Source organism: Caulobacter sp. FG7 (genome assembly GCF_057808875.1).
In genome coordinates this window covers 1-56,665 of the sequence record NZ_JBMDIW010000011.1, presented here as the reverse complement: position 1 = coordinate 56,665, position 56,665 = coordinate 1, and the positions used below count along the sequence as shown (strand labels likewise).

The window sequence follows — 56,665 nt, the reverse complement described above, 5'->3', positions numbered from 1 at the left end:
CGGGCGCCTGCGCGGCGGCTTCGAGCAGTCGCTGGACGGCGGCTGGTCGTTCGCCACCGCCGTGGGTTACGAGCGCCTCGACCGGGTGATCGTCGATGGTGGCCGTTCCTGGTCGCAGGGGCAGGGCTTCAGCGCCGGCGCCGGCTTCAAGCGTCGGTCGGGCGGGGCCGAAATGGCCTTCTCGCTGTCGGGCGGCTGGCAGTGGATGGAGACCGCGCGCCTCGTCGACGTCTTCACCATCGGCCGGGCCGAGTCCGATCCGGAAAGCGGCTATGTCCGCGCCGACGCCCGCTTCGCCTACGTCATCGAGAACGGCCGCCTGTTCGTGCGTCCGGCGCTCAATGTCTGGGGCACGGGCCTGCACCAGCGCCGCTTCGAGGAGCGCGGGCTGGACGGCATGGGCGCGCGCGGCCTTTCCGACACCCAGTGGATCGGCACGGCCAATCCCGAACTGACCCTGGGCTTCGTCATGAAGGAAACCGGCCGCAGCCAGGCGGCGGTGTCGTTCACCGTCGGGGGCCTGTTCAACTCGACCGACAAGATCCAGATGCCGTTCCAGCTGATCGGCGCCAACGCCTCGTCGGATCCGGCCCAGATCCGCACCGCTCTGGATCGTTCGGGCTGGCGCGCCGGCGTCGACTTCCATGTGATCGGCGACGACCGCGTCTCAGTGAAGTTCAACTACACCACCGAGTTCGGCGACCGCACCAGCAACCAGGCCGCCGGCTTGAACGTGCGGGTGAGGTTCTAGGAAGGGGGCCTGTCGAAGCGCTCGCTCAAACTCCCGTCATCCCGGAAAGCGCGAAGCGCTTATCCGGGACCCAGGGGACTGGGCTAGGCGAATGACAGCGCACCATCGCGGTCGCCAACGCAGTGCGGTCGCCCCTGGGTCCCGGGTCTGCGGCGCTTTGCGCCTTCGCCCGGGATGACGATTTGAAGTCTGCTTCGGGACGGCGCCGTTTCGGCACGGCTCGTCCCGAAGTTGTCCCCAAAGGTGCGACATCCGGGGCACAGTCGGGTTTAATTGACGCAACGGCGCGCAACGCTCTGGCGGCGAAGCGGCTTGATCTCCATGTGGGGGCTCGAAGGACCCCCATGGACAACTTGCTTCAATCCGTCGCCGCTTTCGTCACCGAGCACCAGAGCTGGGCGGGCTTGATCCTTGGGGCCCTTACCTTCGCCGAATCTCTTGTTCTGATCGGCGCTTTCGTGCCGGCGACGGCGCTGATGCTGCTGGCCGGCACCCTGATCGGCGGCGGGGTGCTCGATCCCTTCGAGGTCCTGGCCTGGTGCACCATCGGCGCGGTGCTGGGCGATGCGGTGTCCTACGCCCTGGGGCGTCGCCTGGGTCCGCGCGTGCTGCGCATCCCGGCCTTCCGCGATCATCGCCGCACCATCGCCCGCACCCGGCTGTTCAACCGCCGCTTCGGCGTCGCCTCGATCTTCATCGGCCGCTTCTTCGGGCCGCTGCGCGCCTTCGTGCCGATCATGGCCGGCATCCTGCAGATGAAGTGGTGGACGTTCCAGACCGCCAACGTGCTGTCGGCCGTGGTCTGGATCGCCAGCCTGCTGGCCCCCGGCTATCTGGCCGCCCGCAGCTTGTCGGGCGTCAGCCTGGAGCTGGGCCTGGCCATCGCCGCCGGCGTCGCGGTGACCGTGCTCGGCGCCGTCGTCGGACTGCGCTTCGCCGCCTCGCGCCGCAGCGTCGCCGCCGCCAAGGCCCGGGCCGCCTCCGCCGCGGCCGAGAGCGCCGCGCCGATCGTCGAACTGAAGCCCAAGCGCGCCTGAGGCGTCCTCAGGCCGCAGCCCCCTGGGCCACCCAGCGGCCGACCAGGCGTCCACCGCGATCGTGGATCCGCACTTCCATGGGCTCGGCGGCATCGGCCGCCAGCTTGCGCGCGCGGCGTTCGGCCTCGCCGCCGCCGGCGAAATGCAGCACCTCGCCGGTGGCGTGGACCCGCACGCACCAGCCCCCTTCGCATGGGACGACATCGACGACCCTTGGCATGTCGTACCCCTTCGTACGCTGAACTCGCGCTGCCAAACGCCGCCCTCGGCAAAGGGTTCACCGCCTTGTTCACCCTCTTTGAGACGAAGTGTTTCAAGGGCTGGTGTTTTGTCTGAGTTTTCATAAAATGACACAAAATATCAAAATATGGGATTAGCGTTCCGGCGCGTCCCAGGGAGAAAACGATGGCTCATTCCCTGACGCGCGGCGTCTCGCGCCTGGCCCTGGCGGCCGTTCTTGGCCTCTGCGCCCTCCCGGCCTTCGCCGCCGATCGGGTGACGACACCGCTGGCGCAGGGCTGGACCTTCTTCCAGGGCGATCCCGAGGGCGCCGAAACGGCGGCCTTCGACGACAGCGCCTGGAGCAAGGTCTCGGTGCCGCACGACTGGGCGATCAGTGGGCCGTTCGACATCAAGGCCCGCGCCGGCGGAGCGGGCGGCTTCCTGCCCACGGGCATCGGCTGGTACCGCAAGACGCTCGACGTCAAGATGCCCGCGCCGGGCCGCCGGGTCTATGTCGAGCTCGACGGGGTGATGGAGCGCAGCGGCGTCTGGATCAACGGCCACCACCTGGGCCATCGCCCCAGCGGCTACGTGGCCCTGCGCTACGACATCACCGACTTCATCAAGGCCGATGGCCGCAACGTCCTGGCCGTGCGCGCCGACACCGAGCACGCCCCGTCCTCGCGCTGGTACGCGGGCTCGGGCGTCTACGGCAAGGTCCGCCTGATCGAGAGCGCAGCCCAGCACGTCGAGCAGGGCGGGGCCTTTGTCAGCGTCACCAGGATCGCCGCGGGCAAGGCTACGGCCGACATCGCCGTCGACATCGTCAACGACGCCAACGCGGCGGCCAAGGCGGGCCTGGAGGTCGTGCTCCGCGACCCGTCCGGCAAGGAGGTCGCCCGCGGCGCCGTGCCCGCCGTCGCCATCGATCCGGCCCGCACGCAGACCCTCAAGCTGTCGCTCGACATCGCCTCGCCCAGGCGCTGGGACCTGGAGACGCCCAACCTCTACCGCGCCGAGATCCGCGTGGTGGGCGAGGGCGGGGCGGGCCTCGACGCCGAGACCGTGCCCTTCGGCGTGCGCGAGGCCGCCTTCAAGGCCGACAGCGGATTCTGGCTGAACGGCAGGAACATCAAGCTCAAGGGCGTGGCCCTGCACATGGACGGCGGCGCGGTCGGCGCGGCCGTGCCAATGGACGTCTGGCGCCAGCGTCTGGCCGCGCTGAAGGCCCAGGGCGTCAACGCCATCCGCACCGCTCACAATCCCCCGTCGCCCGGGTTCCTCGATCTCTGCGACCAGATGGGCTTCGTGGTCATGGACGAGCTGTTCGACCAGTGGAACGTCTCCAAGACCCCCGGCGACTACCACCTATTCTTCAGCGACTGGCACAAGCGCGACGCCCGCGACATGGTCCGCCGCGACCGCAACCACCCCAGCATCGTGATCTGGAGCGCCGGCAACGAGATCCACGACACGGCCTATCCGGTCCAGGCCAAGGCCGCGCTGACCAGCCTGCTGAACGTCATGCACGCCACCGACCCGACCCGGCCGGTGACCATGGGCCTCTTCCGGCCCAACGTGACCGGCGACTACCAGAACGGCTTCGCCGACATGCTCGACGTGGTCGGCCAGAACTATCGCGAGAACGAGTTGATCGCCGCCCACAAGCAGAACCCGGCCCGGATCATTGTCGGCACCGAGAACAGCAAGACCCGCACCTCGTGGGTCGCCGTGCGCGACTACCCGGCCTATGCCGGCATGTTCCTGTGGACCGGCATCGACTATCTGGGCGAGGCTGATCGCAGCGGCTGGCCCAACATCGACAACCCGGCGGGCATCGTCGACCGCACCGGCGCGCTGAAGATCATCGGCATGCAGCGGGCCTCGTGGTGGGCCGAAAAGCCCGTGCTGCATGTGGTCCGCAACGCCCTGCCGGCCGCGCCGCCGCCGTCGTCCGACGGCGCTGGCCCCGCGCCGGCCCTGCCGACCATGGTCGCCGTCGCCACGCCTGCGCCCAAGGTCGCGATCTTCGACGACTGGACGCCGCAGGACCTGACCCCGCACGAGGAGACCATCGAGGTCTATTCCAACTGCGCCAGCGTCGATGTTTCGCTCAACGGCCGCTGGCTGGGCACCAAGCCGCTGCCGGCCGACGCTTCGCCTCGCCAGTGGGCCGTCACCTTCGCCCCCGGCGAGGTGAAGGCCGCCTGTCGCGATCCGGGCGTCAAGCTCGAGGATACGCTGCGCACCGCCGGCAAGCCGGCTCGCATCGAGCTGACCGCCGAGACCGACAAGGTGGGCGCGGCCTTCGACGACCTGGCCTTCGTCCGCGCACGGGTGGTCGACGCCAAGGGCGTGGTCGTGCCTTCGGCGAGCGACGCCATCACCTTCCAGGTCTCGGGCGCGGGGGCCTTCGTGGCCGCCGACAACGCCGCCCCGACCGATCACACGGCCTTCGCCTCGCCAACCCGCAAGGCCTGGCAGGGCAAGGCCGTGGCCCTGGTGCGCGGGGCGGGCGAGGGGGCTTCGCTGACCATCACCGCCACGGCGCCGGGTCTCACGGCCGGCAAGGTCTCGCTAAAGGCAGTTCAGTGAACATGTTCTGCGACAAAGCGTCACTTTTCGCAGGAAGGGGCTTGAAAACCCAGCTGTTAGCGCTAACTACAACCCCGTGAGGCGCGAGCGCCTCTGCCCTTCCTGGGCGTTTCCTCCCTAATGAACTAAGCCCGGCGGGTAACCGCCGGGCTTCTTTTTTTGCCTATTTGTCCGTCGTGACCCGGAAGACCATCTGGTTCCTGTAGGTCTGGCCCGGATCCAGCCGCACCGGCGCGAACTGCGGCTTGTTGGGCGCGTCGGGGAAGTGCTGCGGCTCCAGCGCGATGCCGTCGCCCTGGCGATAGATCTTGCCGCTCTTGCCGATCGTCGTGCCGTCGATGAAGTTGCCGGCATAGAACTGGATGCCCGGCTGCTCGGTCAGGATCTCCAGCACCCGGCCGCTCTTGGGATCGGCCAGTCTGGCCCCAAGGCGCAAAGCGCCGCCTGACTTGCCCGTCAGCACGTAGTTGTGGTCGTAGCCGCGCCCGGCGACGATCTGGGCGTCGCTGGCGTCGCGGATCTGGTCGCCCACGGCCTTGGGCTTGCGGAAGTCGAACACGGTGCCGGCCACCGGCGTCGTCTCGCCGGTCGGGATCAGCTCGCCGTCGACGGGGCTGTAGCCATCGGCGGGGATGGTCAGCACATTGTCCATGGCGCCGTCGGCCGAGCCCTCGCCGGCGACGTTGAACAGGGCGTGGTTGGTGATGTTGACGATGGTCGGCTTGTCGGTCGTGGCGCCATAGGTGACGGTCAGCTGGTTCTGCTCGTCCAGGGCATAGGTCGCCGTGGCGGTCAGCGTGCCCGGATAGCCCTCCTCGCCGTCCGGGCTGACGTGCTTGAAGGTCACCGAGGCCACCGGGCCGGCCTTGGCCTCGACCACCGTCCAGACCACCTTGTCGAAGCCCTTGACGCCGCCGTGCAGCGCCGCGACGCCGTTGTTGTTCAGCGCCAGCTGGTAGGTCTTGCCGTCGAGGACAAACTTGCCCTTGCCGATGCGGTTGGCGAACCGGCCCACCGAGCCGCCGAAATAGTTGGCCGCCTTCACATATTCGGCCGCGTCCTTGTAGCCGAGCACGATGTCGGCCTTCTTGCCGGTCCGGTCGGGGGCCACCAGGGCCTGCAGGGTCGCGCCATAGGTGATGACGGTGGCGCTGACGCCCTTGGCATTCGTCAGGGTAATGGCCTCGACGGCCTGGCCGTCCGGCGTCTGGCCGAAGGATTTGCGGCTGATCTCGGCGCTCTGGGCGGCCATCGGAGCCATCAGGGGAGCGGCCGCGGCGGCGGCGAACAGGGCAAGGCTCGGCAGGGCGTGGCGCCAGGTCTTCATCGGGTTTCCTCTCAGGCGGGCCGCTCGCGCTCTCTGTCGGCGTTGACGGCCATAGGGTCGCCATATACTCAGACAAAAAATCGCCGCGCAACGTCAAGACGTCGGCGGCTCCACACGGGAGACCCGGGAATGCCCGCACCGATCACCAGCTCCGCCGGGGAAGGCGGCAGCATCCTCGCGGATCCGCGCGCTCAGCGCTCGGCCCTGACGCTGCTGGCCAGCCTCTTCTTCATGTGGGGCTTCATCACGGTCATCAACAACACCCTGCTGCCGCACCTGCGCTCTGTGTTCGACCTCAGCTACACCCAGACGACCCTGATCGAGTCGGTGTGGTTCCTCGCCTACTTCTTCGCCTCGATCCCGTCGGCCAAGCTGATCGAGGCCATCGGCTACAAGAAGTCGATGGTCACCGGCCTCCTGGTCATGGCCGCCGGCGCGCTGCTGATGATCCCGGCCGCGCGGATCCCGTCCTACGGCGTTGTGCTCACGGCTCTGTTCATCATCGCCTCGGGCATCACCCTGCTGCAGGTCGCCGCCAACCCCTATGTGGCCGTGGTCGGCCCGCCGGAGACGGCGTCCTCGCGCCTAAACCTGGTGCAGGCCTTCAATTCGATGGGCACCACCCTGGCGCCGCTGTTCGGCGGTTACCTGATCCTCAGCCGCAGCGCCTCGGGCAACGCCGAAGCGGGCCAAGTCATGACCCAGGCCGAACGCCTGGCCGACGCCCAGTCGGTGCAACTGCCGTACTTCATCGTCGCCGTTGTGCTGGTGATCCTGGCCGTGGTCATCGGTCGCTACAAGCTGCCGGACCTGGGCGGTTCGAGCCGGCGCGCCGCCGCCGAGGACCGCAAGAAGCACTCGCTGCTCAAGCACCGCAACCTGGTGCTCGGCATCCCGGCCATCTTCATCTACCTGATCGCCGAAATCGGCGTCTCCAACCTGTTCATCAACTTCGTCTCCGATCCCAAGATCGGCAACCTGACCCACGCCCAGGCGTCCAACTACCTGTTCCTGCTGTGGGGCGGCATGATGGTCGGTCGCTTCATCGGCAGCTTCTGGATGCGCAAGGTCGATCCGGGCAAGGTGCTGGCCATCTTCTCCAGCCTGGCTTTCGTGGTCATGGTCATCACCGTCTTTGCCAGTGGCCCGGCAGCCATGTGGAGCCTGATCGCCGTGGGCCTGTTCCACTCGATCATGTTCCCGACCATCTTCACCCTGGGCATCAAGGGCCTGGGCGCCCTGACCGAGGAAGGCTCGGGCCTGCTGGTCATGGCCATCGCCGGCGGCGCGCTGGTGGTGGTGCAGGGCATTCTGGCCGACCACTTCGGCCTGCAGATCTCGTTCCTGCTGACCGCCGTCTGCGAACTCTACGTGCTGTTCTACGCCCTGTGGGGCAGCAAGACGACCGTCGAGGAAGAGCCCGTGGCCCTCGAGAGCCAGTCGGCACCGGCCGAGTGATCGGGGAGGGGAGCGGCTCGTCCGTTCCCCAGCCTGTCGCGCAAAAGAGAAGGCCTCGCACCGCAGGGTGCGAGGCCTTCTTGCTTTGTGGGGCCAAAACTACGTCCTTCGACAAGCTCAGGATGAGGTTTCTACTGACCCGCTGCGCTGGAAACGGTCCTCATCCTGAGCTTGTCGAAGGACGGGGACCGCGCAGTGCGTTTCAGAGCGCCTTCACCGCCACGGTGACCTCGGCCGGCGCCGCGTCCTGGGCCAGCGCATTGCGCACCGGCAGGGTGAACGGCGCGGCCTCGATCTCGAACACGTCGCCGAGCTGCGTCTGGAAGCCTTCCGAGAACGACAGGGTGGCCGTGCCGAAGAAGTGCACGTGCACGTCGCCCGGACGGCGGAACAGCGCGTACTTGAAGTGGTGGTGCTCCAGGTTGGCGATGGTGTGGGACATGTTGGCCTCGCCCGACAGGAAGGGCTTTTCCCATACGGTCTCGCCGCCGCGCACGATGCGGCTGGCCCCGCGCACGTCGGCCGGCAGTTCGCCGCTCAAGAGTTCCGGGCCCAGCGCCGCCTGGCGCAGCTTCGAGTGGGCCAGCCACAGGTAGTTGCCGCGTTCGATCACGTGGTCGGAGAACTCGTTGGCCAGGCAGAAGCCCAGGCGATGGGGCGTGCCGTCGGGACCGATCAGGTAGACGCCGGCGATCTCGGGCTCCTCGCCGCCATCCTTGGCGAACGAGGGCGAGGTCAGGGGCTGGCCGGGGCCGACCAGCTGGCTGCCGTCGCCCTTGTAGAACCATTCAGGCTGCACGCCTTCCTGGCCGGCGGCGGGCTTGCCGCCCTCGACGCCCATCAGGAACATCCGCATGGAGTCGGTCAGGTTCTCGCCACTCTGGGCGGCCTTGTGCATCTTGTCGCGACCCTCGGCCGAGCCCAGGTGGGTCAGGCCGGTGCCGGTCAGGATCATGTGGGCCGGGTCGACATGGTCGATCGGGGCCAGCACCCGGCCTTCGGCCAGGGCGGCGGCGACGTCGATCGTCTCACCCAGCGGCTGGGCGGCGTCGGTCAGGCTGACGCCCTTGTCGATGGCCAGCTGGCCCAGGGCGTAAAGGGTGTCGGCGGATCCGACCTTGCGGGCCGCGCCCGTTTCGTCCACCGCCGCCAGGGCGCGGGCGCCGTCGGGCGTCTTCAGTTGAACGAACCGCAGGGACATGGGTGGATCCTCTCGTCTATAATTAGTCAGACAAATAGCGATCGACACGGGCCTGTCAAACCCGGATCGTCAGGGTTCGCGTGGTCTTCAACGGGCAGGGCAGAGCGCTCTCGAGAACCGCGTGATCCCTTCTATCGCCTGATTTATCATACTTTTAAGCGCGACCTGGGCGGCGTCTTCGGGCTCGCCGGGCGGTGAATTTCCTTGTCGTCAGACAATTAGTCTCGCTAGAGTCGCCGCGTGAACCGGCGGCGAGGCTGCGCGGTGATTTGTGGAGGCGGCGTGGTCAAGGGCAAGGGTAGCGGCGCGGACGGCGAGTTCGAGCGCGAGGAAGGCTTTTCCGGCCGCATCCACGGATCGATCGCCCGCACGCTCGGCATCGCCATCGTCTCGGGCCAGTACGCCCCGGGCGACGTGCTCAACAACGAGATCGACGCCAGCGAGAAGCTGCACGTCTCGCGCAGCGCCTATCGCGAAGCCATCCGCATTCTGGCCGCCAAGGGACTGGTCGAAAGCCGTCCCAAGGCCGGCACCCGCGTCAGCCCGCGCTCGCGCTGGAGCCTGCTGGACCCTGAGGTCCTGGCCTGGTTCTTCGAGGCCGAGCCCAGCGAGGAGTTCCTGACCAGCCTGCACGAGCTGCGGATGATCGTCGAACCCTCGGCCGCGGCCCTGGCCGCCGAGCGCCGCAACGACGAGCAGCTCGAGCGGATGCGCGCGGCCCTGATCCAGATGCAGCAGCACACCCTGGCCACCGAGGCCGGCCGCGCGGCCGACCGCGACTTCCACGACACCGTGCTGGAAGCCACCGACAACGAGCCGCTGCGCACCCTGTCCAGCAGCATCGGCGCGGCCGTGCGCTGGACCACGATCTTCAAGCAGCGCGACCGCGAACTGGCCCGCGATCCGATCCCCGACCACTGGAAAGTCTTCGACGCCATCGCCGCCAGCCGCCCCGACCAGGCCCGCCAGGCCATGGAGCGCCTCGTCGGCCTGGCCCAGGACGACACCCGCGCCGCCATCGCGCGACGGAGCGGCGGGGCGGTTTAGGAAATCCTCCCCCTGAAGGGGGAGGTGGCCCGAAGGGCCGGAGGAGGGCGTTCTCAGCCGCCGCAACGCCTGACGATTTCCAAATCATCCGACAAGGCCGCGCCATCGCACGCCCCACTATGTCTTTGTATTGCAGGCCCGTCCCGTCTACGCGGCTCGATTGACGCTCCTCGCCCACAAGTATACTCAGACAAATAACAAGGGGCCTCCGTCGCGTCGTTAGCGCCGGAATGCGCGCCTGTCCGAGCCGGCGTCGCGCGCACGGCGAGCCAAGGGAGAAACGACGTGAATTCCAAGATGCTCAAGCACGCCCTGATGGGCGGCGTCGCCGCGGCCCTGCTGATGGCCGGCGGCGCGGTCGCCCAGACCAAGGTCAGCGGGACCCTGCGCGCCGACCAGCCCGGCGCGGTGATCCAGCCGGAAGTCTACGGCCAGTTCGCCGAGCACCTGGGCCGGGGCATCTACGAAGGCGTCTGGGTCGGCGAGGACAGCAAGATCCCCAACGTCAAAGGCTACCGCAAGGACGTGGTCGACGCCCTGAAAGCCCTGAAGGTGCCGGTGGTGCGCTGGCCGGGCGGCTGCTTCGCCGACGACTATCACTGGCGCGAGGGGATCGGCCCGCGCGACAAGCGTCCCGTCAAGGTCAACGTCATGTGGGGCGGCGTCGAGGAGCCCAACACCTTCGGCACCCACGAGTTCATGGACTTCGCCGAGCTGATCGGCACCAAGACCTACGTCGCCGGCAATGTCGGCACCGGCACCCCGCAGGAGATGTCGGAGTGGGTCGAGTACCTGACCTCGCCGACCAATTCCTCGATCGCCAACATGCGCCGCGCCAACGGCCGCGACAAACCCTGGAAGGTCGACTACTTCGGCGTCGGCAACGAGAACTGGGGCTGCGGTGGCCAGATGACGGCCGAGCACTACACCAACCTCTATCGCAACTTCGCCGAGTTCGTCCGCGCCCCGCGCGGCAATCGCCCGGTGAAGGTCGCCGCCGGCCCCAACGCTGAGGACTACAACTGGACCGAGGTCCTGATGAAGGGCGCGGCCAAGAACATGAACGCGCTCAGCCTGCACTACTACGTGATCCCGACCGGCAACTGGACCAAGAAGGGTTCGGCCACCGTGTTCGACGAGCAGGGCTGGGGCGACACCATGGTCCAGGCCCTGAAGATGGAAGAGCTGGTCACCAAGCACAGCGCGGTGATGGACAAGTACGACCCCGAAAAGAAGGTCGGCCTCTATGTCGACGAATGGGGCGTCTGGTACGACGTCGAGCCGGGCACCGAGCCGGGCTTCCTCTACCAGCAGAACACCATGCGCGACGCCGTGGTGGCCGCCGCGACGCTGAACATCTTCCACAAGCACGCCGACCGGGTGCGGCTGGCCGCAATCGCCCAGATGGTCAACGTGCTGCAGGCGATGATCCTGACCGACAAGGACAAGATGGTCCTGACGCCCACCTACTGGGTGTTCGACCTCTATAAGCCGTTCCAAGGGGCGACATATCTGCCGGTCGAGATCGACACCCCGCAATACGTCGTCGGCAAGTCGTCGGTTCCGGCCGTGACCGCCTCGGCGGGCAAGGGGACGGACGGCGCCGTGTACGTGGCGCTGGTCAACCTCGACCCCAACAAGTCGGCCACCGTCACCGTCAAGCTCGCCGGTTCGACCGCCAAGACCGCCAAGGGGCGGGTGCTCACGGGTCCTGAAATGGCCTCGCGCAACACCTTCGAGAAGCCCGACGCGGTCAAGCCGGCCGAGTTCAAGGGCGCGACCATCAAGGGCGACACCCTGACGGCCACCCTGCCGGCCAAGTCGGTGGTGGTGCTGGACCTGAACTGAGGTTTCAGGGCCTGAAATGGTAAAGGGCGCCGGCTTCTGCCGGCGCCCTTTCTTGTTTCCCGGCTACAAGTGCCGTCATCCCGGCCGAAGCGCGCAGCGCGTAGAGCCGGGACCCAGGGGACTGGGGACTACGGAAGGTTCGTCGGACCGCGCGGCTCGGCCGGCTGGGCCGGAGCGGCCGGGACCACCGGAGCTGGAACCACCGGAGCCGGCGCCGTCGGATCGGCCGGCGCCTCGCCCTCGACCGGCATGGCTTCGGGGGGCAGCGGCAGGCCGTCCGGCCCCAGGATCGGTTCGGCCAGGCTGGCGTCCTCGGCGGCGCTGAGCGCGTCGTCCTCGACCGGCTTGGGCGCGCCGCCGGTGGCCGACAGGGCGAAGGCCTTCCAGATCTTGGCCGGCAGGCCGCCGCCGACCACGCCGTTCATGGCGCTGTTGTCGTCGTTGCCGACCCAGACGCCGATGACGAGATCGCCGACATAGCCGACGAAGATCGCGTCGCGATAACCCTGCGTCGTGCCGGTCTTGCCGAAGGCGCCGGGGATGGCGGCCTCGACGCCGGTGCCGCGATGCACGGCCGAGCGCAGCAGGTCGCGCATGCCGGCCAGCTCCGTCTTCGACAGGGCGCGGGCCTTCTTCGGGGCCTTCCAGTCGGCCAGGCCGTGCGGCGTCACGGGGGTCTCGCCGGCGGCGATGGCGGCGTAGGCGCCGGTCAGTTGCACCAGGCTCATTGGGCCGGTGCCCAGCGCCAGGGTCAGGTCGTCGGGGATCGGCTCGGTGACGCCGAGGTCCCGGGCGGTGTCGACGATGGCCTTGCGACCGACCTGCTGGGCCAGGCGCACGGCCGCGACGTTGGACGAGCCGGCGAAGGCGGTGATCAGCGGCACTTCGCGGCCGGCGTATTTGCCCTCGTGGTTCTTCGGGCTCCAGCCGCGCACGTCGACCGGCGCGTCGAGAATCGGCGAGGTCGGGGTCATGCCCTGGCGGATGGCGGCCAGGTAGACGAACAGCTTGAAGGCGCTGCCCGGCTGGCGGCCGGCGTCGGCGCGGTTGAACTGGCTGGTCTTGTAATCGCGGCCGCCGACCATGGCCACGACGCTGCCGTCGGTGCGCATGGCGACCAGCGCGCCCTGGGTCACGTTCAGCACCTTGCCGTCGCGAGCGATGGCGTCGTTGAGGATCTTCTCGGCCTTGGCCTGCAGCTTGGCGTCCAGCGTCGTCTTGACGATGGTCTCGCCGTAGCGGGCGTCATAGGCGGCGCGGGCCTGCGGGAACACCCAGTCGGCGAAGTAGGAGCCGGTCGGCAGCTTCTCGCGCTCGGGGATCGGATGCATGTCGCGCTTGGCCTGGTCGGCCTGGGCTTGCGTGATCACTTCGGTCTCGACCATGGCGCCCAGCACCACGTCCATCCGTTCACGGGCACCCTCGAAGTTCTCGGTGGGCGCCAGGCGCGAGGGGGCCTTGACCATGCCGGCCAGCATGGCGGCCTGGCCGACTGACAGCTTCTCGGGCGTGGTGTCGAAATAGTGCCGGGCCGCGGCGCGCAGGCCGAAGGCGCCTTCGCCGAAATAGACCGCCGACAGATAGCGCGACAGGATCTCTTCCTTCGAGAGCCGCGCTTCCAGCCACAGGGCGATCAGGGCCTCTTGCGCCTTGCGCCGCAGGTTGCGGTCGCTGCTCAGGAAGGCGTTCTTGGCCAACTGCTGGGTGATGGTCGAGCCGCCCTCGGAGACGCCGCCGGCCTTGGCGTTTGCGCCCAGAGCCCGGGCGATGGCCTTCGGGTCGATGCCCATGTGCTTGTAGAAGCGCCGGTCCTCGATCGCGATGAAGGCGCCGGGCACATAGGCCGGCAGCTTGGCGGCCTCGATCGGGGCTTCCTTGTAGGAGCCGCGACGGGCGATCGGCGAGCCGTCCGACGCCAGCAGCACCATGGTCGGATTGTTGGCCGGCTCCAGCGCTCGGCCCAGCGGCAGCGACCACAGGAGCCAGGTCACGACCGCCACGATGGCCAGCACCACGATGCCGGCGCCGATCTGCCAGGGACGCTGTTTCCAGATCGGAACCCGCTTGGGTTTCACCGGCTCGTCGGCCGCGCTCGCCGGCGCCTCGGGTGCGGCCTCGACCACGATTTCGGTGGCCTTGTCTTCGGCGTCGTCGGGACCGGTTTGCGGAGCGGCGGGATCGGACATGCGCGATGGGACTCGAAAAGGACGCCGAGGGAGACGAGGCGCGTCAATACCACAGGCGAAGCGACCGCCCAGCCCACAAGCTCTATTTGGGGAAACGCCGGTTCAGGCCGGAGCGCTCCGCCGCTTTTCGAGCAGCAGCAGCGTCAGGGCGGCCAGGAAGCCGAACACCAGCAGCAGGGCCGACAGCTGGTGGGCCTTGTCCCATTCCAGGCTCTCGACCAGGCGATAGATCTCGATCGACAGCACCTGGGTCTCGCCCGGAATGCCGCCGCCGAGCATCATCACGACCCCGAACTCGCCGATCGTGTGGGCGAAGGCCAGCAGGGCGGCGACCGCGTAGCCGGGCAGGGCCAGGGGCAGGGCGACGCGGGCGAAGATGTCGGCTTTGCCCGCGCCCAATGTCGCGGCGACCTCCAGCGGCTCGTCGCCGATGGCCAGGAAGGCGTTGCGCAGCGGCTGCACGGCGAAGGGCAGGGAATAGACCAGCGAGCCGATCACCAGCCCCTCGAAGGTGAAGGCCAGGGTGCGGACGCCCACGGGGCGCAGCAGCGCCATCAACGGGCTTTCGGGACCGAGCGCGATCAGCAGATAGAAGCCCAACACCGTCGGCGGCAGCACGATCGGCAGGGCGACCAGCGCGCCCACGAACGGCTTCAGCGGCGAGCGCCCACGCGCCAGCCACCAGGCCAGCGGCGTGGCCAGCAGCAGCAGCAGTACGGTGGTCACCGTCGCCAGCTTCAGGGTTAGCCAGACGGCCTCGACCATGGCGGTCAGCGCACCTCGTAGCCGTAGCGACGGATGATCGCCTTGGCCTCGCGGCCCTTCAGGAAGGCCAGGAAGGCCTTGGCCGCGTCGCTGTTCGAGCCCGTCTTCAGCAGCACGGCCTGTTGGTCGATGGGCGTGTGATAGGTCTTGGGCACGACCCAGCGCGAGCCGCCCTTGTCGTTGACGACCTGCGACAGGGCCACGAAGCCCAGCTCGGCCGCGCCGGTCTGGACGTACTGGTAGGCCTGGGTGATCGACGAGCCGGTGACGATCCTGGGCTTGAGGCCGTCGTAGAGCTTCAGCCTGGTCAGGGTTTCGACCGCCGCCAGGCCATAGGGCGCGGCCTTCGGATCGGCGATGGACAGCTTCTCGAACCTGCCCTTGGCCAGCACGGCGCCCTGGCTGTCGATCAGGCCGGGCGTCTTGCTCCAGAGAACGAGACGGCCAGTGGCGTAGGTGAAGCGCGAGCCGGGCACGGCCAGGCCGTCGGTCTCGGCCTTCTGCGGGCGCTCCACGTCGGCCGACAGGAATACCTCGTAGGGCGCGCCATTGGCGATCTGGGCGTAGAACTGGCCCGACGAGCCGAAGCTCAAGGTTGCCTTGTGGCCCGTCGCCTTCTCGAACTGGGCGGCGATGGCCTTGGCCGGCTCGGTGAAGTTGGCGGCCACGGCCACCTTGGTCTCGCCCGCGAAGGCCGCGCCGGCGGCCATCGACAGCGCCGCGGCGAGGGCGGCGGCGATCAGGGGGCGGCGGGCGAAGGACATCGGCGGCTCGTGTCAGACGGATATGTAGGATGAGTTCATAACGAGCTTTGGGGTGCTGTCAGGCTGTTTTTTCGCGCGCCCCCGGGCGACAAGCGATCGAACGGAGTCGGAAGGAACATCGATGAGCGCAGCGGGCGATCTCAGCGCCAGTCTGATCCTGCGGCGCGGCGCCTTGGCCCGCGTGGGCCTGGAGCGCATCGCCCTGGTCGAGGCCGTGGCCGAGCTCGGCTCGATCAGCGCCGCCGCCAAGCGTCTGGACCTGTCCTACAAGGGCGCCTGGGACGCGGTGCAGGCGCTGAACAACCTGTTCGACGCGCCGCTGATCGCCGCCGGGGCTGGCGGGCGCTCGGGCGGCGGGGCGCAGGTCACGCCGCGTGGCCATGCGGTCGTGCGGGCCTTCCGCGACATGGAGCGCGAGGTCGGGGCGGCGCTGGCGCGCCTGGAGGCGGGTCTTGCCGCCGAGACCGGGGAGGATCTCTTCTGGAGTCTGGGCTTGCGCACCAGCGCCCGCAACGCCTTGCGCGGGACGGTCGTCGCCTTGACGCCTTCGGGCGTGACGGTCGAGGTTCGGCTGGCGATTGGCGGCGGGGTGGAGATCGCCTCGGTCATCACCCGCCGCAGCGCCGAGGAACTGGCTCTGGCCGTCGGCAGGCCGGCCGTGGCGCTGATCAAGTCGAGCTTCGTTCGCCTGGCCATGGAGCCGCCGACCGAGGCGGGCGGCAACCTGCTGACCGGACAGGTCCTCGACCGTGAAGACGGCGAGACCGCCAGCGAGCTCGTGGTCGGCTTGGCCGAGGGCAAGACCCTGGTCGCCACGGTCACGAGCGCGGTCGCCGCCGACCTGGAGCCCGGCGTGTCGGTGCATGCCGTGATCGCCCCCTCCGACATCATCCTGGCGGTCGACTAGCGGGGCGACGCGCTAGGTCGCAGGGCTTTGGGCGTGCACGTGCTCTAGCAATACGCAGCGGCGCCCGCGGATTGAGCGGAACCGTGTTCGAGCGTGACCATGGCCGCAAAACGCTCCCCCGAGGCGTTCATGGTCCTTAGGGCGTTGGGCATGCGCGTTCTCGTCATTGATCCGGATCCTGCCCGGGCCGCCCTGGTGGCGGAAGGGCTCGAGGGCGTGCACCCGCTGGAGGTGCGCCGGTCGGCCCGCTTCGACGAGCGCGAGGCGGCCGAGTTCGCGCCCGACGTCGTGGTCATCGCCGCCGAAAGCCCCGATCGGGACACGCTGGAAAGCCTGCGCGAAGCCAGCCAGTCCAATCCGCGCCCCGTCGTGATGTTCGTCGATCGCTCCGAGCCGGGCCTTGCCGAACAGGCCGTGCGCGCCGGCGTCGCCGCCTACGTGGTCGACGGCCTGGCGCCGGCCCGCGTCCGTCCGATCCTCGACGTGGCCATGAGCCGCTTCGCCTTGACCCAGCAGCTGCGAGGCGATCTGGCCAAGGTGAAGGCCGACCTGGAGGCCCGCAAGACGGTCGAGCGGGCCAAGGGCCTTCTGATGAAGGAGCGCGGGCTGGACGAGGACGGCGCCTATCGCCTGCTGCGCAAGCTGGCCATGGACCGGGGCAAGCCGATCGGGGCAGTGGCCGCCGACCTGCTGGCCTTTGCGGGGGTATTGAAGGGAGACGCCTCTTGAGCGGCCTGGCCGACCTGAAGCTGGGCTTCATCCCGCTGACCGATTGCGCGCCGCTGGTGGTGGCCAAGTCCCTGGGCTTCTTCGCGGAGGAGGGTCTCGACGTCTCGCTGAGCCGCGAGGCTTCGTGGGCGACCATCCGCGACAAGGTCGCCGTGGGAGCGCTCGACGGCGCCCACATGCTGGCGCCGATGGCTCTGGCCGCCGCGGCCGGGGCTTCAGGCGGGCTGACGCTGGACGTCGGCCCGTCGCTGATCGCGCCCATGGCCCTGAACCGCAACGGCAGCGCCATCACGGTGTCCAGGTCGCTGGCCGGCGCGATGCGCGCCGCCGATCCGCAGGCCATGGCCGAGCAGCCTGTCTCGGCGCGGGCCCTGGCGAAGGTGATCGCCGAAAGGGCGGGGCAGGGGGCGGCGCCGCTGACCTTCGCCGTCGTCTTCTCGTATTCGATGCACAATTACGAGCTGCGCTATTGGCTGGCGCAGGCGGGAATCGATCCCGACAAGGACGTGCGCCTGGTGGTCACCCCGCCGCCGCGCATGGTCGAGCAGATGCGCGCGGGCGAGATCGACGGCTTCTGCGTCGGCGCGCCCTGGAACGCCGTGGCCGAGCGCGAGGGGCTGGGCGAGATCGTCATCACCGCCTCGGCCTTCTGGCCGGGCGGTCCCGACAAGGTGTTCGGCGTCACCGAGGCCTGGGCCCACCACTATCCCGACGAACTGCGCGCCGCGCTGCGGGCGCTGATCCGCGCCTCGGCCTGGGCCGACGAAACGACCAACCGTGAAGACCTGATCGCCTTGCTGGCGCGGCCCGAGCATGTCGGCGTCGCGCCCGAGGCCCTGGCCCGCGCCCTGACCGACGAGATCGTCTTCCATCGCGGCGCGGCCGGCGTGCCCCGCCGAGAGCACGCCCTGTGGTTCCTGTCGCAGATGGTGCGATGGGGGCAGGTCTCGGCCGGTGCGGACCTCGAGGCGGCCGCCGACGCCGTCTATCGCCCGGACATGTTCCGCGCCGCCGCCCTGTCGGCCGGGCCTATGCTCGATCCGGCCCAGGTCTTCGCGGACACGCCGGGCGAACTGGCGCCTCTGTTTGCCGGTCCTGCGTTTGATTCCGAGCGTGCGGGGCCTTACGCCGCCGCGTTCTCGATCGGTCGTGCGCGCGCCTGACCGGCTTTCGCGCCGCGTCGCGACTTCGCATCTGCACAATTGAAAGGCGCCGCTGGCGCCTTTTTGCTGAGCAACCATGCGCCGAGCGCGTTGCGCGGCGCCGGGGCCTTCACGGTCCGTGACATCCGTCCCCGGACCGATGTTCAGTGGGATCAAGCCTTCGGACAACGGCGTCCGTGGCTGCCAGAGACGACCGCTCGGATGCGGTCACCCGACGAGGCGACGACGCCTCGCTCTTGCAGACACGCAACACTCCGAGGCGCATCATGATTTCTCGTGACTTCCTCAAGGCCGGCCATACGCCGACCCTGTTCGCCGCGTTCCTCTATTTCGACCTGTCGTTCATGGTCTGGGTGATCCTGGGCCCGCTGGGCGTGGCCATCGCCAAGGACTTCGGCCTCGACCCGGCCCAGAAGGGTCTGATGGTCGCCATCCCGGTCCTTGCCGGTGCGCTGCTGCGTCTGGTCAACGGCATCCTGGTCGATCGCATCGGCCCCAAGAAGACGGGCATGATCGGCCAGTTGATCGTGCTGACTGGCCTGGCTGCGGCCTGGACGCTCGGGATCCACAACTACCACCAGGTCCTGGCGCTGGGCGTGGTCCTGGGCGTGGCCGGCGCATCGTTCGCCGTCGCCCTGCCGCTGGCCTCGCGCTGGTATCCGCAAGAGCACCAGGGCCTGGCCCTCGGCATCGCCGGGGCCGGCAACTCAGGGACGGCGCTGGCCGCCCTGTTCGCGCCGATGCTGGCCAAGACCTTCGGGTGGCAGAACGTCATCGGCCTCGCCGCCATCCCGCTGGCCGTCGCCTTCGTCGTCTACATGCTGCTGGCCAAGGACGCCCCCGAGCAGCCCGCGCCCAAGAAGCTGGCCGAGTATCTCGACGTGCTGAAGGTTCCGGACGCCTGGTGGCTGATGCTGCTCTACGGCGTCACCTTCGGCGGCTTCGTCGGCCTGGCCTCGTCGCTGACCATCTACTTCAATGCCGAGTACGGCCTGGATCCTGTGATCGCCGGCTTCTTCACCGCCGCCTGCGTCTTCGCCGGTTCGTTCATCCGCCCGGTCGGCGGCGCCCTGGCCGATCGCCACGGTGGCGTACGCACCCTCAGCGTCGTCTACGCCCTGGCGGCCCTGGGCCTGGCCGTCGCCAGCTTCAAGCTGCCGACGGCCTGGTTCGCCCTGGCGGCCCTGATGTTCTCGATGTTGGCCCTGGGCGCCGGCAACGGCGCGGTGTTCCAACTGGCGCCGCAGCGGTTCCGCAAGGAGATCGGCGTCATGACCGGCCTGATCGGCATGACGGGCGGCATCGGCGGCTTCTACCTGGCCTCGACCCTCGGCCTCGCCAAGAAGCTGACCGGCGACTACCAGGTCGGCTTCCTCGGCTTCGCGGCCCTGGCGCTGTTCGCGCTCCTGGCCCTGCACGGCCTGAAGGCCCGCTGGCGCGCCGTCTGGCCGACCCTGCACGGCGACGCCGCTCCCGTCCGCGTCTGATCCCTCTCACCGCAACGAGCTAGAACCATGACCAAGGAAAAGCTGGTCGTCATCGGCAACGGCATGGCCGGTTGCCGGGCGGTCGAGGAAATCCTCAAGCGCGACCCCGAGCGCTACGAGATCGCCATCTTCGGCGCCGAGCCGCGGGTGAACTACAACCGCATCATGCTCTCGCCGGTGCTGGCGGGCGAAAAGACCTTCGACGACATCGTCATCAACGACGAGGCCTGGTACCGCGACAACGGCATTACGCTGCACGCCGGCCGCTGGGTGACCGGGGTCGATCTGGAAGGCCGCAAGGTGATCGCCGAAGGCGGCCTCGAGGTCGCCTATGACAAGCTGATCCTGGCTACCGGCTCGGATCCGTTCCGCCTGCCGCTGCCGGGCGCTGACCTTTCGGGCGTGGTCACCTTCCGCGATCTCGACGACGTCGACGCCATGATCGCCGCCTCGGCCAAGCCCGGCGCCCGCGCCGTGGTCATCGGCGGCGGCCTGCTGGGCCTGGAAGCCGCCTATGGCCTGGCCCGCCGCGGCATGGGGGCCACCGTCGTCCACCTGATGGACGTCCTCATGGAGCGCCAGCTGGACGAAAGCGCCGGCTACCTGCTGCGCGAGGCCCTGCTGGAGCGCGGCGTCGAGACCGTGCTCGGCGCCCACTCCGAAGCCATCGTCGGCGAGGACGGCAAGGTCACCGGCCTGAAGTTGAAGGACGGTCGCACCCTGCCTTGCGACATCCTGGTGATGGCGGTCGGCATCCGCCCGAACGCGACCCTGGCCAAGGCCTCGGGCCTACAGGTCAACCGCGGCATCATCGTCGACGACGCCATGCGCACCTCCGATCCGGCGGTGTTCTCGGTCGGCGAATGCGTCGAGCACCGCGGCAACTGCTACGGCCTCGTCGCTCCCATCTGGGACATGTGCCGGGCGCTCGCCGAGGAACTGACCGACGGCGAGGGCGCCTATCAGGGCTCGGTCCTGTCGACCCGCCTGAAGGTCTCCGGCGTCGACGTGTTCTCGGCCGGCAAGTTCGCCGGCGGCGAGGGCTGCGAGGACATCGTGTTCCGTGACGCGGCCCGCGGCGTCTACAAGCGCGTGGTCATCGAGGACGGCCGGGTCGCCGGCGCGGTGCTGTTCGGCGATGCGGCCGACGGCGGCTGGTACTTCGACCTGATGAAGGCCGGGACCGACGTCGCCGAGATCCGCGACACCATCATCTTCGGCCAGGCGATCACGGAGGGGCTGTCCGGCCTGGACCCTAGCGCGGCCGTTGCGGCCATGCCCGACACGCAGGAGATCTGCGGCTGCAACGGCGTCTGCAAGGGTGCGATCACCTCGGCCATCACCGCCCAGGGCCTGACCACCCTGGACGACGTGCGCGCCGTCACCAAGGCCTCGGCCTCGTGCGGTTCGTGCACGCCGCTGGTCGAGCAGGTCATCAAGGCCACGCTCGGCGACGGGTTCAAGGTCCAGACTGGGCCCAAGCCGATGTGCAAGTGCACCTCGCACCCGCACGGGGCGGTGCGTGAGGCTATCCTGGCCCAGGACCTGAAGTCCATGCCGGCGGTCATGCAGGCCATGGAGTGGACCACGCCCGACGGCTGCGCCTCGTGCCGCCCGGCGCTGAACTATTACCTGCTGTGCGCCTGGCCCGGCGAGTACGTTGACGACAGCCAGTCGCGTTTCATCAACGAACGGGTCCACGCCAACATCCAGAAGGACGGCACCTATTCGGTCGTCCCGCGCATGTGGGGCGGCATGACCACGCCTGACGAACTGCGGGCGATCGCCGACGTCGCCGACAAGTACGCCATCCCGGCGGTGAAGGTGACAGGCGGCCAGCGCATCGACCTGCTCGGCGTCCAGAAGGACGACCTGCCGGCGGTCTGGGCCGATCTCAACGCCGCGGGCATGGTCAGCGGCCATGCCTACGCTAAGGGCCTGCGCACGGTGAAGACCTGCGTGGGTTCGGAATGGTGCCGGTTCGGCACCCAGGACTCCACGGGCCTGGGCATCAAGCTCGAGAAGTTCATGTGGGGGTCGTGGGCGCCGGCCAAGGTCAAGCTGGCCGTGTCGGGTTGCCCCCGCAACTGCGCGGAATCGACCTGCAAGGACATCGGCGTGATCTGCGTCGACAGTGGCTACGAGATCCATGTCGGCGGCGCCGCCGGCCTGCACATCCAGGGCACGCAGCTGCTGACCAAGGTCGCCACCGAAGAGGAGGCGATCCAGCTGATCTCGGCGGTCATGCAGATGTACCGCGAGGGCGGCTGGTACCTGGAGCGGATCTACAAGTGGATGGCCCGCATCGGGCTCGACACGATCCACGCCGCCACGGTCGAGGACCTTGATAACCGCGCGGCGCTCTTCGCCCGCTTCGTGAAGTCGCAGGAAACCGCCCAGGTCGATCCGTGGGCCGAGCGCGCCAGCAAGGGCGTCGAGGCCGGTGAGTTCAAGCCGATGGCGACGCTTCCGATGGGGATGGCTGCGGAATGACGATCCAGACTTTCGATATCGATCCGGCCTGGCACGACGTCGGCGCCGTCACCGACATTCCCGAGCGAGGCTCGCGGCGCGTGGCGACGGCGCAGGGTGACGTGGCCGTGTTCCGCACCGGCGACGGCCAGGTCTTCGCCCTGGTCGACCGCTGCCCGCACAAGCACGGTCCGCTCAGCCAGGGCATCGTCCACGGACACGGCGTGACCTGCCCGCTGCACAGCTGGGTCATCGACCTGAAGACCGGCCAGCCTACCGGCGCCGACGCCGGCAAGGGCTGCACGCCGGTTGTTCCGGTGCGGGTGCAGGACGGCCGGGTTCTGCTGGCCCAGCCGGTGATGGCGGGCTGACGCCATGGCCGACGGTTCCGGGGCCATCGCAACCACGGTCAGGACCACCTGCCCCTATTGCGGCGTCGGTTGCGGCGTCTCGGGCGCGGCGGGCGGGAGCAGGACGCTGGCGGTGTCCGGCGATCCGGCTCACCCGGCCAACAAGGGCCGGCTGTGCTCCAAGGGCTCGGCCCTCGGCGCCACGGTCGGCCTTGAGGGGCGCCTGCTGGAGCCGTCGATCAACGGCCGGGTGGCGACCTGGGGCGAAGCGACGTCCTTGGTCGCCAAGCGCTTCCGCGACACCATCGCCCGCCACGGCCGCGACAGCGTCGCCTTCTACGTCTCGGGCCAGCTGCTGACCGAGGACTACTACGTCGCCAACAAGCTGATGAAGGGTTTCATCGGCTCGGGCAATATCGACACCAACAGCCGCCTCTGTATGGCCTCGGCCGTCGCCGCCCACAAACAGGCCTTCGGCGCTGACCTAGTGCCCGGCTGCTACGAGGACCTCGACGAGGCCGATCTGGTGGTCTTCGCCGGCCACAACGCCGCCTGGACCCACCCGATCCTGTTCCGCCGCCTGGAGGCCGCCAAGGCCCGCGGCCAGAAGCACGTGGTCATCGACCCGCGCCGCACCGACACCGCCGAAGGCGCGGACCTGCACCTGGCCATCGCACCGCAAAGCGACGTGCGGCTGTGGAGCGGATTGCTGGCCGAGATGGATCGTCGCGGCTTGCTGGATCTCGACTACGTCGCCGAGCACGTGAACGGGATCGACGCGGTGCGCGAGGCCCTGGCGCAGGACGACCAGTCGCCCGCCGCCGTCGCCGCCGACTGCGGGATCGCGGTCGAAGACCTGCTGGCCTTCTACGATCTGTTCGCGGCTAACCCGAAGACCGTCAGCCTGTTCTCGATGGGCTCCAACCAGTCGGCCCAGGGCGTGGCCAAGGGCCTGGCGATCATCAACGCCCACCTCGCCACGGGCCGGATCGGCAAGCCGGGCGCCTGCCCGTTCTCGATCACCGGCCAGCCCAACGCCATGGGCGGTCGCGAGACCGGCGGCATGGCCAACACCCTGGCCGGCCACATGGACTTCGCGTCCGAAGACCGTGACCGTGTCGCGCGCTTCTGGGGCGCGCCGCACACCGCTCGCGCGCCGGGCCTGAAGGCCGTCGAGATGTTCGAGGCCGTGCGGTCGGGCAAGATCAAGGCGATCTGGGTGATGGCCACCAACCCGGCCGTGAGCCTGCCTAACGCCGGCGTGGTGCGCGCGGCGCTGGAGGCTTGCCCCTTCGTCGTCGTTTCCGACTGCGTCGAGACCGACACCACGGCCTATGCCCACGTCAAGCTGCCGGCCCTGGCCTGGGCCGAGAAGGACGGCACGGTCACCAACTCCGAGCGTCGCATCTCGCGCCAGCGGGCGCTGTTTCCGGCGCCCGGCCAGGCCCGCGCTGACTGGCGTATCATGGCCGACGTCGCCCAGGGCATGGGCTTTGACGGCTTCGGCTGGCCTTCGCAGGCTTCTATCTTCCGCGAATGGGCGCGCCTGACGGCCTACGAGAACCAGGGCTCGCGCCTGCTCGACCTCACCGGCCTGTCGGGCATGACGCCGGACGATTACGCCGCCCTGGCTCCGATCCAGTGGCCGGTGCGAGCCGACGGCAAGGGAATGCCGCGCCTGTTCGTCGATGGTCGCTTCCAGACGCCGGACGGGCGCGGCCGCATGGTTCCGGTTCGGCCGAAGGGCCCGGCGGATGCCGTCAGCGACGCTTTCCCGATGTCGCTCAACACCGGCCGTATCCGCGACCAGTGGCACACCATGACCCGCACGGGCCTGGCCCCCGACCTCTGCCGCCACGCGCCTGAGCCCTTCGTCGAGATCCACCCCCGCGACGCCGAAGCCGCCGGGATCAAGGACGGCGTCCTGACCCGCGTCTCGACGGTGCGCGGCGAGGCCGTCGCTCTGGCCAAGGTCACCGACCGCCAGCGCGTGGGCGGCCTGTTCATGCCCATGCACTGGACCGACGCCTTCGCGCCGTCGGGCAAGTCGAACCACTTGATCGCGCCGAACCTCGATCCGGTCTCGGGGCAGCCGGAGTTCAAGCATACGCCTGCCCGGGCGCGGCCTTACCGCGAAACCTGGAAAGGCTTCTTCCTGACCCGCGAGATCATCGCCGCGCCGGCCAATCTCGATCTCGTCTGGCGGCGCATCCCGCAGGACGCCGCCCAGTTGCACGAGTTTGCAGGTCGTGGCGACGCCGCCGAGCGTGAGGCCCTGCGCAAGCGCCTGAGCAAGGGCCTCGTCGGCGAGACCACGGTCTATGAAGACGCCGGCGCGGGCTCGCGCCGAGAGGCCTGGATCGCGGACGGCAAGCTGGTAGCCGTGCTGTTCCAGACCGCAGCCGGCCGCCTGCCGCCGCGCGAATGGTTGGCCGACCTGTTCGCCCTCGACACCCTCACCGCCGAGGCTCGTTCGGCCCTGCTGATCGGCCGCCCGCCTGGCGCGCCGGTCGACAAGGGGCCGATGGTCTGCGCCTGCCTGAAGGTCGGCGCCAAGGCCGTTGACGCCGCCATCACCGCCGGGGCCGCCACCGCCGACGCAGTCGGCGCGGCCACCGGCGCCGGAACCAACTGCGGCTCGTGCCGTCCGGAGATCGCCCGGATGATCGCCGCCGCCGCTTCGCTCAAGGCCAAGGAGACCGCCGATGCGTGACGCCGCTCTTGGAGACGTGCTGCTGGTCGGCGCCGGTCCTGGCCCAGTCGACCTGATGACCCTGCGCGCCGCACGGGCGGTGGAGAGCGCGCAGGCGCTGCTCTATGACGCCCTGATCTCGGACGAGGCGATCGCCCTGGCCCCGGCCGGCTGCGTGCGGATCCTGACCGGCAAGCGTTCGGGCCGGCCCAGCATGAAGCAGGAGGCGATCAACCGCCTGATGTTGCGCTTGGCCCGTCGCGGCCTGCGCGTCGTGCGCCTGAAGGGCGGTGATCCTTCGGTGTTCGGCCGGGTGGGCGAGGAGGCCGAGTTCCTGCGCGCCCACGGCGTGTCGGTCGAGGTGGTGCCCGGCGTCACGGCCGCCAGCGCCGCCGCCGCCCAGTTCAACTTCCCTCTGACCCATCGCGGCGAGGCCCGGCGAGTGATCTTCACCACGGCCCGGGTCGGCAGTGGCGACGTCATCGAGGATTGGGCCGCCGCGTCGGATCCAGAAGCCACGGTCGCGGTCTATATGGGCGGGGAAGCGGCCGCCGAGCTTGGCCGCCGCCTGATCGCCGCCGGCCGGGCGCCGTGCACGCCGGCCCTGGTCGTGGAACGGGCGGGTGATCCGGCCGCATCCCTGCGCACCGGCCGGCTCGACGCTCTGCCGAGCCTGCTGGCGGGCGGAACCGGTGGTCCGGTGCTGATCGTCATCGGCGCGGTGGCCCGTCGCGCCCAGGACCTGCGCTGGACGCCGGAACTGGCGCAGATCGAGGAAGTCGCCCGCCGGGCTTGAGCCGTCAGGCCGTGGCCATGGCCGTTGCGCTGTCCTCTTCCTCGCGGACTCGCAGCTGCGGACCCGCCGGGCGACCGTAGGCCTCGCGCAGCAGGCGCGAGGGCGACAGTTCGCACGGCGCCAGCAACAGGCCCCGTTTGCGCAAGGCCAGGCCCCAGCGCGCGCTGCCGGTCAGCACAGAGGCGGCGGGGGCGATCAGCAGGCCGATGGCCGCCGGCAGGATCCAGACTCCCAGCGAGGGGCCGGCCAGGGCCGCGCAGGCCAGCAGCAGGAGACCGGCGACGATCTCGGGCGTATGGCGCTTGAAAGCCTCACGCCACAGCGTGCCCTCGGCCTCGCGCCGCTGGGCGGCCCAGCCGGAATCGCGGCCGGCCAGGATGTCGACCAGGCAGCGGGCATGACCGAACAGGATCACCGGCGCCGTCAGGGTCGAGTGCAGCGTCTCCACGGCCACCGAGACCAGCAGCGGACCGACCCCGCCGAAGCCTCCGGCCTTGCCCTCCTTGCAGGTCAGGATCACCGCCAGCAGCTTGGGCGCGAACAGGAAGCCCAGCGACACGGCGAAGGCCGCCGCGGCGCCCTCGACCAGGAAGAGTTCGGCCCGCGCGCCGCCCAGGACGGGGAAGGCCGCCAGCATGGCGCTCAGCACCACCAGCAGCAGCCAGACCGGCGCCAACGCATAGGCCAGGGCGCCGCGCAGCAGGTGCAGGCGGCTGACCGGGTGCAAGCCCTTCACGCCCAGTATGCCCAGGTGCTGGAGGTTGCCCTGGCTCCAGCGGCGGTCGCGCACCAGCATGTCCGACAGGGTGGGCGGGGCCTCCTCGTGCACGTCGTCCAGCGAGGGGGCCATGCGCACGGCCCAGCCGCCGCGCCGCATCAGGGCGGCCTCGACGAAGTCGTGGCTGAGGATGGCGCCGCCGAACGGCGCCCTGCCGGGCAGGTGGGGCAGGCCGCAGCACTCGGCGAAGGCCTTGGTGCGGATCATGGCGTTGTGGCCGAAATAGTTGGCCTCTGCGCCGCTCCACCAGGCCAGCGCCCAGGTGGCCAGGGGGCCATAGACCCAGCTGGCGAACTGCTCGGCGCGGCCGAACAGGGTGGTGCGGCCGACGATCGTGGTGCCGGCCTGCAGGACGCCCAGCACCGGATCGGTCTCCATGGCTCCGGCCATGCGGCGCAGGGAACGGGCGCTGATCAGGCTGTCGGCGTCGAGCACCGCCATGCATTCGTAGGCGCCGCCGAACCGGCGCACCCATTCGGCCAGGTTGCCGGTCTTGCGGTCGGTGTTCTGCTCGCGGCGGCGATAATAGAGGCGGGTGGGCGAGGGGCCCGAACGGGCGGCGATCACCGCCAGACGCTCGGCCTCGGCGATGTCGGGATCGCGCGTGTCGCTGAGCACGAAGACGTCGAAGGTCGACGACAGCCGCTCGCGGTCGAGGTCGGCGCGCATGGCCTCGATCCGCGCGAACACGGCGGCGACGTCCTCGTTGTAGATCGGCGCCAGCAGGGCGACCTTCTTGCGCAGGTGCGGCGGCGGATCGTCGAGGCGCCGTTCCCAGGTGTCGGGGTTCAGGGCCAGCTGGAAGCCGCCGAGGGCGGCGGCGCAGGAAAAGCCGGTCCAGGCCAGCAGCACGGCCACCAGCAGGGCGTCGATCCATTCCAGCAGGGTGACGCCGCCGGCCGTGAAGGCGTCCAGCATGGTCGTCAGGCCGAAGGCGAAAGCCAGGATCGTGAAGGCGCCCAGGCCAAGGCGCCGTCGCTGCCGCGAGCGGGCCAGGCGGCGCCAGCCGACGTCCGGATCCGACAGCGCGCGGACGGGCATGTCCATCGCGGACTCGGCGGGGAGCCAGGCGGCCGGCGGCGCCTTATCGGGAACGTTGCAAGGCGGAAGCCGGTCGGCGAGGCGTATGTCCATCAAGGGTCCTTTCGCGCGAAGAACCCTCACGGCGACAATCAGTTGCGATGCGAAGGAAATATAACCACGGTCAAGTTTCCAAGACGCGTGGCTGCGCTATGTGCTGCTGAATAACTTCGCATATTCAGCCGTTTGGGCATAATCTGGCCCTGCTTGCGGCCAGGGTGTGGCGGTATGTTGCGGTGCGGAAACGATCGGTGTTCCACACCGCAATGCGCGGTTCTCGCGCCTCGCGGGTCAAGCCGCCGCCAGGGCCCGGAAGCCGCGTTCCAGGTCGGCGATCAGGTCGATCGGATCCTCCAGCCCGATATGCAGCCGCAGCAGGGGGCCTTCGAAGTTCACCGGCGTCGAGCGGCTCTTCAGCTGCGGGTCGCAGTGGATCGCCAGGCTTTCGAAGCCGCCCCAGGAGAAGCCGAGGCCAAATAGGGTCAGGGCGTCGAGGAAGGCGTGCACCGAGCGCTGGGTGGTGGGCTTAAGGACCACGCCGAACAGGCCGCAGGCGCCGGAGAAGTCGCGCTTCCAGATCGCGTGGCCGGGATCGTCGGGCAGGGCGGGGTGCAGAACGCGGGCCACCTCGGGCCGTTGTTCCAGCCAGCGGGCGACGGCCAGGCCGTTCTGCTCGTGACGCGGCATGCGCGTGGCCAGGGTCCGCAGGCCGCGCAGCATGGTGTAGGCGTCGTCGGGCGAAACCGACCAGCCCACGTCCCACATGGCGTTGCCCAGCTCGTCGCCGATCACCGGGTCCATGGTCGTTGCGCTGCCCATGAAGCAGTCCGAGTGGCCGCCGACATACTTGGTCAGGGCCTGCACGCTGATGGTCACGTCGTACGCCAGCGGCTTGAAGAGCAGGCCCGCCCCCCAGGTGTTGTCGATCAGGGTCAGGATGCCGCGGGCCTTGGCGGCCGCGGCGATGGCCGGCACGTCCTGCATCTCGAAGGTCAGGGAGCCGGGGGCCTCCAGCAGGATCAGCCGGGTATTGGGCTGGGCCAGGGCGATCAGGGCGTCGGCGTCGAGAGCCGGGTCGTAATAGCGGGTGGTGACGCCGAAGCGCGTGAGGAAGCGGTCGCAGAACCGGCGGGTCGGCTTGTAGGCGCTGTCGACCACCAGCACGTCGTCGCCGGCCTTCAGCACGGCCATCATCGCCCCGGTGATCGCCGCAAGGCCTGACGGATAGAGGGTCACGTCCGGCGAGCCCTCCAGTTCGGCCAGGGCCGCTTGCAGGGCGGCGGGCGAGGACAGGCCCGTGATGCCGTAGGTCAGCTGGCTGTCGTCGTACAGCGAGGCGGCGTTGGGCATCAGCACGGTGGAGCCGCGCTGGATCGGCGGATTGACGGTGCGCGCCAGCGACGGGGCCTGCAGGCCCGAGCGGATCAGGCGGGTCTTTTCGTCCATGGCGGCGGGACTCGTAAGCACGGGAAGGAACACGTCGTTTAAGGGCGCGGACGGCCGGGGTTCAAGCGTTCGATCAACGTCCTGGCGAGCGACGCTGGGAATCGGCGATCTACGGGCGGACGCCCGGCGGGGACCGGCGTCGTATCGGGGGACGAGATGAGCGTTCTGGTTTGGCTTCTGGCGCTGTCGGCGTCGATGGTTGGCGTCGCCGCTTGGGCCGAGGATCCGCCGCCTACGCCGCCGCCGGCGCAGGTCGCGGGCCTAGCCGGTTGCTGGAAGGGCGAGGGGACGGTCATGGGCAAGCCCGTGACCATCGCCCTGTCGGCCAGACCGATCGTGGGCGGGGCGATGATGTTGATCGAGGCCGACAGCGTGGCCAAGGCCGATCCCGCCGACACCTATGCCGCCCACCTGCTGCTGGGCGGCCGCGCGACCAAGGCCGGCGAACCGGCCGCGATCGTGGGCCTGTGGGCCGACAGCTTCGGCGGCGACGGCGCCTCGCAGGGCGCGGGCAGGGTCGCGCCGAACGGCTTTGAGGTCAGCTACCCCTATGGCGACGCCGCCTTCGTCAATCGCTGGGCGCGGGCAGGTGAACATCTGAGCTGGTCCATCGTCATGCGCGGGGCGGGCGGCAAGGAGCAGGGGTTTGCGAGTTATGAGCTCGTGCGGGCGGGCTGTGGGGAGGGCTGAGGTGGCGAGGAACCTCCCCCCGTGGGGGGAGGCGATCGCGGCAGCGATCGGTGGGGGAGTTGGTGATTTTCAGGCGCTGCGGCGGCTGAGAACGCCCCCCTCCGGCCCTCCGGGCCACCTCCTCCACAGGGGGAGGATCTATTGGCGCAGATGCTCCCCCTGAAGGGGGAGCTGTCGCGGAGCGACTGAGGGGGAAGGGATTGCTGGTTTAGGGGATGCGCCGACCACATCAGACACGTCCCCCTCCGGCCCTTCGGGCCACCTCCCCCTTCAGGGGGAGGATCTGGATCGGCGAACCTCCCCCCGTGGGGGAGGCGGCCGAAGGCCGGTGGGGGGCCGGTTTCAGCTTTCGAGGCGTGGGTCAGTTTCGTCATCACTCCCCCCACCGATCGCTGCGCGATCGGGCAGGACCAATAGCTCCGCGGTAATCCGGCGCGAGCCTCGGCTGATCCTGTTAGGCCGGTTTGAACGATCCCGACCCTGTCGACCCGCTCGCCTCGTCACGGAACGGCTTGGCGGCCCAGTCACGCCTTCTGAGCGCGTCTGACAAAATTGGGTGAGAAAATTTTAGGGCGTTGAGTTCGTTAGGTTCTTTCGTGAATTTGCCGTGGATGGAGCTGCATCTATCCCCATAAACGCCTCCCTTCCCGTCGGCGGATGGTGGAAGGGCCGGGATTGGGGGTGGCTGCGGCGGTCAGCTTTGAAGCGGCGGTGCAAGTTGAGCGCGCGGCGTCACCCCCATCCCAATCCTTCCCCCATCGAGGGGGAAGGGCTTTTCGGCGCGTTTCAGAAAAAGCCTGGGTCCCCACATTTGCGGGGATTTCACGGGTGGGGGCGCCTCAAGCCCTTGGTTGAGGCGATCCCATTCCGCCCAGCACAGCCCGGGCCTGTTCGATCAGGGCCCGCCGACGTTCGGCGGCCTCGACGTGCTGGCGCTCGACCTCGGCGAGGTCGGCGGCGCAGTGGGGGCAATCGGTCTCGTGGGGCCAGACGTACTGGTCGCAGGAGCGGCAGACCTTCAGCCGGGGCGGCAGGGCGCCGCCGGCGGCGGTGCGTTCGCGATGGGCTACGTGGACCCCGGCCGGATCGCGGACCGGGAGGGGAATGGTCTGGGCGCCGGGTATGGCTTCGCGCACCAGGGCGAACTCGCCGATGGCGAAGCTGGCGGCCGGCGCGTCCTTGACCTTGGTCACCCGCTCGCGCCAGCCGTGCCTTGCCAGGTCGAGCACCCGGTGGTGGCAGTAGGGGTTATTGCCGCGCTTGCCCAGCAGCGACTCCGAGGTCCAGGTGCAGCCGGCGCGGCAGACATCGGCGTAGTAGCAGGTGCGGCAGTAGTCGTAGAGCTCCTCGACGTCGCGCACGCGGCCAAAGGCGATCGTTTCGCTGTGGCGCCAGATGTCGGCGATGCTCATCTCGCGCACGTTTCCGGCGGCGTAGAGCGAGGTGGCCAGCGACGGGCAGCCCTTGATCGTGCCGTCGGCCTCGATGCCGATGCCGCCCTGGCCGGCCGCGCAGCCGTTCCAGTGATCGGCCTCGTCGCCCAGGCCCCGCCACATCCGCTCGTAGGGGCCGAAATAGCCGACATTGTTGCCGACGATCATCAGGAGGCCCCGCTCCAGGCCCTCGCGATAGAGGCGGGCCAGCAGCGGCATGACGTCGAGCAGTTGATAGGGCTGGAGCAGGAGGTCGGGATTGTCGACGGCGTTGCCCATGGCCACGGTCAGCTGGATCTGCCAGTGCGTTGCGCCGGCCTCGATGATCCGCTCCATCAGTTCGGGCAGGTGGGCGGCGGTCTCGGCGCCGATCTGGGTGTTGACCGAGACGGCCATCCCCCGGGCCTTGGCTCGCTGGAGCGCGCTGATCGCCTGGTCGTAGGAGCCGGGCACCCCGCGTACGCGGTCGTGCAACTCAGGCAGGCCGTCGATCGACACGCCGATGCCCTGCAGGCCGGCCTCTGCCGCCTCGTCCAGGCGCTTGTCGGTCAGGTTGCGGGCGCCGGTCTGGACGGCGGTGCGGATGCCGTGGGCGCGGCTGCGGCGGATCAGTTCGATCCAGTCGCGGCGCAGATAGGCCTCGCCGCCGATCAGGGTCAGCTCGCGCGTGCCCAGGGCGGCCAGATGATCGATCAACTCCAGCGCCTCGGCCGGGTTCAGCTCGTCGGGGCGGGGACGGCCGGCGCGCGAACCGCAGTGCTGGCACTTGAGATTGCAGGCGAGCGTGACCTCCCAGACCACATGGACGGGGGTCAGCTGCTCGTAGTCCTCGTCCGTGCGGAAGCGGACGGACTTACCTTCCGGCGTGGTCCGAACGGCGAGCGGCAAGGTGTCGGTCATGCGCGCTCTTTCCCCAAAACGCGATGGCTTGGCCCCAAAACGCGATGGGCTGGCCCCGAAACGCGAGGGACGGGCGACGTCGCCGGCGAGACGGCGCCGCCCGCGCCTGGCTAGCTCTTGCGGCCTTCCAGCTTGGCGATCTCGACCTTGAGCAGCGCCAGCAGGGTCGGGATGTCGCCGTACTCGTCCAGGTGAGCCTGGGCGGCGGCTTCGGCCTCCTTCAGGCGCGAGAGATCGCCCGAGGCGATGGCGTCGGTCACGGCGACGCCGTAGGGCTTGATGTTCATGGCGGATCAGCCCCCGAGCTTGGCGATTTCGAGCTTCAGAGCGGCCAGCAGCGTCGGGATGTCGCCGTACTGCTGGATGTGGGCCTCGGCCTCGGCGGCCAGCTTCTTCAGCTGGTCCAGGTCGCCGGCGGCGACGGCGTCGGTGATGGTGACGGCATAGAGCGGTCGAAACGACGACATGACGTTCTCTCCCCACGAGCGTGCCGACGGCTCCGCCGGTCGCGCGGTTGCGTGCTCGGCGCGGTTGGCGCGCCGAAGGTCGTTAAGCTGACGGGCACTGGCGGGGAGCGATGTGGCCGCGCTTCATGGCGGCGCGAGGCCGACCCCCAACACGTCGAGGGTCGGCCACACGGAGCGTCTTGTCAATTCAGGATTGTATTTGAAAATGACGTAACTTTGAGTGTTTTTACACAGCCGGACCGGTTGCGACCGGCGCGTCGTCGCGACCGCCCCATTCGGTCCACGAGCCGTCGTAGACGGCAGCCCGCGGCTTGCCCAGGCGATGCAGGGCCAGCGACACGACCGAGGCGGTGATGCCTGAGCCGCAGGTCGTGGCGATCGGCTTTTCGATGTCGACCCCGGCCTCGGCGAAGACGGTCTTCAACTGGTCGGTGGGCAGCATGGCGCCGTCGGGACCCAGCAGGGCCGAGAGCGGGATGTTGCGCGAACCGGGGATGTGGCCGCTGGCCAGGCCCGCGCGGGGCTCGGGAACCTCGCCGTTGAAGCGGCCGGCGGCGCGGGCGTCGATCACCTGCTCGCGGCCGGTCTCCAGGTTCTTCTTCATCTGGTCGAAGCTGCGGACGAGGTCGGCCTGCAGGCGCGGGGTGAAGTGGCGCTCCTGCGGGGCGGCGCGGCCGTCCTCCAGCGGGCGCCCCTCGGCGATCCACTTGGGCAGGCCGCCGTCCAGCACCACCACGTCCTCGTGGCCCATGACGCGGAAGTTCCACCACACGCGGGCGGCCGGCAGGATGCTGGTGCTGTCGTAGACGACGATGCGCGAGCCGTCGCCGAGGCCCAGCTTGCGCACCCGCGAGGCGAATTTGACGCCGCTGGCCAGCATGTGGGGCAGCGGCGAGGTCTCGTCGGAGATCTCGTCGATGTCGAAGAACACCGCGCCGGGGATGTGGCCGGCCTCGAACTCGGCCTTCGGGTCGCGCGGCGTGCCGGGCATGAACCACGAGGCGTCGACGACGCGCACGTCCGGGGCGTCGAGGTGATCGGCCAGCCAGGCGGTCGAGACGAGGGGATCGGCGTGGGTCATGGCTGGCCTTTCGGACTGGCGAACAGGGGCGGCAACTTCACGTGCGCCGCGCACAGGCGCAAGCTGCGAAAACCTCGCCCTTCGACAAGCTCAGGGTGAGGTTTCCTACTGCAAGGTCCTCGCTCTATTCCTCATCCTGAGCTTGTCGAAGGACGAGGAACACGCACGACCTCACAGCCAGGGCGGCGTAGGCAAGCCCTTCTCGGCGAGGAAGGCGGGATTGAAGAGCTTGCTCTGGTAGCGCGAGCCGTGGTCGCAGAGGATGGTCACGATGGTGTGGCCGGGGCCCAGGTCCTTGGCCAGGCGCACGGCGCCGGCGACGTTGATCCCCGTGGAGCCGCCCAGGCACAGGCCCTCATGCTGCACCAGGTCGAAGATCTGCTGCATCATCTCCTCGTCGGAGACGCGGTAGGGATGGTCGATGGCCAGGCCTTCGAGGTTGGCGGTGATCCGGCCCTGGCCGATGCCCTCGCTGATCGAATTGCCCTCGGCCTTGAGTTCACCGGCGGCGTACCAGTTGTAGAGCGAGGCGCCGCCCGGGTCGGCCAGGCCGATCTTCACGCCCGGCTTGCGCTCGCGCAGGGCCTGGGCCACGCCCGCCAGGGTGCCGCCCGAGCCAACCGCGCAGATGAAGCCGTCGACCTTGCCGCCGGTCTGCTCCCAGATCTCCGGGCCGGTCGTGTCGTAGTGGGCCTGGCGGTTGGCGACGTTGTCGAACTGGTTGGCCCAGATCGCGCCGTTGGGTTCGGTCTTGGCCAGCTCCTCGGCCAGTCGGCCGGAGTAGCGGACGTAGTTGTCGGGGTTGGAGTAGGGGACGGCGTCGACCTCGACCAGTTCGGCGCCGAGCAGGCGGATGGCGTCCTTCTTCTCCTGGCTCTGGGTGCGCGGGATGACGATGGTGGTCTTGTAGCCCAGCGCCGAGGCGACCATGGCCAGGCCGATGCCGGTGTTGCCGGCCGTGCCCTCGACCACCCGGCCGCCGGGACGGAGCAGGCCTTTGGCCTCGGCGTCACGGATGATGCTGAGCGCGGCGCGGTCCTTGACCGACTGGCCGGGGTTCATGAACTCGGCCTTGCCCAGGATCTCGCAGCCGGTGGCCTCGCTGGCCCGATTGAGGCGGATCAGCGGGGTGTTGCCGATGGCGTCGAGAACGTTGGCGGTGACGGGCATGGTTGAAAATCTGCGGCTTCGCGCGAAGAGGCGCCGTTGGAGGCAACGGTAGATCGCGATGCGGCCGCCCGGATCAATCCAGTTTTCCTGAAAGCGGCGGCCGACGGGTCAGGTTCAGTGGGCCGTGGGCTCGGTCTGGATGACGTTGAGCAGGGCAAGACCCCCGGCCGCCGCCGTCGCCGCGCACCAGGCGCCGCACAGGCCGTCGATGCCCACCAGACTGTTCTCGACCGCGTCGGCCATGATGCCCTCGGCGACCAGGGACGACGGCTCGCCCAGCAGCTGGTTGTCGTGCAACTCGCGGCACCAGGCGCCGACAGCCTCGACAGGCGTCGCCGCGTCGAACTGCGAGAGGTAGGTGCCGCCGTGATAGTCGAGGACCAGGGTGAAGAGCGACACGTCCGATGCTCCTCTAGCTGCGCGCCAGGCCTAGCTGGACGACGTTGGTGCGTTCGGTGCGGAAGCCGGCCTCGCAGTAGCTGAGATAGAAGTGCCACAGCCGGCGGAAGCGCTCGTCGAAGCCTAGAGGGCGGATCTGGTCCCAGGCCGCCTCGAACCGCTGCGCCCACTGGGCCAGGGTGTCGGCGTAGTCCTGTCCGAAGCGACGCACGCCGTCCCAGGAGAGGCCCGCCTTGTCGGTCTCCTGGCGCAGGCGCGTCTCGCTGGGCAGCATGCCGCCGGGGAAGATGTAGCGCTGGATGAAGTCGGTGTGTCGGCGATAGCGGTCGAACAAGTCGTCCTTGATGGTGATGATCTGCAGGCCGGCGCGGCTGCCGGGGGTGAGCACGTCGTGGATCTTGCCGAAATAGGTCGGCCAGTATTCCTCGCCGACGGCCTCGAACATCTCGATCGAGGCGACGCCGTCGAACTGGCCCTGCACGTCGCGATAGTCGATCAGCCGGATGTCGGCCTTCTCGGCCAGGCCCTGCTCGAACAGGCGCCTTTTCGCGAAATCATGCTGGGCGGGCGAGATGGTGATGCCGGTGACCTTGGCCCCGACCTCCCTGGCCGCGTATTCGGCGAAGCCGCCCCAGCCGCAGCCGATCTCCAGCACGTGCTTGCCGGGCGCAAGGCCGATGGACTGGGCCAGGGCCTCGTACTTGCGGGTCTGGGCGGCGTCGAGCGAGGCGTCGGGACCCTTGTCGTAGAGGGCCGACGAATAGGTCATCGTGCGGTCCAGCCACTGGGAATAGAAGGCGTTGCCCAGGTCGTAGTGGGCGTGGATGTTGCGCTTGGAGCCGCTGCGGTCGTTGCGGTTCATCCAGTGGAAGATGACGTTGATCAGGTGCATGACGGGATTGCCCCGCACCAGCGCCGCCAGCTTGTCGAAATTCAGCGCGAAGGCCGTCAGCACCGCCGACAGGTCGGGCGTGTCCCACTCGCCGGCCATGTAGCCCTCGGCGAAGCCGATGTCGCCCGAGGCGAAGGCCCGGCGGATGAAACGGTAGTCGCGGACGCGGACCACGGCGTCGGGGCCGGGGGTCTTGCCGTCGATGCGCAGGGGCTTGCCCGAAGGCAGGACGAAGGTCAGGGATCCGATCGCCCAGTTCTCGACGGCGATGCGCAGCGCGGTGCGGAAGGCCGGCGGCGCGGCCCGGAGATCTTCGTCTCGCCAGGAGGCGGGCAAGGTGTCGGTCATCAGCGCTCCCAATCCCTTGAATGGGACAAGTAAGACCCCCGAAAGCCGAACTGTAAATGGGGCTGCTGGGCACCGTTCGCCAGGAGATCAGTCCTCGCCGGTGTCTCCGCGCAGCTGGCGATAGGCCTCCAGCGCCGCGGCCCGGGCGCGGGGGTGGTCGACGATCGGCTTGCCGTAGACGGCCCTCGCGCCGGCGCTCAAACGCTCTGGCGCGGTCCACGGCTGGTGGATCACGTCGGCCGGCAGGTTGGCCAGCTCCGGGATCCACTGTTTGACGTAAGTCCCCTTGGGATCGAACTTTTCGCCCTGGCCGATCGGGTTGAAGATCCGGAAGTAGGGCGAGGCGTCGGCGCCGCTGCCGGCCACCCACTGCCAGTTGCCGACATTGTTGGCCAGGTCGGCGTCGAGCAGGGTGTCCCAGAACCAGGCTTCGCCCTCGCGCCAGTCGACCAGCAGGTGCTTGATCAGGAACGAGGCGGTGATCATCCGCACGCGGTTGTGCATGAAGCCGGTGGCCCACAGCTCGCGCATGCCCGCATCGACCAGCGGATAGCCGGTGCGTCCTTCGGTCCAGGCCTCGAAGCCGCGCGGGTTCTTCGACCAGGGAAAGGCGTCGAACTCGGGCCGGAAGTTCCTGGTCGGCAACTGCGGCCAGTGGAACAGGATCGAGTGGTTGAACTCGCGCCAGCCCACCTCGGAGAGGAACTTCTCGATCTCGCCGTGGGGCGCGTCGCCGGCCTCGGCGGCGTTGCGGGCGGCGGTCCAGACCTGGCGCGGGCCGATCTCGCCGAAATGCAGGTGGGGGGAGAGGCGCGAGGTCGCCTTCAGCCCCGGGACATCGCGGCCTTCGTCATAGCCGTCGACCGGGCCTGAAAGGAAGTCGTCCAGTCTCTCTTGGGCGCCGGCCTCGCCGGGCGTCCAGATGGAAAAGCCCTTCGACCAGTCGGGCTTCCTGGGGTGCAGGTCCCAGCCGTCCAGGGCGTCGCTGTGGGGCCAGTGCTCGGGGGCTTCCAGCCGCTTGGGCGCAGCCTCGGCGTCGACATGGGTCAGATGCGCGCGGGCCGCCCGCCAATAGGGGGTGAAGACCTTGTAGGGCTGCTTGGAGCCGTTGGCGACGGTCCACGGCTCGTTCAGCAGGCCGGCGACGCAGCTTTCGACGACGACGCCGTCGGCCTTCAGCGCGGTCTTGATCTGCGCGTCGCGCTCGACGGCGGCGGGTTCGTAGAGGCGGTTCCAGGCGACGCCGGCGGCGCCGGCGTGGACGATCACGTCCTTCAGCACTTCCTGGGCGGGACCGCGCCGCAGGATCAGCTTCGAGCCGATGGCCTTGAGGCTTTCGGACAGCGCCCGCAGCGACTTGTCGAGCCACCACAGCGATGCCGCGCCCATCGGCCGCACGCCCAGCGTCTCGTCGAGGATGTAGAGCGGGATCACCGGCCGGCCTGTGTCGGCGGCCGCCTTCAGCGCCGGATTGTCGGCCAGGCGCAAGTCGTTGCGCAGCCACATGATGACGGGTCCGGGGACGCCTGGATCGATCCGCACTTGCACCTTTCCGCCGTTGGGGCCACCTGTGGGGCCAATTCGGCGCCACCTTGTTCGCCACTCTCTAACTCGGAAGTCCCGCCTTGAGTCAGCCCGTCGCTCCCAACGCCGTCGTCGAAGTGAAGACGGAGACCGGCAAGGCCGTCCGCATCGGCAACGCCGAACGCCTGACCTTCATCGCCGGTCCGTGCCAGATGGAGAGCCGCCAGCACGCGCTGGAAACGGCGCATGCGCTGAAGGAGATCGGCGAGCGCCTGGGCGTGGGCCTGATCTACAAGACCAGCTACGACAAGGCCAACCGCACCTCGGCCACGGCGGCCCGCGGCATCGGCCTCTATGACAGCCTGCCGATCTTCCAGGAGATCCGCGAGGTCACCGGCCTGCCGACCCTGACCGACGTGCACGAGATCAGCCACTGCGATCCCGTCGCCGAGGCCGTCGACGTGATCCAGATCCCTGCCTTCCTGTGCCGCCAGACCGACCTGCTGCTGGCCGCCGCCAAGACCGGACGGGCGATCAACATCAAGAAGGGTCAGTTCCTGGCCCCGTGGGACATGAAGAACGTCATCGCCAAGGTGACCGGCGCTGGCAATCCCAACGTCATGGCCTGCGAGCGCGGCGCCTCGTTCGGCTACAACACGCTCGTCTCGGACATGCGGTCCTTGCCGATCATGAAGGAGATTGGCTGCCCGGTGGTGTTCGACGCCACCCACAGCGTGCAGCAGCCGGGCGGGCAGGGCACCTCGTCGGGCGGCCAGCGCGAGTTCGTGCCGGTGCTGGCGCGCGCCGCGGTCTCGATCGGCGTGGCCATGGTGTTCATGGAAACTCACCCCGACCCCGACCACGCTCCGTCGGACGGCCCCAACATGGTGCCGCTGAGCCAGTTCGAAGGCCTTGTGGCCGAACTGCTCGAGTTCGACGCCCTGGCCAAGCGCAAGCGGGCGGCTTGAAGTCGGACGCCCAGAGTCCGATGGAACTCTAGAGACCAACTAGGTTTGTTTCCCTCGCCCCTGTGGCGAGGGTCCATGCCCGCGACAGCTCAGACCTTGGTCGTTCTTCCGAGGTTTGAGCGGCGGAACCATGGATCCTGGGCACAAGGCCCAGGAAGGCGGATTGGGGTTGGCTTGGGGGAGTGAGAGAAGCCCTCGCTCTTGCCCCGCCATTCCCCTGTGCCATAACCCGCCCATGTCCAGACGCATCGTTCTCGTTACCGGCGGCGCCGGGTTCATCGGTTCCAACATCGTGGCCAAGCTCTGCGAGGATCCGGCGCTCGACGTCGTGGTCTGCGACTGGCTGGGGCAGGCCGCTGAGGGCAAGTGGCGCAACATCGCCAAGCACCCGATCGCCGACTTCGTTGCGCCCGAGCAGCTGTTCAACTGGCTGGCCGTGCGTGGCGATGAGGTCGAGCTCGTCATCCACATGGGCGCCATCTCGTCGACGACGGAAGCCGACGCTGACCTGATCGTGCAGTCCAACTTCGTGCTGTCGCGCGACATCTGGCGCTGGTGCGCCAAGAATGGCGCCCGCCTGATCTACGCCTCTTCGGCGGCCACCTATGGCGACGGAACCCAGGGCTTCGACGGCAAGGACGACATCGACACCCTGATGGGCCTGCGCCCGCTGAACGCCTATGGCTGGTCCAAGGCGCTGTTCGACGTCTTCGCCGTGCGCGAGGCGGCCCGCGGCCATGCCCCGCCGCAGTGGGCCGGCCTGAAGTTCTTCAACGTCTACGGCCCCAACGAGGACCACAAGGGCGGCATGAAGTCGGTGGTCTGCCAGATCTGGCCGAAGATCCAGGCGGGCGAGGGCGTGCGCCTGTTCAAGTCGCACCACCCCGACTACGAGGACGGCGGCCAGCTGCGCGACTTCGTCTATGTGCGCGACGTGGCCGACGTGATCGCCTGGCTGGCCAAGAGCCCGCATGTGAGCGGCGTCTATAACCTGGGCTCGGGCAAGGCCCGTTCGTTCAAGGATCTGGCCGAAGCCACCTTCGCCGCCATCGCCCGCGAGCCCGACATCACCTATTTCGACATGCCCGAAGTGCTGCAGGGCAAGTACCAGTATTTCACGCAGGCCGACATGAGCCGCCTGCGCGCGGCCGGCTACAACGCGCCGATGACCTCGCTGGAGGACGGTGTCGCCGACTACGTGGCCGGGTTCCTGAACACCGACGATCCCTATCGCTGACGCGCGCTTCGGTTGACCAAGGGGCACGCTTGCGGACCCCTGCCGTGCGCGTAACCTGAACCCTGATAAGTCGCCGGAACGGGCGTCGGTCAGGGAGTGGAACATGGTCGGCATCGCCGCCTGGGGCGCCTATGCGCCGCGTCTTCGCCTAAGCCGCAAGGCCGTTGTCGCCGCCAACGCCTGGGTTGCGCCCGGCCTAGCGGGCAAGGCCAGGGGCGAACGCTCGATGGCCAACTGGGACGAGGACGCCCTGACCATGGCCGTCGAGGCGGCCCGCGACGCCCTGGGCGTCGAGGACGAGGGCCGGGCAGCGATCGAGGCAGCGATCTTCGCCTCGACGACCGCGCCCTTCGCCGATCGCCAGAACGCCGGCATCCTGGCCGCCGCCCTGACGCTGGAGCCGTCGATCGCCTCGGCCGACGTCACCGGCTCGCAGCGCTGCGGCCTGACGGCGCTGGGCCAGGCGCTGGAGGCGGCCGCTTGCGGCAAGCGGGTGCTGGTGGCCGCCGGCGAGCATCGGCGGGCCCGCGCGGCCTCGCCGCAGGAACTGGATTTCGGCGATGCGGCGGCGGCCTTTGTCGTCTCGCCCGACGGCGGCGCCGCGACATTCCTGGGGCGCGGCACGGTGACCGACGACTTCGTCGACCACTTCCGCGGGGCGGACGCGCAGTTCGATTATGCCTGGGAAGAGCGCTGGATCCGCGACGAGGGGATCGTCAAGCTGGTCCCGCCGGCCGTTCGCGACGCGCTGGAGGCGGCGGGGGTAACCGCTGCCGAGGTCGACCATTTCTGCTTCCCGTCGGTGTTTCCGGGCATGGGCGCGAGCCTGGCCAAGACGCTCGGCATTCGGCCCGAGGCCGTGCGCGATACGCTGGGCGCGCAGTTGGGGGAGGCCGGTTGCGCCCACGGTCCGCTGCTGCTGGCCCATGCCCTCGAGGAGGCCGCGCCGGGCCAAGTGGTGGTGGTCGCGCAGTTCGGCCAAGGCGCCGAGGCGCTGGTCTTCCGCGTCGGCGGCGAGATCGGCTCGGCCCGTCCCGCCCGCGGCGTGACCGGCGCGCTCGCCGACCGGCAGGAAGAGAGCAACTACCTGAAGTTCCTGGTCTTCAACGACCTGGTCGACTGGGACCGGGGCATGCGGGCCGAGAAGGACAACAAGACCGCCCTGACCACCCTCTATCGCAACCGCGACCAGATCCTGGGCCTGGTCGGCGGCCGCTGCCGTGAGACCGGCGTGGTGCAATTCCCCCGCACCCGCATTTCGGTGGCCCCCAACAACCCGGCCGTCGACACCCAGGAGCCCTACCGCTTCGCCGAGCGCGCCGCCCGGGTGCTGACCTATTCGGCCGACTACCTGACCTTCTCGATGAGCCCGCCCAACCACTACGGCATGATCGTGTTCGAGGGCGGCGGTCGGATCATGCTCGACATCACCGACGTCGCGCCCGGCGAGGTCGAGACCGGCCTGTCGGTGAAGATGGTCTTCCGGATCAAGGACCGCGACGAGAAGCGTGGGTTCGTGCGCTATTTCTGGAAGGCCGCCCCGGACCGATCGGCCGTGGCGGCGACTTCGGCCCAGGCGGCGGAGTAGGGCGGTGTCAGATCGCGCGCTTGACGTCGGTGGCGGCGAAGTCCTCGCCCTTGAACAGCAGGGGCAAGTCGCGCGCCTTGGCCAGGGCGTAGGCGAAGCAGTCGCCGAAGTTCAGGCCGTGGCGGCCGGCGCTGTATTCGGCGAAGGCCTGCTGCGCGAGTGTCAGTTGCGGCTCGTCGAACGGCTCCATGCTGACCTCGAATTCAGCGACAAAGCGCCTGATGTTCTCGACCTCGGCTTCGCCCTTTCGCCGAAGGCAGACGATCTGCAGTTCGAGACGGGTGGCTGTCGACATCAGAAGGGCCTCCGCGTCGGCGACGGCCTTCATGAACGCACCGGCCTCGGGCTCGTCCCAGAGGATGGCCAGAACCGCGGACGTATCGAGGACGATCACTTCGGCAGGCCGTCTTCGTCGTACAGCATCTCTTCAGGCGTTCTTGGATCGAGAATCGGGAGCGCGGCCGAACGTTTCTGCAACTCGGCCATCAAGGCCAGCTTTTCCTCGCGTGTCTTGGCTTGCAGCGCGGGCGGCATGCGATCGAGCTCAGCTCGCACGGCGTGGGCGAACACGTCGCTCAAGCTGACGCCCTTACGGTCCGCCAGTTCCTGCGCCATGCGCAGCGTTTCCTCGTCGTGGATCACCATGCCCATGGCCGCGACGTTACACCCGATCAATACGCCCGAGAAGGCGAGCTAGGGAGAGACCCCGATGGCCAGCGGTATCCGCGACAAGGTCGCCATCCTCGGCATGGGCTGTTCGAAATTCGGCGAGCGCTGGGACGCCGGTCCCGACGACCTGATGGTCGAGGCCTATGTCGAGGCGATGAGCGACGCGGGGATAGAGGCCAGCCAGCTCGACGCGGCCTGGTTCTCGACCCACATCGACGAGATCGGCACGGGCAAGGGCGGCACGCCGCTGTCGATCGCCTTGCGTCTGCCCAACATCGCCGTAACGAGGGTGGAGAACTTCTGCGCCTCGGGCTCGGAAGCGTTCCGCGGCGCGGTCTACGCCGTGGCGGCCGGCGCTGCCGACATCGCCCTGGCCGTGGGTGTCGAGAAGCTGAAGGACACCGGCTACGGCGGCCTGCCGTTCGGGGCGCCGGGCACGCTGGCGCCGCAGATCATGCCTAACGGCTCGGCGCCCGGCAACTTCGCCCAACTGGCCAGCGCCTACCGCGCCAAACACGGGGTCTCCAAGGAGGATCTCAAGCGGGCCATCGCCCACGTCTCGGTCAAGAGCCACGCCAACGGCGCCAAGAACCCCAAGGCCCATCTGCGCAAGCCCATCACCGAGGAGCAGGCGCTGAAGGCCCCGATCATCGCCGAGCCGCTGGGCCTGTTCGACTGTTGCGGCGTCTCCGACGGCGCGGCCGCGGCCATCGTCACCACGCCCGAGATCGCGCGCGCCCTGGGCAAGCATGACCTGGTCACGGTCAAGGCCCTGCAGCTGTCGGTCTCGAACGGCTACGAGAGCCAGTATAACGGCTGGGACGGCAGCCACTTCCACACCGCCCGCATCGCCGCCGGCAAGGCCTACAAGGAGGCTGGCATAGAGCGCCCGCGCGAGCAGATCTCGATGATGGAGGTGCATGACTGCTTCTCGGTGACCGAGCTGGTGACCATGGAGGACCTGTTCATCTCGGCCGAGGGGCGCGGCTGGCGCGACGTTCTGGACGGCTTCTACGACGCCGACGGCGGCGTTCCCTGCCAGATCGACGGCGGCCTGAAGTGCTTTGGCCATCCGATCGGCGCGTCTGGTCTGCGCATGCTCTACGAGATGTACCTGCAGCTTCAGGGGAGGGCTGGCGAACGGCAGTTGCGCGACCCTGTCCTGGGCATGACCCACAACCTCGGCGGCGCGCCGGCCAGCAATGTCTGCTCGGTGGCCATCATCGGGCGGGAAGGGGCGTAGTGCGACGCGGCGACCTGGTGTAGTCGAGAGGCATGTCGGGACGCTTCAAGGGCTTCAAGCGCTGGATCTTCGCGGGATGCGTCCTCGTGCTGGGGATCGTCCTGACGGCGACGTTCTACTGGCGCTACGACATCCTGCGCACGACGCTGGACCCGAAGGTTCCGTTCCAGACCTACGACCCACCGCCGGCGCCCAACTATGCCGATCCGGCCGCCTGGGCGCTTCTGCCTAGGGGGGCGACGGGGATGGAGCGCGCCGCCGACGTGTTCTTTGTCCACCCCACCACCTTCGACGGCGGGCGGGACTGGAATGCGCCCTTCGACCAGCCCAAGGCCGATCGCTATCTCAACCGCGTTGTGCTGCCCAACTACGCAGCGCCGTTCTCGCGGGTGGGCCGCATATTCGCGCCGCACTACCGCCAGGCCAGCCTCTACACCTTCCTGACGCTGCGCGACGACGCCCGTGAAGCTCGGCGCTTCGCCTATGGCGACGTGCGCGAGGCCTTCCGCGCCTGGCGCGACCGCTATGACCAGGGCCGGCCGCTGGTGCTGGTCGGAGTGGAGCAGGGCGGCGGCCTGCTGGCGCGTCTGGTGGCCGAGGAGATCGCGCCCAACCCGGCGCTGAAGGATCGCCTGGCGGGCGTCTACCTGATCGAGACCGCCGTGCCGGCCGACGAGTACGGCCCGGCCGCGGCCGTCCCCGCCTGCGTGCGCCGCGACGAGGCCGGTTGCGTGGTGGCCTGGGCCTCGCTGACCGACGGCGACTTCCAGAAAGCCCAGGAATGGCTGGGCCGTTCGCTCACCTGGAGGGGCGGCGACCAGTTGGAGAACCTCAACGGCCGCAAGCCGCTGTGCGTCAATCCGCTGCTCGGCGCCCAGACCGACGAGCGGGCCCAGGCGCGTCTGAACCTCGGGGCGGTCAACGCCACGGGCCTGGAGTGGGGGGCGCGCCCGGCCTTTCTCAAGCGCCAGGTCTGGGCCCAGTGCGAGAACGGCCTGCTGCACACCGGCCGGCCCAAGTCGGCCTCGCTGCGCGACACCGGCTCGTGGACCGACCGCCGGAAGGTCGACGGCTACAACCTGTTCTGGGCCGATATCGAGGCCGACGCCGCGGCGCGGGTGGCGGCGTTGGGCAAGCGCGAGCCTCCGGTGATCAGGACGCCGGCGTCGTAGCGGTCTGGAAGCGGGCAGGGGGCGGTTCAGGCGATCCCTGTTGCGGCGCCGAAACGCACGATTTCACCGCCCGATGTCCGGCCAAGCCGCCGATCTTGCCGCCATCCGCCGTCGTCCAGCTTGTTTTCCTGCAGCTTTGCCACCACGGCGCGACTTGTCGCCGCTGGAAGGCGAGCACGCTTGAACCGCGTCGCAAAAGGTCCACATAAATAACGACCATCCGCCCAGTCCCGGGCGGACGGACTGTACGACTCAGGCGCATCGTCTGGAGTGACGGCAGTCCGCATGGCGAGGCGCGGGGTTCACGCGCCGGCCGGGAGTGAAAATATGTCTGAGATCCGTACGCTTCCTGTGTTGCCCCTGCGGGATATCGTTGTGTTCCCGCACATGGTGGTTCCGCTGTTCGTGGGCCGCGACAAGTCCGTGCGCGCCCTCGAGGAAGTGATGCGCGGGGACAAGCAGATCCTGCTCGTCACCCAGAAGAACAGCGCGGACGACGATCCGGCGCCGGCCGACATCTATGATGTCGGCGTGCTGGCCACCGTGCTTCAACTGCTGAAACTGCCCGACGGCACCGTCAAGGTGCTGGTCGAAGGCAAGGGCCGCGCCGCGGTCGTGCGCTTCACCGACCAGGAAGCCTATTACGAGGCCCAGGTCGGCGAGGTCAGCGAGGACCAGGGCGCCGGCCCCGAGGCCGAGGCGCTGTCGCGCGCGGTCGTCGAGCAGTTCGAGAACTACGTCAAACTCAACAAGAAGGTGCCGCCCGAGGCCCTGGCCGCGATCCCGCAGATCGCCGAGCCGGGCAAGCTGGCCGACAGCATCGCCGCCCACCTGTCGGTGAAGATCGGCGACAAGCAGCATCTGCTGGAAATCTTCGACGTCACCAAGCGCCTGGAGAAGGTCTTCGCCCTCATGGAAGGCGAGATCTCGGTGCTGCAGGTCGAGAAGAAGATCCGCTCGCGCGTGAAGCGCCAGATGGAGAAGACCCAGCGCGAATACTATCTGAACGAACAGATGAAGGCGATCCAGCGCGAGCTGGGCGACCCCGACGACTCGCGCGACGAACTGATCGAGCTCGAGAAGCGCATCAAGAAGACCAAGCTTTCGAAGGAAGCCCGGGCCAAGGCCGAGGGCGAACTGAAGAAGCTGCGCAACATGAGCCCGATGTCGGCCGAGAGCACGGTGGTCCGCAACTATCTGGACTGGCTGCTGTCGATCCCGTGGGGCAAGGCCAAGGGCAAGAAGATCGACCTCGCCGAGAGCGAGGACATCCTCGACGCCGACCACTACGGCCTGGAGAAGGTCAAGGAGCGGATTCTGGAATACCTGGCCGTGCAGGCCCGGACCAATTCGCTGAAAGGCCCGATCCTGTGCCTCGTTGGTCCTCCGGGCGTCGGCAAGACCTCGTTGGGCAAGTCGATCGCCAAGGCGACCGGCCGTGAGTTCGTGCGCATGAGCCTCGGCGGCGTGCGTGACGAGGCCGAGATCCGTGGTCACCGCCGCACCTACATCGGCTCGATGCCCGGCAAGGTCATCCAGTCGATGAAGAAGGCCAAGACCACCAACGCCTTCGTCCTGCTGGACGAGATCGACAAGATGGGCAGCGACTACCGCGGCGATCCCGCGTCGGCCCTGCTCGAAGTGCTCGATCCGTCGCAGAACTCGACCTTCGGCGACCACTACCTGGAGGTCGACTACGACCTGTCGCAGGTGATGTTCGTCACCACGGCCAACAGCCTGAACATGCCCCAGCCGCTGCTGGATCGCATGGAGATCATCCGCATCCCCGGCTACACCGAGGACGAGAAGCTGGAGATCGCCAAGCGCCACGTCCTGCCGAAGCTGGCCAAGGACCACGGCCTGAAGGACAGCGAGTTCATCGTTCCGGACGCGGCTATCCGCGACCTGATCCGCTACTACACCCGGGAAGCCGGCGTGCGGTCGCTGGAGCGGGAACTGGGCGCCCTGGCCCGCAAGACGGTGCGTGACCTGGCCCGCGAAAAGCTGACCAGCATCACCATCGACGACGCGCGCCTGGCCAAGTACGCCGGCGTCAAGAAGTACCGTTACGGCGAGACCGACGAAGTCGACCAGGTCGGCATCGTCACGGGCCTTGCCTGGACGGAGTTCGGCGGCGACATCCTGACCATCGAAGCCGTGAAGATGCCGGGCAAGGGCCGCATGACGGTCACCGGCAACCTCAAGGAGGTGATGAAGGAGTCGATCTCGGCGGCCAATAGCTACGTCCGCTCGCGCTCGGTGCAGTTCGGCATCAAGCCGCCGGTGTTCGAGAAGACCGACGTCCACATCCACGTGCCGGACGGCGCCACGCCCAAGGACGGTCCGTCGGCCGGTATCGCCATGGCTTTGGCCATGGTCTCGGTGCTCACGGGGATCCCGATCCGCAAGGACATCGCCATGACCGGCGAGATCACCCTGCGCGGCCGGGTCACCGCCATCGGCGGCCTGAAGGAAAAGCTGCTGGCGGCCCTGCGTTCGGGCGTGAAGACCGTGCTGATCCCGCAGGAAAACGAGAAGGATCTCGTCGACGTGCCGGAAAGCGTGAAGTCGGGTCTCGAGATCATTCCGGTCTCGACGGTCGACGAAGTGCTCAAGCACGCACTAGTCGGCCCCCTGGCTCCGGTCGAGTGGAGCGAATCGGAAGAACCCCTTTCGAGCCCCGCCAAGGCCGACGACGCCGGGGACGACGCAGTTCTTACGCACTGACAGTAACTTATTGTTGATAAGTAGGGCGGCGCGGGATCTTTCCGCGCCGCCTTCGTTTGACGGGGCTTGCGAAGCCCGCATACTTCCACGCGAGCGAAGCGGCGTAAGCTGTTGCAGCGCCGCCGCTTATTGGCTGGGAGACAAAAATGACCACGAAAGCCGAACTCGTCACGGCGATCGCCGAAAAGGCGGGCATCAACAAGAACCAGGCGAAGGACGCTCTGGAAGCTTTCATCGACACCGTGACCACTTCGCTGAAGTCGGGCTCGGACGTGCGTCTGGTGGGCTTCGGCACCTTCAAGGCCGTGACCCGCGCCGCGGGCACCGCGCGCAACCCGCGCACCGGTGAGACTGTCGAGCGTCCGGCCTCGAAGACCGCCCGCTTCCAGGTCGGCGAAGGCCTGAAGACCACCCTGAACGGCTGATCCCGTTTCGGATTCTAAGGGGCGGGGCGTTGGATGACGGCCCGCCCTTTTCTATGCGCGCTTCCCATGCCGCCCGACTGCGGCTAGAAGGCGCGACCCTGCGAATGGGCGGTTAGCTCAGCGGTAGAGCGTCTCGTTTACACCGAGAGGGTCGGGGGTTCGATCCCCTCACCGCCCACCAGGGGCCGTAAGGCTTTCGAGCGTCTTGGGGCAGTTTGCTCCCAAGAAACCGGCCTTAAACGGCATGTTTGCGGCCTCTGATAGCCCGGCGGGCGGTCGCTTGGTGGTCCACCATAGTTCGTTTCGATCCTGGTCGGGCTCATGCCGAGGTAGGCCGAGGCGTCCCACAGATCGGTGCCGTCTTTCATCAGCCAGGTCGCAGCCGTGTGACGAAGCCAGTGAGGCGTAACGTCCTCGGGCAGTTCGGATCGCGGTTCTGCTCGATCGCCATGTAGACGACCAGGGCGATGACTAAGGGGAGCGTGAGGGGGGGCGCTGTAGGCCAGCGCGGCGATGATCGCGCGGCGCTGGTGCCCGAGAGCCCCTTCAGGCGGCGAGCCAGCGGTGCTATTCAGCACGTCGGCATGCGGGACTGCGTCTGTCATGTGGACTCTGTTGCAGGGTGGCCGGCTGGCGGGAGCGCGGGCCGATGCGTCGACACAGTGTTGAAAGTGCTGAATCGCGGTCGTATAGGTAGAATTTAGGGCCGGGGGCAATTGGTTGAGCTTTAATGGCAGTCAGCCGCACCAATGGCGAGGTGCAGCATGCAAGGGGGGCGGCGTGCGTCCCTTTGGCCGCATTTTTGGCCTGGGGCTTGCGCCAACGGTGTGCTGCTACGATTTTCACCATGCCCATTGCTCAATGGGATTGCTCAACGATAGCGTTGCATTTTATGGCAACGCTCGAACCGTTAGTTGACCGGTACGCGGAAATCTGGACGCGTAACGACAGTGGGAGAGTTTCATGCCCTACAATGTAGAGAGCGTGCAGTTTGCGGCGTTCCTGCATCTCCCGCCCGGAGGGACCGCAGACTCATTTCTTAGAGCGGGCTTTGCAACTGGAGAGCTGATGAGTTTCCAGGCGCTGCAGCCAGCGGGATCGCAAGCGGAATGGAACTTAGGGTATGGCGTCGCGCAGATCATCGTCATGCCCAATCGTGTCGATCTCGTGATCCGCGGGCCTTCCATCCCTACGCCCATACCTGCGCCGATCAAGGATTTCGATCGCGCTGTCGCTGACGGTATTGCGGCAATGACAACGATCATGCGCAAACTACATGTCGGCCGCACCGCTGTGGTCGTCCAAAGTCACAAGCTTGCGGCGTCGGAAGCCGAGGCGATCGACGACGTAAAGTCTCTTCTCCCCAACCTACCGCTCGGAAGTAACTGGCGGGACCTGACCTTTCAATTTGCCGCTCCGCATGGTGCGACAAGGGATGGTGCCCAAGTCATCACACTTTGCAGATGGCAGACGGTCAGGGCGATGCTCATCGAGATTGGCCAGGGTGGCGTAACCGACGTTGCTCAAAAGCGTCAGAGTGAGCAACTTGCATCCACGACTATGTACGACGTTTTCGTGGAAGAGATGGGGCTTCTCGGGGCAGACGCGGCCATTCAACAAATGATCGATCTAAGTGAGATAGCGAAGGGGCTGCAGGAAAATGGATATCCTAACTGATCCCCCCCCCCCAATCTTTGCTTGGAGCAATGAGAAGTCGGCGACTGCATTCGCACCGGCCCGGTCGGCTAGAGGTGCGACAGTGGGTGACCGCATCAAGCCCATGTCGGTCGCCACACGAATTGGTTCGGTTTCGCCAACCGCCAAAGACGCCTGGAGTCCAAGGGAGCAAGGGTCCTCCATCGATGCGTTTAGGCAGCACGTCAATGCGGAGTTCGCTCGGCTGGGAGCCGACATACGCGACGTTAAGGATGCGCAGCGTGCCCTCGTACTAGGGCTGCAGCAAGCTGTGGCATCGGCTTCACCTTTGCCGGCGATTTGTGCCAACATGCAGGGTGAAGAAGACCAAATCGAAGCGCTGAATACCATTGCGGAGTATGACATGAGGGAGAACATCGAGTTCCTTCCTGTCGCTCAGTCCGGCCTCGTCTCAGAGAATGCCGAGCTTAGGGCTGCTGCCGCCGCCGCGCTTGCGACGTTGGGAGGTGCGTCCACTCTCGATCAGCTGAAGTCTGCCCTGGATCGAGAGAAGAACTACTACGTTCAGCGGCGCTTGGAGTCCGCGATCGGATCCATCGGTTGACCTATGCGAGTATTGAGGAAGATCGGCGACATTTCCGCTTGGACTAAAGCTCGTATCACTTGGGCCCCAGGTGATGAGGTTGAGGTTACGACGGCGGCCTTGGCATTTTTTATGCCCGGGGTGAAGGAGCGCAGTCGCATATCCGTTTATCGCGAAGATGAAGGTGTTACGCCTGCGCACGTTGCTTCTGCGATGGCGCTCTCAGCTGGCGTTGGGACGCAGCAAACGCTATTTGCCGTAGCGAATCTAGATGAGCTCAAAGCTGTTGGCTGCTCGGTTCATCAAACCGCTGGCGATACAAAGTTTGCCAACGTCGATGAGCTTCATCTTGATATTGAAATGCCCACGACCGATGTGTTGCTTGCCGCATGTCGGCTTTTCTTAAAGCACCCACACATTGAAATTAGTACTTCGATTTCGCTCGCCGTCACGAAAGAAATGGTGACCAGCGGATCTTGGAGGTTCGATCCAAAAACGCCGACTAGAAAGGCTTGGGAGGGAGCATCCACTTTAGTGACCAATGGGCATCTCGCAGTCACATCAGTGTAGGCAGCTTCCTCCTCCGTGGGTAACGGGGGATATCTGAATTCAGGGCGCGCTTTGTCGAACCTGGCGAAAGCGAGGCTGGCGTTGCGACTCTCATTGAGCGCCTCGACCGCGTGCTTGATCAGTTCGGAGTTGTCCGTCTTCGGCCGGGCCTTCAGCACGGCGAACGTCTCTACGAAGTCGGCATCGAAATAGCCGCCGATGTGCTTGCGGTCGAGCGCTGCCTTCCGCCCCTCAATGGTCGTTGACCTGGTCGCGACCTGAGCGGGTGCCTGGGCGCCGGCGCCGAGCTGGGCGAGGAAGGCGTCTCTCGCGTTGGGCTTCGTGTTGGACATCACGCGCTCCGCTCGACGGCGTCGATTCCGCGGTGAAGACCAAGTTCGTCGCGCAGCTAGCGCCAAAGCGACGAGATCTCCTCGTTCGCCCTGCTTTCCGGCTCCAGCTCCTGGATCGTCTTTCCCGCGCGACAGGCGTCGCGGTGCGCCTTGCGCCGGTAGATGGTGACCGGGGCCATTTCGACCTTGGTCATCTTGAAAACCTCCTTTGCTTCCTTTTCCCTCAGCCTGGCCCCGGGGCGCCGCCATCGTTAGCACCCCGACGCATGGCTTCTGCAGGGCCTGGATGCGGCAACTGCTCGTAGGCCTCGATATCCGGGGTGCAGGGGATCAGCGCGAGGTCGGCGGCCGCGACGGCAGCCGGAGGTACGCTGCTCTGCGCCGCCGGGGTGTCGATGTGGCAGCCGGAGTTGCAAGCCCGGGCTAGCTGGTGCGGAAGATCTGGCACGGTGGAGAATACCACGGCGTGCAGCTGGCCATCGTCGCGCCGGCGGGCCCACATCTGGGTCGAGGCCCTGTGCATTCATGTCGATGGCTATGGCCAGAAGACCGTCGGCCGAGGTGGCCTTTGAGAGCGAGCGTGTCAGGGTCGTCTTGCCGACGCCCCCTTCTATGGTGATGGCGACGACGATCATACTTTATCTCCTATGCAAGCGCGGAGGACTGCAGCCTTGCAGTCTTGCAAGTTCACCCCTGAAAATGGGGAATGGGGAATGGGGAATGGGGAATGGGGAATGGGGAATGGGGAATGGGGGATGGGCCGGCCTGGCGCGTGGCGGCAGGCTGCGTGGGAACGCGGGCGCAGGTTGCGCTTGGCGCGTGGTTTTCGGCGTGCTCCCAGGATATTACCAGGAAGCGGTTGATCTCGCCGTGAACAGACGCAGTTCATTCATGGGAGTAGGCGCCGAAAGCCCCAGCAATTGCAGGGGGCGCGGCCCCGGTGACCTCGTTTACACCGAGAGGGTCGGGGGGGCGATCCCCTCACCGCCCACCAGGGACCTCCAGGATTGGGGGATTGCTGACACCATGCTGTCAGTGGACCTTCGGCAGTCTGCCCGGCGCTCAACGCCACAAGGGAGATCGTCATGTCCGTCAAGGGAAGCTGCCACTGCGGCGCCATCCAGTTCGAGGTCGAAACCGCGCCGACCGAACTGACCGATTGCAACTGCTCGTTCTGCTCCAAGCGCGGCAACCTGGTCGCCTACTACCAGCCGTCCAGCTTCAAGCTGCTGACCGCGCGCGACCGGGTCTCGACCTATCAGTGGGGCGACTACATGGGCACGCACCATCATTGTTCGATCTGCGGCTGCGGCGCCTTCAGCCAGTTTCCCGACTTCAGCAGCGGCGAAGCCGACTACGACAATCCCCGCGTCAGCATCAATGTGCGACTGCTGGAGAACTTCGACCTGGCGCCGCTGCCGGTGGTGCATCTCAACGGGCGGGATGATTGGTAGGGGAGGTGGGAGGCTTTCCGTATCCCCCGCCGTCATCCCGGAAAGCGCGCAGCGCTTATCCGGGACCTAGGGGCGGTGCGCATTGCCCCTAGGTCCCGGCTCTCCGCTTCGCTACGGCCGGGATGACGATTGAAGTAGAGCCTCCAGCGCCTGCGCCGCATGGCGATCCTCGGCGTCTGCGGCGATCTTCGCTCCAAGCAAGCGGGCCGCCTCGGCATAGGCCGGATCGTCCAGCAGTCGCGTCAACGCCTCGCCGATCTTCTCCGGGGGAGCATCCGGCGGCAGGGTGATCGCCGCACCGCGGTGGGCGGCGCGCATGGCGTTGTCGTTCTGGTCGCGGCCCATGGGCAGGCACAGCAGCGGAACCCCAGCCATCAGCGGGCGCAGGGTCGAGCCGTGGCCGGCATGGGTGACGAAGGCGGCGGCCTGGTTCAGCACCGCGCCGTGCGGCGCGCTGCGGACGATCGCGATGTGAGGCGGCGCCTTAAATTCAGCGGGGTCCAGCGTCGGCCCGGTCGTGACCAGGGCGCGGACGGGCAGGGCGGATAGGGCGGCGATGACGTTGCGCAGTGTCTTTTCCTGCGCTTGGTAGAGGCTGGAGAACGACACCACGACCAGCGGCGCGTCGCCTTCCGGCAGCGGAGCGGGCTCCACCCAGGTCGGATCGGCGAGATAGGGGCCGACATACGCGAAGGGGGCGGGCAGGGGATCGGGCGCGAAATCGAAGGCGGGGCTGGTGGCCAGCAGGATCGCGTCGGCGGCCTCGAACTGGGCGAAAAGATCGTCGAGGGGCGCAAGATCGTGCGCGGCGCGAGCGGCGTTCAGCGCCGGCAGGCCCGACTGGAAGAGACCTCGCGCCATCTGGGCGACCGTGGCGTGCATGGCTTTCTCCTGGTCGTCGGCCGCCGGCGCCATGCCGGCCCCGAACGGCGGGGCGCCGGGAAGGTTGGGCAGCGACCAGATGTTGGCCGACAGCAGGGCGAGCTTTGTCCCGCGCGCCTGGGTCGCGACCATCACGCCCAGCAGCAGTTCCTGGGTGACGACGACGTCGGCCGGGAAGGCGTCCAAGGCCTGGAGCACGTCATGGGCGTAGGCGCCGGCAGGACCGGTCATCACCCGCTCGAGCAGGCGTTCGATGACGGCCATGGGGTTGTCGGCCTCGAAGTCGCGCAGGCGGTCGTCGTCGCGGGACTTGCCGGTCTGGAATGGCGCCGTCGTCCAGGCGCGGAACGGAACGCCCAGCGCCTGAGCGTCTGCGGCGTTGGCCGGATCGCTGATCGCCAGCACGTCGTGGCCACGGGCGATCATGTCGGCGGCGACCATCAGGAGCGGCTGCACGTGGCCGCCGCCTTCCCAGCTGGTGAACAGAAAACGCGCCATGTCGGATACCCCCGTTTGGCTCCTCCTACGACGCGAGAGCCGTTCAATCCAGGCGAACCGAAATATGGTTTTTGCGCCGGTGCGCGACGCGACGTAGGGTGGCGTTGCGCGGCTGGACAACGGTCCAGCTTCGGAGGAACCTCCCGGCGCTCGAGCACCTTATCGCTTGGCGGCCGCGCAAGACGGCTCCCTCTGCAGTAGCGAGGTACGGCGTGATCGATCTTCTGCTGACTCCCCCGCCGAGCCCCGAGGCCGGCGCGCCGCAGGACCAGATTCGATCAAGCCCGGGGCGGCCCGCCCGTCTCATCGATACGACGATGCTCTATGCCCCCCGCAGTGGCGGCGTGCGTCGTTACCTGAACGCAAAGCGCGCCTGGCTGGCGCAGAATCGGCCTGGTGTTCGCCATACCCTGGTGGTGCCGGGGCCGCGCGACGCCCATGACGGGCACGGTCGGGTGTCGATCTATGCCGCGCCGCTGCCGTTCGGCGACGGCTATCGCTGGCCGATCGGCAAGACCAGCTGGATGGAGCGGCTGATCCGCCAGCGGCCGGACGTCATCGAGGCGGGCGATCCCTACACACCGGGCCTGGCCGCGCTGAAGGCGGGCGACGCCCTGGGCGTGCCGGTCGTGGGCTTTTGCCATACCGATCTGGGCGCCCTGGCGGCGCTGCACATCGGCGAATGGGCCGAAAAGCCTGTCCAGAAACGCTGGGCGGCGATCTATCGCCAGTTCGACCAGGCCGTGGCGCCCAGCCACTTCATCGCCGGACGCCTGATCGAGGCGGGGGTTCGTGACGCCATCGGCCTGCCGCTCGGCGTCGACGTCGACACCTTCCACCCGGCGCGCGGCGAACGGGCGGCCCTGCGCAAGCGCCTGGGCCTGACCGATCGCCACCGAATCCTCGTGTTCGCCGGTCGTCCGGCCCGGGAAAAGAAGCTCGACGTGCTGGTCGACGCCGTCGAGCGGCTGGGCGAGCCCTATGTGCTGCTGCTGATCGGGGCCGGCGCCGGCGCGCGGGCCAGCGATCGGGTGATCTCGATGGACTATCAGCGCGATCCCGAGGCGCTGGCCGCGATCCTGGCCGGCTGCGACGCCTTCGTTCACGCCAACGACAACGAGCCGTTCGGCTTGATCGTGCTGGAGGCCATGGCCTGTGGCCTGCCGGTGGTGGGCGTGGCGGCCGGCGGCGTGGCCGAAAGCGTCGACGATGAGGTGGGGATTCTGGCCCAGGCGTCGGAAGGCGGGGTGTTCGCCGAGGCGATCGAGGCGCTGTTCGCCCGCGACATGGTCGCCTTGGGGCTGGCTGCGAGGTTGAGGGCCGAGACCCGCCATGGCTGGACGCCGGTGTTCGAGCGCCTGACGGAAATCTACGGCCGCCTGAGCGGCGCGCGGGCCTTTCTTGGCGAAGCGGCCATGGAGGCCGCCTCGCACTAGATAGAAAGAGAGACTTTAGGCCGCCTGGCGCAGTTCGTCGCGCAAGGTCGCCAGGATCTCGTAGCTGCGCAGGCGCGCGGCGTGGTCGTGAATCTGCGAGGCGGCCATGACCTCGTCGGCGCCGGTGGCCTCGATCACGGCCCGCAGCTTGGCCGCCACGGTCGTGGGCGAGCCGATCGCCGAATAGCGGAAGGTGTTGTTCACGCCGGCCAGTTCGGCGGCCGAGGCGATGGCCGTGATGTCGTCGACCGGCGGCGGCAGCAGGCCGGGGTTGCCGCGGCGCAGGGCCAGGAACTGCTGCTGGGTCGAGGTGTGCAGGCGCTGGGCTTCTTCATCGGTATCGGCTGCGCAGACTCCGATGCAGATCATGAAGTAGGGCTTGTCGAGCTGGGCCGAGGGGCGGAAGCCGCGGCGATAGACCTCGACGGCCTGCATCAGCTGCTCCGGCGCGAAGTGGGCGGCGAAGGCGTAGGGCAGGCCCAGCGCCGCGGCCAGCTGCGCGCCATAGGTGCTGGAGCCCAGCAGCCACAGCGGCACGTCCTGACCTTCACCAGGAATCGCGCGCACCGCCTGGTCTTCCGTGGCCGGCTTGAACCAGTGCTGAAGCTCGACGACGTCCTCGGCGAAGCGGTCGACCGAGCCCGCATAGCGGCGCAGAGCGCGGATCGTGGCCTGGTCGGTGCCCGGCGCGCGGCCCAGGCCCAGGTCGATTCTGCCCGGATGCAGCGCCGCGAGCGTGCCGAAAGCCTCGGCGATCATCAGCGGCGCGTGGTTCGGAAGCATGATGCCGCCCGATCCGACTCGAATTTTCTTCGTTCCGGCGGCGACGTGACCGATCACCACGGTTGTAGCGGCGCTGGCGATACCGGGCATGTTGTGATGCTCGGCCAGCCAATACCTGTGGAAACCTAGCGACTCGGCATGTCGCGCCAGGTCCAAAGTATTGGCGAGCGCTTTACTGACCGTTGTTCCTTGAGGAACCGGCGAAAGGTCGAGGACGGAAAAAGGGATATCGGCGGACTGGGTCATGTCCGCTACATGGGATGCGACCGGTCGGTAACAACCGTCTGGCGACACAATTTGTCGCAGTCGTTCCAGCGGACGCGCGCGCAAACGGCAGCGCTCGGCGCTTAAACGGGCAACTTGAAAAATGGGGGAGGGAAAAGTGGCGCGAATGACGGGGCTCGAACCCGCGACCTCCGGCGTGACAGGCCGGCGCT

Annotated in this window: 48 protein-coding genes and 1 tRNA gene (1 of these 49 cut by a window edge); 27 read left to right on the top strand and 22 right to left on the bottom strand. The window is 68.1% G+C overall.

The genetic code is table 11. The features are described 5' to 3' along the window. Both ACODR1_RS11015 and ACODR1_RS11010 read left to right on the top strand, forming a co-directional pair. A protein-coding gene (locus ACODR1_RS11015) for a hypothetical protein (protein ID WP_488880477.1) crosses the window boundary here: on the top strand, nt 1-751 show its end. Its footprint begins 11,540 nt before the window's first position; 751 of the gene's 12,291 nt are visible here — the last part of the coding sequence; its start codon lies off the left edge, out of view; its stop codon occupies nt 749-751. 344 nt (nt 752-1,095) lie between these two features. Continuing rightward, nucleotides 1,096-1,788 carry a DedA family protein gene (locus ACODR1_RS11010; protein ID WP_488880476.1) on the top strand — a complete coding sequence of 231 codons (693 nt, stop codon included), beginning with the start codon at nt 1,096-1,098 and terminating at the stop codon, nt 1,786-1,788. A gap of 7 nt (nt 1,789-1,795) precedes the next feature. Here the strand turns inward: ACODR1_RS11010 and ACODR1_RS11005 are convergent, their stop codons facing one another. Continuing rightward, a complete protein-coding gene (locus tag ACODR1_RS11005) occupies nt 1,796-2,008 on the bottom strand; it encodes a DUF2188 domain-containing protein (RefSeq protein WP_488880475.1) in 213 nt (70 codons plus the stop codon). A 185-nt stretch (nt 2,009-2,193) separates the two neighbouring features. Between ACODR1_RS11005 and ACODR1_RS11000 the strand changes: the two genes are divergently transcribed. Further along, a complete protein-coding gene (locus ACODR1_RS11000; protein ID WP_488880474.1) occupies nt 2,194-4,605 on the top strand; it encodes a glycoside hydrolase family 2 TIM barrel-domain containing protein in 2,412 nt (803 codons plus the stop codon). Nucleotides 4,606-4,768: 163 nt separating this feature from the next. On the opposite strand, the gene ACODR1_RS10995 is transcribed toward ACODR1_RS11000, so the two are convergent. Further along, complete coding sequence (locus ACODR1_RS10995; protein WP_488880473.1) at nt 4,769-5,932, bottom strand: aldose epimerase family protein; 1,164 nt, start codon at nt 5,930-5,932, stop codon at nt 4,769-4,771. Between the two features lie 129 nt (nt 5,933-6,061). Here ACODR1_RS10995 and ACODR1_RS10990 point away from each other — a divergent pair, with 129 nt between their 5' ends. Further along, nucleotides 6,062-7,390 carry a sugar MFS transporter gene (locus ACODR1_RS10990; RefSeq protein WP_488880472.1) on the top strand — a complete coding sequence of 443 codons (1,329 nt, stop codon included), beginning with the start codon at nt 6,062-6,064 and terminating at the stop codon, nt 7,388-7,390. 202 nt (nt 7,391-7,592) lie between these two features. Here ACODR1_RS10990 and araD1 read toward each other — a convergent pair whose 3' ends face one another. Beyond that, a complete protein-coding gene (gene araD1 / locus ACODR1_RS10985) occupies nt 7,593-8,591 on the bottom strand; it encodes an AraD1 family protein (protein WP_488880471.1) in 999 nt (332 codons plus the stop codon). 282 nt (nt 8,592-8,873) lie between these two features. On the opposite strand from araD1, the gene ACODR1_RS10980 reads away from it, so the two are divergent. Continuing rightward, nucleotides 8,874-9,638 carry a FadR/GntR family transcriptional regulator gene (locus ACODR1_RS10980; RefSeq protein ID WP_116491683.1) on the top strand — a complete coding sequence of 255 codons (765 nt, stop codon included), beginning with the start codon at nt 8,874-8,876 and terminating at the stop codon, nt 9,636-9,638. A 297-nt stretch (nt 9,639-9,935) separates the two neighbouring features. Continuing rightward, on the top strand, nt 9,936-11,486 hold the full coding sequence (locus ACODR1_RS10975) for an alpha-N-arabinofuranosidase (protein ID WP_488880562.1): 1,551 nt from the start codon (nt 9,936-9,938) through the stop codon (nt 11,484-11,486). 128 nt (nt 11,487-11,614) lie between these two features. Here ACODR1_RS10975 and ACODR1_RS10970 read toward each other — a convergent pair whose 3' ends face one another. From ACODR1_RS10970 to modA, 3 genes are all read right to left on the bottom strand, one after another. Then, nucleotides 11,615-13,672, bottom strand: coding sequence for a transglycosylase domain-containing protein (locus ACODR1_RS10970; RefSeq protein ID WP_488880470.1), 2,058 nt, complete (start codon nt 13,670-13,672; stop codon nt 11,615-11,617). A gap of 102 nt (nt 13,673-13,774) precedes the next feature. Further along, the gene (modB, locus tag ACODR1_RS10965) at nt 13,775-14,437 is read right to left on the bottom strand and encodes a molybdate ABC transporter permease subunit (protein ID WP_488880469.1); all 663 of its coding nucleotides are present in this window, start codon (nt 14,435-14,437) and stop codon (nt 13,775-13,777) included. 5 nt (nt 14,438-14,442) lie between these two features. Continuing rightward, a complete protein-coding gene (gene modA, locus ACODR1_RS10960) occupies nt 14,443-15,201 on the bottom strand; it encodes a molybdate ABC transporter substrate-binding protein (RefSeq protein WP_488880468.1) in 759 nt (252 codons plus the stop codon). Nucleotides 15,202-15,322: 121 nt separating this feature from the next. On the opposite strand from modA, the gene ACODR1_RS10955 reads away from it, so the two are divergent. From ACODR1_RS10955 to cobA, 8 genes are all read left to right on the top strand, one after another. Continuing rightward, nucleotides 15,323-16,108 (top strand): TOBE domain-containing protein, encoded by a 786-nt coding sequence (locus tag ACODR1_RS10955; protein ID WP_488880467.1) that lies wholly within the window; start codon nt 15,323-15,325, stop codon nt 16,106-16,108. A gap of 150 nt (nt 16,109-16,258) precedes the next feature. After that, the gene (locus ACODR1_RS10950) at nt 16,259-16,837 is read left to right on the top strand and encodes an ANTAR domain-containing response regulator (protein WP_058350363.1); all 579 of its coding nucleotides are present in this window, start codon (nt 16,259-16,261) and stop codon (nt 16,835-16,837) included. Continuing rightward, nucleotides 16,834-18,000, top strand: a complete 1,167-nt coding sequence (locus tag ACODR1_RS10945) for a CmpA/NrtA family ABC transporter substrate-binding protein (protein WP_488880466.1) — start codon at nt 16,834-16,836, stop codon at nt 17,998-18,000. The genes ACODR1_RS10950 and ACODR1_RS10945 overlap by 4 nt, the downstream gene beginning before the upstream one ends. A gap of 266 nt (nt 18,001-18,266) precedes the next feature. Then, complete coding sequence (locus ACODR1_RS10940) at nt 18,267-19,487, top strand: nitrate/nitrite transporter (protein WP_488880465.1); 1,221 nt, start codon at nt 18,267-18,269, stop codon at nt 19,485-19,487. Between the two features lie 27 nt (nt 19,488-19,514). Beyond that, nucleotides 19,515-21,980, top strand: coding sequence for a nitrite reductase large subunit NirB (gene nirB / locus ACODR1_RS10935; protein ID WP_488880464.1), 2,466 nt, complete (start codon nt 19,515-19,517; stop codon nt 21,978-21,980). Next, a complete protein-coding gene (gene nirD, locus ACODR1_RS10930; protein WP_277796383.1) occupies nt 21,977-22,330 on the top strand; it encodes a nitrite reductase small subunit NirD in 354 nt (117 codons plus the stop codon). Before nirB ends, nirD begins: the two co-directional genes overlap by 4 nt. Nucleotides 22,331-22,334: 4 nt before the next feature. Continuing rightward, on the top strand, nt 22,335-25,022 hold the full coding sequence (locus tag ACODR1_RS10925; protein ID WP_488880463.1) for a molybdopterin-dependent oxidoreductase: 2,688 nt from the start codon (nt 22,335-22,337) through the stop codon (nt 25,020-25,022). After that, nucleotides 25,015-25,797, top strand: coding sequence for a uroporphyrinogen-III C-methyltransferase (cobA, locus tag ACODR1_RS10920; protein ID WP_488880462.1), 783 nt, complete (start codon nt 25,015-25,017; stop codon nt 25,795-25,797). Before ACODR1_RS10925 ends, cobA begins: the two co-directional genes overlap by 8 nt. Nucleotides 25,798-25,801: 4 nt before the next feature. Here the strand turns inward: cobA and mdoH are convergent, their stop codons facing one another. Continuing rightward, nucleotides 25,802-27,709, bottom strand: a complete 1,908-nt coding sequence (gene mdoH / locus ACODR1_RS10915) for a glucans biosynthesis glucosyltransferase MdoH (RefSeq protein ID WP_488880461.1) — start codon at nt 27,707-27,709, stop codon at nt 25,802-25,804. 237 nt (nt 27,710-27,946) lie between these two features. Then, on the bottom strand, nt 27,947-29,101 hold the full coding sequence (gene metC / locus ACODR1_RS10910) for a cystathionine beta-lyase (RefSeq protein ID WP_488880460.1): 1,155 nt from the start codon (nt 29,099-29,101) through the stop codon (nt 27,947-27,949). Between the two features lie 156 nt (nt 29,102-29,257). Between metC and ACODR1_RS10905 the strand changes: the two genes are divergently transcribed. Further along, nucleotides 29,258-29,791 (top strand): hypothetical protein, encoded by a 534-nt coding sequence (locus tag ACODR1_RS10905; protein WP_488880459.1) that lies wholly within the window; start codon nt 29,258-29,260, stop codon nt 29,789-29,791. A gap of 839 nt (nt 29,792-30,630) precedes the next feature. On the opposite strand, the gene ACODR1_RS10900 is transcribed toward ACODR1_RS10905, so the two are convergent. The 8 genes from ACODR1_RS10900 to ACODR1_RS10865 form a co-directional block, all read right to left on the bottom strand. Then, nucleotides 30,631-32,124, bottom strand: a complete 1,494-nt coding sequence (locus ACODR1_RS10900; RefSeq protein ID WP_488880458.1) for a GDL motif peptide-associated radical SAM/SPASM maturase — start codon at nt 32,122-32,124, stop codon at nt 30,631-30,633. 110 nt (nt 32,125-32,234) lie between these two features. Then, entirely contained in the window at nt 32,235-32,411 is a 177-nt protein-coding gene (locus ACODR1_RS10895; protein ID WP_101719870.1) for a DUF1843 domain-containing protein, read from the bottom strand. Between the two features lie 6 nt (nt 32,412-32,417). Next, complete coding sequence (locus tag ACODR1_RS10890; RefSeq protein ID WP_488880457.1) at nt 32,418-32,591, bottom strand: DUF1843 domain-containing protein; 174 nt, start codon at nt 32,589-32,591, stop codon at nt 32,418-32,420. A gap of 226 nt (nt 32,592-32,817) precedes the next feature. Continuing rightward, nucleotides 32,818-33,672: a 3-mercaptopyruvate sulfurtransferase gene (sseA, locus tag ACODR1_RS10885; RefSeq protein ID WP_488880456.1), complete on the bottom strand. Its 855-nt coding sequence runs from the start codon at nt 33,670-33,672 to the stop codon at nt 32,818-32,820. A gap of 171 nt (nt 33,673-33,843) precedes the next feature. Continuing rightward, complete coding sequence (locus ACODR1_RS10880; RefSeq protein ID WP_488880455.1) at nt 33,844-34,842, bottom strand: cysteine synthase A; 999 nt, start codon at nt 34,840-34,842, stop codon at nt 33,844-33,846. A 114-nt stretch (nt 34,843-34,956) separates the two neighbouring features. Beyond that, complete coding sequence (locus tag ACODR1_RS10875; RefSeq protein ID WP_116489535.1) at nt 34,957-35,241, bottom strand: hypothetical protein; 285 nt, start codon at nt 35,239-35,241, stop codon at nt 34,957-34,959. A gap of 13 nt (nt 35,242-35,254) precedes the next feature. Continuing rightward, a complete protein-coding gene (locus ACODR1_RS10870) occupies nt 35,255-36,481 on the bottom strand; it encodes a class I SAM-dependent methyltransferase (protein ID WP_488880454.1) in 1,227 nt (408 codons plus the stop codon). Between the two features lie 87 nt (nt 36,482-36,568). After that, entirely contained in the window at nt 36,569-37,987 is a 1,419-nt protein-coding gene (locus ACODR1_RS10865; protein ID WP_488880453.1) for a cryptochrome/photolyase family protein, read from the bottom strand. A 119-nt stretch (nt 37,988-38,106) separates the two neighbouring features. Here ACODR1_RS10865 and kdsA point away from each other — a divergent pair, with 119 nt between their 5' ends. From kdsA to ACODR1_RS10850, 3 genes are all read left to right on the top strand, one after another. Further along, nucleotides 38,107-38,973 carry a 3-deoxy-8-phosphooctulonate synthase gene (kdsA, locus tag ACODR1_RS10860; RefSeq protein WP_101719864.1) on the top strand — a complete coding sequence of 289 codons (867 nt, stop codon included), beginning with the start codon at nt 38,107-38,109 and terminating at the stop codon, nt 38,971-38,973. A 235-nt stretch (nt 38,974-39,208) separates the two neighbouring features. Beyond that, complete coding sequence (gene rfaD, locus ACODR1_RS10855) at nt 39,209-40,210, top strand: ADP-glyceromanno-heptose 6-epimerase (RefSeq protein WP_488880452.1); 1,002 nt, start codon at nt 39,209-39,211, stop codon at nt 40,208-40,210. A 103-nt stretch (nt 40,211-40,313) separates the two neighbouring features. Further along, complete coding sequence (locus tag ACODR1_RS10850; RefSeq protein ID WP_488880451.1) at nt 40,314-41,798, top strand: 3-oxoacyl-[acyl-carrier-protein] synthase III C-terminal domain-containing protein; 1,485 nt, start codon at nt 40,314-40,316, stop codon at nt 41,796-41,798. A gap of 7 nt (nt 41,799-41,805) precedes the next feature. On the opposite strand, the gene ACODR1_RS10845 is transcribed toward ACODR1_RS10850, so the two are convergent. Together ACODR1_RS10845 and ACODR1_RS10840 are read right to left on the bottom strand one after the other, a co-directional pair. Then, on the bottom strand, nt 41,806-42,192 hold the full coding sequence (locus tag ACODR1_RS10845) for a type II toxin-antitoxin system VapC family toxin (RefSeq protein ID WP_488880450.1): 387 nt from the start codon (nt 42,190-42,192) through the stop codon (nt 41,806-41,808). After that, nucleotides 42,189-42,449, bottom strand: a complete 261-nt coding sequence (locus tag ACODR1_RS10840; RefSeq protein ID WP_488880449.1) for a type II toxin-antitoxin system VapB family antitoxin — start codon at nt 42,447-42,449, stop codon at nt 42,189-42,191. The genes ACODR1_RS10845 and ACODR1_RS10840 overlap by 4 nt, the downstream gene beginning before the upstream one ends. 58 nt (nt 42,450-42,507) lie before the next feature. On the opposite strand from ACODR1_RS10840, the gene ACODR1_RS10835 reads away from it, so the two are divergent. The 7 genes from ACODR1_RS10835 (at nt 42,508) to ACODR1_RS10805 (ending at nt 50,294) form a co-directional block, all read left to right on the top strand. After that, nucleotides 42,508-43,710 (top strand): acetyl-CoA acetyltransferase, encoded by a 1,203-nt coding sequence (locus ACODR1_RS10835; protein ID WP_488880448.1) that lies wholly within the window; start codon nt 42,508-42,510, stop codon nt 43,708-43,710. Nucleotides 43,711-43,742: 32 nt separating this feature from the next. Further along, nucleotides 43,743-44,882, top strand: coding sequence for a DUF3089 domain-containing protein (locus tag ACODR1_RS10830; RefSeq protein ID WP_488880447.1), 1,140 nt, complete (start codon nt 43,743-43,745; stop codon nt 44,880-44,882). Nucleotides 44,883-45,209: 327 nt separating this feature from the next. Continuing rightward, entirely contained in the window at nt 45,210-47,609 is a 2,400-nt protein-coding gene (gene lon / locus ACODR1_RS10825) for an endopeptidase La (RefSeq protein WP_488880446.1), read from the top strand. A 146-nt stretch (nt 47,610-47,755) separates the two neighbouring features. Beyond that, on the top strand, nt 47,756-48,034 hold the full coding sequence (locus tag ACODR1_RS10820) for an HU family DNA-binding protein (protein ID WP_058346343.1): 279 nt from the start codon (nt 47,756-47,758) through the stop codon (nt 48,032-48,034). 106 nt (nt 48,035-48,140) lie between these two features. Then, nucleotides 48,141-48,215, top strand: a tRNA-Val gene (locus ACODR1_RS10815). A 782-nt stretch (nt 48,216-48,997) separates the two neighbouring features. Next, complete coding sequence (locus ACODR1_RS10810) at nt 48,998-49,711, top strand: hypothetical protein (RefSeq protein WP_488880445.1); 714 nt, start codon at nt 48,998-49,000, stop codon at nt 49,709-49,711. 82 nt (nt 49,712-49,793) lie between these two features. Next, nucleotides 49,794-50,294: a HEAT repeat domain-containing protein gene (locus ACODR1_RS10805; RefSeq protein WP_488880444.1), complete on the top strand. Its 501-nt coding sequence runs from the start codon at nt 49,794-49,796 to the stop codon at nt 50,292-50,294. 323 nt (nt 50,295-50,617) lie between these two features. On the opposite strand, the gene ACODR1_RS10800 is transcribed toward ACODR1_RS10805, so the two are convergent. Continuing rightward, nucleotides 50,618-51,175 carry a hypothetical protein gene (locus tag ACODR1_RS10800; RefSeq protein ID WP_488880443.1) on the bottom strand — a complete coding sequence of 186 codons (558 nt, stop codon included), beginning with the start codon at nt 51,173-51,175 and terminating at the stop codon, nt 50,618-50,620. Between the two features lie 56 nt (nt 51,176-51,231). Then, the gene (locus tag ACODR1_RS10795) at nt 51,232-51,369 is read right to left on the bottom strand and encodes a hypothetical protein (protein ID WP_488880442.1); all 138 of its coding nucleotides are present in this window, start codon (nt 51,367-51,369) and stop codon (nt 51,232-51,234) included. An 891-nt stretch (nt 51,370-52,260) separates the two neighbouring features. Here ACODR1_RS10795 and ACODR1_RS10790 point away from each other — a divergent pair. After that, the gene (locus tag ACODR1_RS10790) at nt 52,261-52,629 is read left to right on the top strand and encodes a GFA family protein (protein WP_488880441.1); all 369 of its coding nucleotides are present in this window, start codon (nt 52,261-52,263) and stop codon (nt 52,627-52,629) included. A gap of 111 nt (nt 52,630-52,740) precedes the next feature. Here the strand turns inward: ACODR1_RS10790 and ACODR1_RS10785 are convergent, their stop codons facing one another. Continuing rightward, nucleotides 52,741-54,009, bottom strand: a complete 1,269-nt coding sequence (locus ACODR1_RS10785; RefSeq protein WP_488880440.1) for a nucleotide disphospho-sugar-binding domain-containing protein — start codon at nt 54,007-54,009, stop codon at nt 52,741-52,743. Nucleotides 54,010-54,281: 272 nt separating this feature from the next. Between ACODR1_RS10785 and ACODR1_RS10780 the strand changes: the two genes are divergently transcribed. Further along, nucleotides 54,282-55,445: a glycosyltransferase family 4 protein gene (locus ACODR1_RS10780; RefSeq protein WP_488880561.1), complete on the top strand. Its 1,164-nt coding sequence runs from the start codon at nt 54,282-54,284 to the stop codon at nt 55,443-55,445. A gap of 15 nt (nt 55,446-55,460) precedes the next feature. On the opposite strand, the gene ACODR1_RS10775 is transcribed toward ACODR1_RS10780, so the two are convergent. Next, nucleotides 55,461-56,474: an LLM class flavin-dependent oxidoreductase gene (locus ACODR1_RS10775; protein WP_488880439.1), complete on the bottom strand. Its 1,014-nt coding sequence runs from the start codon at nt 56,472-56,474 to the stop codon at nt 55,461-55,463. Nucleotides 56,475-56,665: the final 191 nt, after the last annotated feature.

What these genes read in the sequence shown, in the direction of transcription:
- ACODR1_RS11010 (WP_488880476.1), top strand. Translation starts at nt 1,096, where the DNA reads ATGGACAACTTGCTTCAATCCGTCGCCGCTTTCGTCACCGAGCACCAG.
- ACODR1_RS11005 (WP_488880475.1), bottom strand. Translation starts at nt 2,008, where the DNA reads ATGCCAAGGGTCGTCGATGTCGTCCCATGCGAAGGGGGCTGGTGCGTG.
- ACODR1_RS11000 (WP_488880474.1), top strand. Translation starts at nt 2,194, where the DNA reads ATGGCTCATTCCCTGACGCGCGGCGTCTCGCGCCTGGCCCTGGCGGCC.
- ACODR1_RS10995 (WP_488880473.1), bottom strand. Translation starts at nt 5,932, where the DNA reads ATGAAGACCTGGCGCCACGCCCTGCCGAGCCTTGCCCTGTTCGCCGCC.
- ACODR1_RS10990 (WP_488880472.1), top strand. Translation starts at nt 6,062, where the DNA reads ATGCCCGCACCGATCACCAGCTCCGCCGGGGAAGGCGGCAGCATCCTC.
- araD1 (WP_488880471.1), bottom strand. Translation starts at nt 8,591, where the DNA reads ATGTCCCTGCGGTTCGTTCAACTGAAGACGCCCGACGGCGCCCGCGCC.
- ACODR1_RS10975 (WP_488880562.1), top strand. Translation starts at nt 9,936, where the DNA reads ATGCTCAAGCACGCCCTGATGGGCGGCGTCGCCGCGGCCCTGCTGATG.
- ACODR1_RS10970 (WP_488880470.1), bottom strand. Translation starts at nt 13,672, where the DNA reads ATGTCCGATCCCGCCGCTCCGCAAACCGGTCCCGACGACGCCGAAGAC.
- modB (WP_488880469.1), bottom strand. Translation starts at nt 14,437, where the DNA reads ATGGTCGAGGCCGTCTGGCTAACCCTGAAGCTGGCGACGGTGACCACC.
- modA (WP_488880468.1), bottom strand. Translation starts at nt 15,201, where the DNA reads ATGTCCTTCGCCCGCCGCCCCCTGATCGCCGCCGCCCTCGCCGCGGCG.
- ACODR1_RS10955 (WP_488880467.1), top strand. Translation starts at nt 15,323, where the DNA reads ATGAGCGCAGCGGGCGATCTCAGCGCCAGTCTGATCCTGCGGCGCGGC.
- ACODR1_RS10950 (WP_058350363.1), top strand. Translation starts at nt 16,259, where the DNA reads ATGCGCGTTCTCGTCATTGATCCGGATCCTGCCCGGGCCGCCCTGGTG.
- ACODR1_RS10940 (WP_488880465.1), top strand. Translation starts at nt 18,267, where the DNA reads ATGATTTCTCGTGACTTCCTCAAGGCCGGCCATACGCCGACCCTGTTC.
- nirB (WP_488880464.1), top strand. Translation starts at nt 19,515, where the DNA reads ATGACCAAGGAAAAGCTGGTCGTCATCGGCAACGGCATGGCCGGTTGC.
- nirD (WP_277796383.1), top strand. Translation starts at nt 21,977, where the DNA reads ATGACGATCCAGACTTTCGATATCGATCCGGCCTGGCACGACGTCGGC.
- ACODR1_RS10925 (WP_488880463.1), top strand. Translation starts at nt 22,335, where the DNA reads ATGGCCGACGGTTCCGGGGCCATCGCAACCACGGTCAGGACCACCTGC.
- cobA (WP_488880462.1), top strand. Translation starts at nt 25,015, where the DNA reads ATGCGTGACGCCGCTCTTGGAGACGTGCTGCTGGTCGGCGCCGGTCCT.
- mdoH (WP_488880461.1), bottom strand. Translation starts at nt 27,709, where the DNA reads ATGGACATACGCCTCGCCGACCGGCTTCCGCCTTGCAACGTTCCCGAT.
- metC (WP_488880460.1), bottom strand. Translation starts at nt 29,101, where the DNA reads ATGGACGAAAAGACCCGCCTGATCCGCTCGGGCCTGCAGGCCCCGTCG.
- ACODR1_RS10905 (WP_488880459.1), top strand. Translation starts at nt 29,258, where the DNA reads ATGAGCGTTCTGGTTTGGCTTCTGGCGCTGTCGGCGTCGATGGTTGGC.
- ACODR1_RS10900 (WP_488880458.1), bottom strand. Translation starts at nt 32,124, where the DNA reads ATGACCGACACCTTGCCGCTCGCCGTTCGGACCACGCCGGAAGGTAAG.
- ACODR1_RS10895 (WP_101719870.1), bottom strand. Translation starts at nt 32,411, where the DNA reads ATGAACATCAAGCCCTACGGCGTCGCCGTGACCGACGCCATCGCCTCG.
- ACODR1_RS10890 (WP_488880457.1), bottom strand. Translation starts at nt 32,591, where the DNA reads ATGTCGTCGTTTCGACCGCTCTATGCCGTCACCATCACCGACGCCGTC.
- sseA (WP_488880456.1), bottom strand. Translation starts at nt 33,672, where the DNA reads ATGACCCACGCCGATCCCCTCGTCTCGACCGCCTGGCTGGCCGATCAC.
- ACODR1_RS10880 (WP_488880455.1), bottom strand. Translation starts at nt 34,842, where the DNA reads ATGCCCGTCACCGCCAACGTTCTCGACGCCATCGGCAACACCCCGCTG.
- ACODR1_RS10870 (WP_488880454.1), bottom strand. Translation starts at nt 36,481, where the DNA reads ATGACCGACACCTTGCCCGCCTCCTGGCGAGACGAAGATCTCCGGGCC.
- ACODR1_RS10865 (WP_488880453.1), bottom strand. Translation starts at nt 37,987, where the DNA reads ATGTGGCTGCGCAACGACTTGCGCCTGGCCGACAATCCGGCGCTGAAG.
- rfaD (WP_488880452.1), top strand. Translation starts at nt 39,209, where the DNA reads ATGTCCAGACGCATCGTTCTCGTTACCGGCGGCGCCGGGTTCATCGGT.
- ACODR1_RS10850 (WP_488880451.1), top strand. Translation starts at nt 40,314, where the DNA reads ATGGTCGGCATCGCCGCCTGGGGCGCCTATGCGCCGCGTCTTCGCCTA.
- ACODR1_RS10840 (WP_488880449.1), bottom strand. Translation starts at nt 42,449, where the DNA reads ATGGGCATGGTGATCCACGACGAGGAAACGCTGCGCATGGCGCAGGAA.
- ACODR1_RS10835 (WP_488880448.1), top strand. Translation starts at nt 42,508, where the DNA reads ATGGCCAGCGGTATCCGCGACAAGGTCGCCATCCTCGGCATGGGCTGT.
- ACODR1_RS10830 (WP_488880447.1), top strand. Translation starts at nt 43,743, where the DNA reads ATGTCGGGACGCTTCAAGGGCTTCAAGCGCTGGATCTTCGCGGGATGC.
- lon (WP_488880446.1), top strand. Translation starts at nt 45,210, where the DNA reads ATGTCTGAGATCCGTACGCTTCCTGTGTTGCCCCTGCGGGATATCGTT.
- ACODR1_RS10820 (WP_058346343.1), top strand. Translation starts at nt 47,756, where the DNA reads ATGACCACGAAAGCCGAACTCGTCACGGCGATCGCCGAAAAGGCGGGC.
- ACODR1_RS10810 (WP_488880445.1), top strand. Translation starts at nt 48,998, where the DNA reads ATGCCCTACAATGTAGAGAGCGTGCAGTTTGCGGCGTTCCTGCATCTC.
- ACODR1_RS10800 (WP_488880443.1), bottom strand. Translation starts at nt 51,175, where the DNA reads ATGTCCAACACGAAGCCCAACGCGAGAGACGCCTTCCTCGCCCAGCTC.
- ACODR1_RS10795 (WP_488880442.1), bottom strand. Translation starts at nt 51,369, where the DNA reads ATGACCAAGGTCGAAATGGCCCCGGTCACCATCTACCGGCGCAAGGCG.
- ACODR1_RS10790 (WP_488880441.1), top strand. Translation starts at nt 52,261, where the DNA reads ATGTCCGTCAAGGGAAGCTGCCACTGCGGCGCCATCCAGTTCGAGGTC.
- ACODR1_RS10785 (WP_488880440.1), bottom strand. Translation starts at nt 54,009, where the DNA reads ATGGCGCGTTTTCTGTTCACCAGCTGGGAAGGCGGCGGCCACGTGCAG.
- ACODR1_RS10775 (WP_488880439.1), bottom strand. Translation starts at nt 56,474, where the DNA reads ATGACCCAGTCCGCCGATATCCCTTTTTCCGTCCTCGACCTTTCGCCG.